The sequence below is a fragment of the Rhodanobacter lindaniclasticus genome (assembly GCF_004799035.1).
Classification (GTDB): Bacteria; Pseudomonadota; Gammaproteobacteria; order Xanthomonadales; family Rhodanobacteraceae; genus Rhodanobacter; species Rhodanobacter lindaniclasticus.
This window is the reverse complement of the sequence record NZ_MWIO01000029.1, coordinates 1-57,097: the sequence shown is the minus strand read 5'-3', so window position 1 is coordinate 57,097 and position 57,097 is coordinate 1. Positions and strand designations below refer to the sequence as shown.

Genomic DNA, 57,097 nt, shown 5'->3' with positions numbered 1-57,097 from the left:
GCTTGCGCCAAGGTCTGCTTCACCGGCGACGTGTTCGGCCTGTCCTATCGCGACTTCGACACCACGAACGGCCCGTTCATCCTGCCCACCACCTCGCCGGTACAGTTCGATCCGGAGGCGTTGCACGCTTCGATCGACCGGCTCGTCGCGCTGCGGCCGCAAGCGATGTACCTCACCCACTACGGTCGCGTCGACGCGGTGGAACGACTGGCCGCCGACCTGCACGCGCAGATCGACGCGATGGTCGCCCTGGCCCGCGACGCGCACGGTCGACCCGATCGGCACGCCGTGCTGGCGGAGTCGCTCACCGATCTTTACGCGACCCGCGCCGAGGCCCATGGCTGGCAGCAGGGGCGCGAAGCGCTGCGCCAGCTGCTCGGCATGGACATCGAGCTGAACGCGCAGGGGCTGGAGGTGTGGCTGGACCGCTGAGCGCCTGCAGCGGTTTCACTTTCCGCGTGCGTCCTGCCGCTCATTTGCCAAGCGTGCCTCGAAGCGCGGTTTCGCCGCCGCGGCATAGGCCCGACAGGCACCGGTGTCGACCAGGGCCGCGGAGGAATGCTCGCGATCCCGTGCGGCGATCTTCTGCATGAGGCCGCTGGCCTCGGGGTGCGGGGTGATGAGGATGTCGCACGGCAGCGCGGCGACGGTCGCGAAGGATCGGCGAAAAGCCGCCACGCGCGCCGGCTCGTCGCTGTAGCGGAAGCCGTCGCGACCGAGCGCAGTGAGGCTGTCGACATAGGCCAGCGTGAGGCAACGCCCCTGCTCGCACGAACGCCAGGTCCACGACGTGCTGCCGGGCGTGTGGCCGGGCGTGTAGTGCGCCGTGACCGCGACCGGCCCCACGCGCACCGCCGCACCATCAGCGACTACCTGCACCGAAGCCACTGCCGGGTAGCGCGTCGCCATGCCGTATTGCGGGTCGTCCGGGTCGTTGCCGCCGGAGCGCAGCTCCTTCGCCCCGGCCGCACTGGCCGCCACCGTGGCGCCGCTGTCGTGCGCCAGCCGCGCGATGGCGCCGGCGTGGTCAAAATGGGCGTGCGAGTTGAGGATCAGCTTCACATCGCGCAGGCGGAAGCCGAGCGCGCGGATGTTCGCTTCGATCTGCGGCGCGTTGGCCGGCAGGGTGCCGTCGATCAGCACATGGCCCTGCGACGAGGTGATCAGGATCGCGCTCAGCCCCTGGGTGCCCACGTACCAGCTGTTGCCATAAATGTGGAAGGGCTGTTGCGGCTTGCTCCAGCGCGCCTCATCCGCTTGTGCGAAACCCGCCGCCGTCAAGGCGACAACCAACCATAGCGCGCGGAAAAATGGATTCATGCCGGGGATTCCGTGGGGACGAGGCCGTCATGCTGGCCGACGGCACGGCGCTGGCGCGGGCACATCGCGGGCAAATTGCGGGCGCGGCTCGTTCAGGCCAGCCGGGTACCGTTCGGCACCGGGCGTTCGACCGCAGTGAGCACCACGCCCTCGTCGGTGGGAAAGCCGGTGAGCAGGAACTGCGAGCGGAACGGGCCGATCTGCTTTTCGGGGAAGTTGATCACGCCCACGACCTGTCGGCCGAGCAGGTCCGCCGCCTGGTACAGCGCGGCGATCTGCGCGCTGGTCTTCTTCTCGCCGTAGGGGCCGAAATCCACCCACACTTTCCACGCCGGCTTGCGCGCCTCGGGGAACGGTTCGACGCGGGTCACCGTGCCGGCGACAACCAGCACTTTCTCGAAATCGGCCCAGCTGATCTCGGGGGGCATCGTTGCACTCATCCTTCCAACCTCGTCTTCAGGCAATCGCGGCCCTGCTGCCACCAGTAACTGGCCTGCGCCGCGAGGTAACCGAATGGCCGATGGGTGTTGCCCAGGCCGTAGTCGGCAAAACGTTTCCAGCCATCATCGCCGTCGGCGATCGCCGCCGCCAGCAGTTCGCCGGCGGCACAGGTCGGCGCCAGCCCGTGGCCGCCGAACGCCTGGGCCCACCAAAGCCCGTCGTCGCTGCCGCCGATCTGCGGCATCTGGTGCCGCGCGTAGCTCATCAGCCCCGACCAGGCGTGCTCGATCCGCACACCGGCCAGTTGCGGGAACACCCGCAGCAGATCCCGCGTCAGCAGGCGCTGCACGCCACGCGGCGAGCGGTTGAGCACCGAGATGCGCCCGCCCCACAGCAGCCGCGTATCCGGCAGCGCACGGTAGTAGTCGAACGCGAAGCGACTGTCGTAGATCGCCGCGCGGGTGTGCAGGCATTCGTCCAGCCGATCGCCGAGCGGTTCGGTGACCATCACGTAGGTGGCGATCGGCAGGATGGCCCGGTCGATCGACTTGCGCAGGCCGGCCAGGTAGCCGCCGCAGGCCAGCACCACCTGATCGGCCAGCACCTCGCCCTGCGCGGTACGCACGCGCCATTGCAGCCCTTCGCGGGCGAGGCTGCGCACGCCGCTGCGCTCGTGGATGCGCACGCCCTGCCCGGCCGCCGCCGCGGCCAGACCGATCGCGTAGTTGAGCGGATGCAGGTGCAGCGCATCGCGCTCGTACAGGCCATCGTGATAACGCTCGCTGCGGACAAGTGCGCGCAACTCCGCCTCGGGCAACCATTGCCAGTTCACGCCGTAATGTTCGGCCAGCAGTTGCTGGCGTTGGCGCAGCACCGCGGGATCGCGGAACCAGTTGGCCCAGATCACGCCTTCGTCGACCATGTCGCAGGCGATCGCATAGTCGGCGACGCGCTGGCGGATGCGCCCGACCGCCTCGGTGGTGAGCTTGAACAGCGTGTGCGCACGGGCTTCGCCCAACTGGTCGAGCAGCGACTGCTCGCCCAACGAGTAGCCGGCGAAGACGAAACCGCCGTTGCGCCCGGAGGCGCCGAAGCCGACCTGTTCGCGCTCCAGCAGCACCACCTCGCGCACGCCGCGCTCGGCCAGACCCAGCGCCGTGTTCAATCCCGCAAAGCCGCCGCCGATCACGGCAACGCGTGCGTGCGTGCTGCCATGAAGCGGCTGCCAGGCCGGGTACGACGTGGCGGTGGCGCGGTAGTAGGAAGTGGACGAGGGGGATTTCATGTTGCAGCGATGGGCGGCGCCGGTGTGCGTATCCGGGCAAGCATATCCCTCATGCCCGCGCGTGATGGCAGCCGTGGTTCAAAGCTGGCCGAGGAACTCTCGCACGGTGGGCGCGAGTTTCGGATCCTGCATCGCCATGTGCATGGTGGCGCGCACCAGTCCGGCCTTGTTGCCGCAATCGAAACGGGTGCCTTCGAAGCGGTAGGCCAGCACCTTGCCCTGTTCCTTCAGCAGCGCGTCGATCGCGTCGGTGAGCTGGATCTCGCCGCCGGCGCCGGGCGTGGTCTGCTCCAGCAACTGGAAGATGCGGCCCGGCAGCACGTAGCGGCCGACTACGGCCAGGTTCGAGGGTGCGTCGGCCGGCTTGGGCTTCTCCACCATGCTGCGGATCCGCGCGCTGCGCGCGTCGACCGGCACGGCATCGACGATGCCGTACTTGTCGGTCTGGTCGTGGGGCACTTCCTCCACCGCGATCACGCCGGCAGCCTGCGCCTCGGCCAGCTCCGCCATCTGCCGCAACGCGCCCTTGCCGGCGCCGTTCCAGATCAGGTCATCCGGCAGGATCACGCCGAACGGCTCGTCGCCGACCACCGGCTTGGCGCACAGCACGGCATGGCCCAGGCCAAGCGCCTCGGGCTGGGTCACGAAGATCGCCCGCACGTGCCGCGGCAAGGTGCCCTGCACCAGCGCCAGCAGTTCGGCCTTGCCCTTCTCGTGCAGCTTCGATTCCAGCTCGTAGGCCTTGTCGAAGTAGTCGGCGATGGCGTGCTTGTAGCGGTTGGTGACGAAGATCAGCGTATCGGCCCCGGCATCGACGGCCTCGTCAACGGCGTACTGGATCAGGGGTTTGTCGAGGACTGGCAGCATCTCCTTGGCGACCACCTTGGTCGCCGGAAGAAAGCGGGTGCCGAGTCCGGCGACGGGAAACACCACTTTGCGCAGGGGCTTGCTCACTCATTGATCTCCGGGTTGGCGCGACGGATCGACACCACGTTGTCCGGCTGCGCCGATTCACTCCAGCGGAACGAAGGCAGCAGACTGGACACGCAGCGGCGAAGTTCTTCCTCGTTGAAAACGTCGGCCGCCTCGGCAGCCTTGTGCAGCAGGGCCTGCAGCAACTCCCACGACACCTCCCGGTGTTGCGCCAGGAAGATCTTGGCGTGTTTGGTGGCGCTGTAGTTTTCCAGCGGGTGGAACAGTTCCTCGAACAACTTTTCGCCGGCACGCAGGCCGGTGTACACGATCGGGATCTCGCTGCCCGGCTTCTTGCCGGCAAGGCGGATCATCTGCTCGGCCAGGTCGCGGATCCTCACCGGCTCGCCCATGTCGAGCGCGAAGATCTCGCCGCCCTCGCCGATGCTGGCCGTCTGCAGGATCAGCTGGCAGGCCTCGGGGATGGTCATGAAGTAACGGGAGATCTCCGGATGCGTCACGGTGACCGGACCACCTTCGCGGATCTGCCGGCGGAACAGCGGCACCACCGAGCCGGCCGAATCCAGCACGTTGCCGAAGCGCACCGTCATGAAGCGGGTGTCGGCATGCGCGTCGAGGTTCTGGCAATAGATCTCGGCCACGCGCTTGCAGGCGCCCATCACGCTGGTGGGATTCACCGCCTTGTCGGTGGAGATCAGCACGAAGCATGACACCCCGACTGCGCAGGCGGCATCGGCCACCGTGCGGGTGCCCAGCACGTTGTTGCAGAACGCAGCGCGCAACTGCCCCTGCAGCATCGGCACGTGCTTGTAGGCCGCGGCATGGAACACCACCTCGGGTTTCGTTTCGGCAAACACCTTGCGCATCGCCGCCTGATCGCAGCAATTGGCCAGGACGCCGTCGAGGATCAGTTCGGGGAAGTTGCTGCGCAGCTCCTGCGTGATCCGGTACAGGTTGTACTCGCTCAACTCCACCACGGTCAGCGCCTGCGCACCCAGCCGCGCCACCTGCCTGCACAGTTCCGAGCCGATCGAACCGCCACCGCCGGTGACCAGTACGCGTCGCCCGCTCAGGGTGTTGCGGATCGCGGTCCAGTCCAGCTCGACCGTGTCGCGGCCCAGCAGATCCTCGATCGCCACTTCCTTGATCTGGTTCAACTGTGCGCGGCCCGCCACGATGTCCTCGATGCGCGGCACCGTGCGGTAGGGCAGATCGGTGCTGTCGCACAAGGCCACCACGCGCCGCATCTCGGCCGTCGTGGCACCGGGCATGGCGATCAGCAGCATGTCCGCCGCCGCGCTGCGCACCAGTTCCGGCAGCTGGTCGAGCTGCCCCAACACCGGGCGACCGTTGATGCTGGCGCCCCGCAGGCTGGGCGTGTCGTCGACGAAACCGACCACCGCGTAGCGGTTGTCGCGGCGCAGATCGCGCGACAGCACTTCGCCGGCGCGATCGGCGCCCACGATCAGCACCCGCTTCGCGTCGCTCCCCTTGAACAGATCGGTGCGACTGTCCTTCCAGTAGCGATAGGCCAACCGCGGACCGCCCAGCAATACGGCGAGCAGGCCGGGGTACAGCACCAACACCGAACGCGGCACCCCCAGCAGGCGGTTGTAGAAAAACAGGCACAGCCCGATGGCCAGCGCGCCGATGGCCACGGCGCGCACGATGTTCCACAGATCCGGCAAGCTGGCGAAACGCCAGACGCTCTTGTACAGCCCCGTCCAGCGGAAGATCAGGCCCTGCACCAGCAGCACCAGCGGAAACTCGAGCAGCTGGAAGCTGAACACCTCGTCCGGGCGCAGCGTGTAGCGCAACCACTTGGCGATCCACCACGCCAGCGCCGCCATCAGCAAGTCGTGAAAGACGACTGCCACGCGCGGATGAATGAAGCCGACAAGCTTACGCAGTGACATGGAGGTCCTTGCTCGGATGGCGTCGCACCAGGCGACTTTTCAGGTACAACCAGATGAGCGCCGCGCCCGCATAAACGCCTATGGTAATGGCGGGCGCGGCGTGCAGATGACTGCCGGCCAACCAGGCCAGCGGCGCCGCCACCAGCAGGTTCCAGCCGAGGTAGGCCGCGTCCGCCAGGGAGTGACTGCCGGCACGACGTGCCAGCCACTGGTAGAGGTGTTCGCGATGCGCACTGTACCAGCGGCGCCCACGCCATATCCGTGTCAGCAAGGTGAGGCCGGCATCCGCCACGAACGCCGAGGAAAGGATCAACGCCGGCCACAGCCACGCCGGGTCCACCCGCCACAGCATCACGCTGAAGGCAAACACCAGCAGGCCGATGCTGCCGCTACCCACGTCGCCCAGGAAAATCCGCGCCGGCGGCCAGTTGAAGCATCCGAACGCCAGCGCCGATGCCGCCAGGCAAGCGGCGGCAAGCGCCAGCGCGGGCTGGTCCGCGGCCGATGCCAGGACCGCCAGGCCACTGCCCACGAAAACCGCCTGCTGCGCCAGCAAGCCGTCGATGCCATCCATGAAGTTGTGCAGGTTGATGCTCCACGCCCCGCCGACCACCAGCAGCGGCAGCCACCACCAGGCGACCGACCATGCCTGCAGGCCGCTGCACAGCAAGGCGCAGGCCAGCAACTGCACGGCCAGCCGCGGCCAGGCCGGAAGCGGACGATGATCGTCCCACCAGCCCGCCAGCGCGACCAGCAGCAGGGCCAGGCACGAAAGGCCGAGCAATCCGGGCGTCGGAAACGTCGCGCGCAGGCTCCATGTCACGCCGGGCAGGCATACCAGCATGGCGACGACGATGCCGATGCCGCCGCCGCGTGGGGTCGGCAGATGGTGCGAACGACGTTGTCCAGGCAGGTCGAGCATGCCTCGCCGATGTGCGTAGCCGATCGCGCCGCGAACCAGTAGCGCGGTGATCAGAAAGGCCGCCAGCAACCATCCGATGGTCATCAGCATCGTCATGTCACTCGCCGGCCACTCCGTGGATCGGCCGGATCGTGCTCCAGCTCTTGCAGCTGGGACATTGCCAGTGGTGTGCCTTGGCGCCGAATCCGCAGCGGTTGCAGCGGTACATCGCCTGCCCTTCGAGCAGCTTGCGGGTGAGGTCGCGCAGGATCAGGAAATTCTCCCTCGCCTCGCCCTCGATCTTGTCCATCGTGGCATCGAGCAGCGTCATCAGACCGCGTACCGACGGCCGCTGGCGCAACTGCGCAGTGAGAAAGTCGACCGCCGCCCGTTCGCCGTCGCGCTGGCGATACAGGTTGGTCAGCGCCAGGATCGGCGAGACGCCGTGATAGCGCCCCATCATGTTGCGCAGGAAGGCCTCGGCACGGTCCATCTGCTGCGCGCGGGCATAGCTGTTGAGCAGCGGCGGAAGGATGTCGGGAGTAAAGGCACTGTCGGCCTTGATCGCCGCCTCGAGCGCATCGATGGCCTCGGCGTGCTGGCCGTCCTCGGCGTGCAGACGTCCGGTGATCATGAACGCACGCACGCACTCGGGCTGGCACTCGAACGCCTGATGCAGGTACTCCCGTGCCTCGGCGCGGGCGCCATGCTGGCGGGCGCGCTCGGCCAGCTCGCAGTAGAACTGGGCGATCATCGGCGTCTCGTCGTCACCGGTCATCACTTCCAGCCGCCGCGCGTGCTCGATCGCCTTGTGCCAGTCGCGCTCATGCTGGTAGATCGCGATCAGGTGGCGCAGCGCCGAAGGCGCGTGCGAGTTCATCGCAACCAGGTCGGCAAACAGGGCCTCGGCGCGATCCAGCAGGCCCGAGCGCATGTAATCCTCGCCGAGCTCCAGCAGGGCCACGGTCTTCATCGCCTCGGACAGACCCGGTCGCGAAACCAGATGCTGGTGCAGCCGTATCGCCCGATCCACCTCGCCGCGCCGCCGGAACAGGTTGCCCAGGGCGAGGTGCGTCTCCACCGTGTCACGGTTGTATTCGGCCAGCTTCAGGAAGACTTCGATGGCCTTGTCCTGCTCCTCGTTGAGCAGGTAGTTCAGGCCGCGGAAATAGTCCGACGACAGGGTGCTGACGTCGACGCCGGCCCGCCGCGCAACCACCAGGCGCGAAGCCCACCAACCCAGCACGAAGGCGACGGGGAGCAATGCGGCCAGCACATACAGGGGATTCATGGCTTGGTCGGCGGCTTCCTGTCCGCGCCCGGAGTGTGTCGCGAACGCCGTGGCCGCACACCGATCCACGCGGTCACGCCGCCCAGCAACCAGCCCACCACCAGGGCGCCCAGCAGCGCGGCCCCCTTGGGCAACCGCAGTTGGGCAAAGCCGAAGTCGTAACCGACCATTTCCGCATTCAGCGCACCCAGCACGATGCCGGCGGCGACGAAAACGGCCAGGATGATGAGGGCAAGCAATCGCATGCTCGAACTTTACCCGATTGGCGCAGTCGGGCACAGGCGCTGCCGACGCCGGCCGTCGTGCAGGCAAAAAGAAGGCAGGATCGGCTCGCGCCGCCTGCCTCGCGTACTCCGGGCGATGGACTCAACCGGCATCCTTCTCCAGGTCGAGATTGACTCGCTCGCGCAATTCCTTGCCCGGCTTGAAATGGGGAACGTGCTTGCCCGGCAGGGCCACGGCTTCGCCAGTCTTTGGGTTGCGCCCCATCCGCGGCGGCCGGTAGTGCAACGCAAAGCTGCCGAAGCCGCGCACTTCGATGCGTTCGCCCTGGGCCAGTGCCAGGCTCATCTGTTCGATGACGCTCTTGACGGCCATCTCGACATCGGCAAACGCGAGATGGGTCTGGCGCCTGGCCAGCGCTTCGATCAATTCGGATTTGGTCATGGGCCCCAATGTCCGTGACGTGAAACGGCGGGGCGGCTGGTGCCGCCCCGCGTCGTGCCTGCAACGAAAGACTCAGTCGGCCTTGTTGAACTGTTCCTTCAACAACGCGCCGAGCTTGGTCGTGCCACTGGCGGCCGAAGAGTAGTCCACTGCGGCCTCGGGAGCGTCTTCCTCGTCCTTGGCGCGGATCGAGAGCGCCAGCTGGCGACCCTTGCGATCCATGCCGGTGAACTTGGCCTCCACCGCATCGCCCACCTTCAGGTGCTGGGTAGCATCGTCGATGCGCTCCTTGGCGATGTCGTTGGCGCGCAGATAACCCTCGACGCCCTCGCCCAGGTCGATCACCGCACCCTTGGCGTCGACTTCCTTGACGGTGCCGTTGACGATGCTGCCGCGCGGATTCGCCGCCATGAACTGGCCGAACGGATCCTGCTCCATCTGCTTGATGCCGAGGCTGATACGCTCGCGCTCCGGGTCGACTGCCAGCACCACGGCCTCGATCTCCTCGCCCTTCTTGAAGTCGCGCACGAGATCTTCGCCGGACACCTGCCAGGAGATGTCGGACAGGTGCACCAGGCCGTCGATGCCGCCTTCCAGGCCGATGAATACGCCGAAGTCGGTGATCGACTTGATCTGGCCGGAGACCTTGTCGCCCTTCTTGTGCATGGCAGCGAAGGCTTCCCACGGGTTCGAGCGGGTCTGCTTGATGCCCAGCGAGATGCGGCGACGCTCTTCATCCACGTCCAGCACGGTCACTTCGGTCTCGTCGCCGACCTGTACCACCTTGGCCGGATTGACGTTCTTGTTGGTCCAGTCCATCTCGGACACGTGCACCAGGCCTTCCACGCCCGGCTCGATCTCGACGAAGCAGCCGTAATCGGTGACGTTGGAGACCTTGCCGAAGATGCGGCTGCCGACCGGGTAGCGACGCGAGATGTTCACCCACGGATCGTCGCCCAGCTGCTTCAGACCCAGCGAAACGCGGTTGCGTTCCTTGTCGTACTTCAGCACGCGAACGTCGAGCTCGTCGCCGACGTTGACCACCTCGGACGGATGGCGCACGCGCTTCCACGCCATGTCGGTGATGTGCAGCAGGCCGTCGATGCCGCCCAGGTCCACGAACGCGCCGTAATCGGTGAGGTTCTTCACCACGCCCTTGACGACGGCACCCTCGACCAGGCGCTCCAGCAGCTTCTCGCGCTCCTCGGAGAACTCGGTCTCGACGACGGCGCGGCGGCTGACCACCACGTTGTTGCGCTTGCGATCCAGCTTGATGATCTTGAACTCGAGTTCCTTGCCCTCGAGGTAGGTCGGCTCGCGCACCGGGCGCACGTCGACCAGCGAACCGGGCAGGAACGCGCGGACATCCTTGATGTCGACGGTGAAGCCACCCTTGACCTTGCCGGAAATCATGCCGACGATGGTCTCTTCCTTGTCGAACGCCTGCTCCAGGTCGTCCCACACCATCGAACGCTTGGCCTTCTCGCGCGACAGCTTGGTCTCGCCGAAACCGTCTTCCAGGGCTTCGAGGGCTACCTTCACCTCGTCGCCAACCTGCACCTCCAGCACACCTTCCTCGTTCTTGAACTGCTCGATCGGGACGATGCCTTCGCTCTTCAGGCCTGCATTGATCACGACGACGTCGTTGCGGATTTCCACGACGATGCCGGTGACAATGGCGCCGGGCTTCAGCTTGGAGATGGCCTGCTGGCTCTGTTCAAACAGTTCGGCAAAACTTTCAGTCATGTTGATTCCATAGTGGGAAAGGACCTTGGGTCCGCTGCGCCGGGTTGGTTGTTGCGCACGAACTTCCGGGTCCACCGGTTGGGGGTGTCTTCGCCGGCCCGGGCGGGCCGAAGTCGTCACCGTGGGTCAAAACCCCCTGCCGCGGCAGGGGCACAAAAGCCGCCGCGCAATCCTCTCAGGACTGCACGACGGCAAGTACTTTCGCAACCACCTCGTCGATAGGCATGCCGGTGGTGTCCACCAGCACCGCATCATCGGCGGGCCTGAGTGGCGCGACCGCACGCGATGCATCGCGGCTGTCACGTGCCTCAATCTCGCGTTGAAGGCCGGCAAGTGTAACGCTGAGCCCCTTTTCCTTCAACTGCTTATAGCGTCTTTTCGCCCGCTCCGCGGCGCTTGCGGTGAGGAAAACCTTGAACGCCGCATCCGGGAAGATCACCGTGCCCATGTCACGCCCGTCCGCGACCAGGCCGGGGGGCCGGCGAAAGCCCAGCTGCAAGGCGACCAGAGCCTGCCGGACACTGGGCATCGAGGCGATCGCCGAGGCGGCCGCTCCGGCGGTCTCCGTGCGCAGTTCATCGGTAGCGTCGTGTCCGTTGACCAGTACCCGGGTGCCGCCACCGGCCTCGCCGGAGCGGAACTGGATCTTCGTGCCTTGGGCACAACGGGCCATTGCGTCGGCATCGGACAGGTCCAGTCCGGCCATGCCCGCGGCGTAGCCCACCGCGCGATAGAGCGCCCCGGAATCCAGCAGGCGCCAACCCAGCCGCTCGGCCACCAAGGCGCTGACCGTACCTTTGCCCGACCCGGACGGCCCGTCGATGGTGAGCACGGGAACGACGGCGGCATGAGTCATCGAAAGCATCCAGGTGGCATGGGAGCGCGCAGTCTAGCGCGTTGACCCTCCCTCCCCCGCATGCTATCTACCCGTTTTCTGCTTGCCCGCCGTGACCTCCTGCCCCATGAACGATCTGCGTCGCGAGTTCGAGCAAGCCGCCAGGGATGTCAAGGGCCTGGCCAGACGCCCGGACAACGACACCCTGCTCAAACTCTACGCCCTGTACAAACAGGGTACCCAGGGCGACCTCAAGCAAAGCCAACCGGGCTTTTTCGATTTCGTGGGCACCGCCAAACACGAGGCATGGGCGCAATTGAACGGCGTCCCCGCCGAGGAGGCGATGCACCGCTACATCGCCCTGGTACGGCAACTCCTGGCCTGAGTTCGACGGTCCACTACCTCGTCCTCCCTCCCCGTGCTTGCTTTTGCTGGCCCGATCCCGGCACATTCATACGATCGTTTGAAGCCGTGTGGATCGCATGAACTACCCCAACCTGTTTGCCCCGCTGGATCTGGGTCACGTCACCCTGCCCAACCGCATCCTGATGGGCTCGATGCATACCGGGTTGGAGGATCGCGCCCGCGACTACGACAAGCTTGCCGCCTTTTTCGCCGAACGCGCCCGCGGCGGCGTGGGGCTGATGGTCACCGGCGGCATCTCGCCCAGCATCGAAGGCTGGCTGAAACCCTTCGGCGGTCGCCTCACGATGCCATGGCACAAGCCGCGCCACCGCAAGCTCACCACGGCCGTCCACGCCGAAGGCGGCCGCATCTGCATGCAGATCCTGCATGCAGGACGCTATGGCTATCACCCGCTGTCGGTGGCCCCGTCCCGCATCAAGTCGCCGATCACGCCCTTCACCCCGCGCGCGCTGTCGCCGCGCGGAGTCGAGCGCACCATCGAGGACTTCGTCCGCTGCGCGCAGCTGGCCCGGGAGGCGGGCTACGACGGTGTCGAGGTAATGGGATCGGAGGGTTACCTGATCAATGAATTCATCGCCGCGCGCACCAACCGACGCGACGATCCGTGGGGCGGCGATGCAGGTCGGCGCATGCGCTTCCCGGTCGAGATCGTGCGGCGTACGCGCAAGGCCGTCGGCCGCGACTTCATCATCATCTACCGACTGTCGATGCTCGACCTGGTCGAAGGCGGCCAGGACTGGAGCGAGATCGTCACCCTTGCCAAGGCCATCGAGGCGGCCGGCGCCAGCATCATCAACACCGGCATCGGCTGGCACGAAGCGCGCGTACCGACCATCGTCACCAGCGTGCCTCGCGCCGGGTTCGCCTGGGTGACGCAAAAGCTCAAGGGCGAGGTCACCGTTCCGCTGATTGCCACCAACCGCATCAACATGCCCGACGTGGCCGAGCGCATCCTGGCCAGCGGCGAAGCCGACATGGTCTCGATGGCGCGGCCGCTGCTGGCCGACCCTGCGTGGGTGAACAAGGCCAGGGCCGGTCGCAGCGAGCGCATCAACACCTGCATCGCCTGCAACCAGGCCTGCCTCGATCACGTATTCCAGAACAAGCGCGCCAGTTGCCTGGTCAATCCGCGCGCCTGCCACGAGACGGAGCTGAGGGTAGAGCCGGTCAGCGTGCCCAAGCGCATCGCGGTGATCGGTGCCGGCCCCGCCGGCATGGCCTGCGCCAGCACGCTGGGCGAGCGCGGCCATCATGTGACCCTGATCGACCGCGCCGACGAGATCGGCGGCCAGTTCAACCTCGCCAAGCAGATCCCGGGCAAGGAGGAGTTCCATGAGACCTTGCGCTACTTCAGCCACCAACTGCGCGACAACGGGGTCGAGGTGCGGCTGGGCGAAACCGCCGACGTGGCCACGCTGCGCAGCCGCGGCTACGACGAGGTGGTAGTCGCCACCGGGGTCACGCCGCGCCGGGTGAATTTTCCCGGCAGCGACGACCCGCGCGTGCTCGGTTACCTCGACGTGCTGCGGCAGCATCGACCGGTGGGCGCGAAGGTGGCCATCATCGGTGCAGGGGGCATCGGTTTCGACGTGGCGGAGTTCCTGGTCGAACCACCGCCCTCACCCACTACCGACATCGCCCGCTGGACGCGCGAATGGGGCGTGGACATGGCGCTGTGCTCGCGCAGCGGACTGCTGGGTGCGCAACCGGAGGCGCCGGTGCGGCAAGTCTGGCTGCTCCAGCGCAGCGAGGGACGGCTCGGCGCCCGGCTCAACAAGACCACCGGCTGGGTCCATCGCGCCACCCTGAAGGCGAAGCAGGTGACCATGCTGGGCCAGGTCGGCTACGAGCGCTTCGACGACCGGGGCTTGCACATCACACTCGACGGCCAGCCGCAGATCCTGCCGGTCGACAACGTGGTCGTCTGCGCCGGCCAGGAGCCGGACCGACGACTGGCAGACGCCCTCATCGCCGCCGGCATGACCGTACATGTCATCGGCGGCGCCGACGTGGCGGCCGAGCTCGATGCCAAACGCGCCATCGCGCAGGGCACGGCCCTGGCGGCGAGGCTCTGAGCTGGCTGCGGCGACGTCAGCATGGCGCGCCACAAAAGAAAGCGCCCCGCAAAGTGCGACGCATCAACATGGGTTCAGGGGGGGAGTTGAACCGGATGTCGTATTTAGCGTCGCTGCGGGGCGAGGGCCACCGCCACTGGGGGAGGGGATAGTGGGGTGACGCGGGCATTTTATGATCGACTGATTAAAGTATCTAATATATATTCAGGGTAATTTTTATTCGATTTGACTATATGTTTGATCTCCGCCAGTTGCGCTATTTCGTGGCGGTCGCCGAGGAACTGAGCTTCACTCGGGCCGCCCTGCGCCTGCATCTGTCGCAGCCACCCCTGTCGCAACAGATCAAGTCGCTGGAACAGGATCTTGGCGTGCGCCTGCTGGAACGCAGCAAGCGCCACGTCTCCCTGACCGAGCCCGGCCGGATATTCCTGGAACAGGCCAGGCAGATACTGGCCAAGGCGGACGAAGCACGCAGCCAGGTCGTCGCGGTAGCGGCCGGCCACAGCGGCCACCTGCGCCTGGCCTACACGGTGTCGGCATCGTTCCACCCGGCCCTGCCCCGGATTCTGCTGCGTTATGGGCAACTGGCACCCAAGGTGGGACTGAGTCTCAACGAGATGTACACCGAGCCGCAATTTGCCGCCCTGCTGGGCGGCGAGATCGACGCCGGCTTCGTTCGCGGCGAACCGGTGCACCTGCAGGATGCACGCGAGCTGCGGCTCAGCGTGATCGACCGTGAGCTGTTGTTGCTGGCCATGCCGGCGGGACATCGGTTGGCCGGTCGCAGCAGCGTGGGCCTCGCCGAAGTCGCCGACGACGCTTTCGTGTCGCAGCCACGGGCGCTGGCCGCGACGCTGTACGACCGCCTGGTCGCCCTGGCGCAACACGCGGGATTCCAGCCGTCCATCGTCCAGCACGCCCAGCAGATCAACGGGTTGCTGGCCCTGGTCGCTGCCGGATTGGGGCTGGCGCTGGTCCCGGCGAGCCTGCGTGCCGTGCGGTTGCCCGGGGTCGTTTATGTGCCGCTGGAAGACCCCGACGCTTTCCTGTTGCTGGCCGTGGCTTGCCGGGCGAATGACCCCTCGCCGGCGCTGCAGCAGTTCCTGGCCACCGTGACGGAAGTGGCCGTCGCACCAGGCTTGTGACGCGCCACGGGTCTCGCTATACTAGGAAGCTTGAGTTTTTCCATTTGGTGTCAGGAGCCGGCCGTGAAGGTGCTTAATTCTCTGAAGTCCGCCAAGGCGCGGCATCGCGACTGCAAGATCGTGCGCCGTCGTGGCAAGGTGTTCGTGATCTGCAAGAGCAACCCCCGTTTCAAGGCCCGCCAGCGCTGAGCCATCGCGCACGTGCCAGCAAAAAGGCCGCTCACGCGGCCTTTTTTTGTGCGTGTGTGAAGCATGACCACGGCTGCCGCCCGCCTCCATGCGGACATCCCTGCCCGACCATTCCCGCCCTGACCGGGCGGGACTCGCGGCCTGTCAGAGGTAACGGACGTCGATGATCTCGTAGTGCTTGACGCCGTTGGGAGCGGTGAACTCGAAGCTGTCTCCCGCACTCTTGCCGATCAGCGCGCGGGCGATCGGCGAGGAAACGGCGATCAGGTTCTGCTTGATGTCCGCCTCCAGGTCGCCGACGATCTGGTACGTCACCGCGGCGCCGCTGTCCTCATCCTCCAGGTCGACGGTCGCGCCGAAAACCACCCGCTTGCCCGCGTTGAGTCGGGATACGTCGATGACCTCGGCGGTCGACAGCAGGCCTTCGAGCTGCGCGATGCGCCCCTCGGTGAAGCTCTGCAGTTCGCGCGCCGCGTGGTATTCGGCGTTCTCCTTGAGATCGCCGTGCGCCCGCGCCTCCGCGATGGCCGCGATGATGCGCGGGCGCTCGGTGGACTTCAGTCGATCCAGCTCCGCGCGCAGGCGTTCGGAACCGGTTTTGGTGATGGGGGCACGACTCATGCGCTCAGCTCCTGATGCAGTTCCTGCAGACTGTGGACCTCGCCGGTGCCACGGAAATCCAGCGAGTGCACCAGCGCGCGGGCACCAGCCACCGTGGTCGAGTAGGTCACGCGATGCTGCAGCGCCTCGCGGCGGATCGAGAAGGAGTCGGCGATCGCCTGTTTCCCCTCGGTAGTGTTGACGATGTAGACGATTTCGCCGTTCTTGATCGCATCGACAATGTGCGGGCGGCCTTCCATCACCTTGTTGATCCGCTCGCACTGTACGCCATGCGCGGTCAGGTAACTGGCGGTGCCGGCGGTCGCCACCAGGCTGAAGCCCCGGGCGATGACTTCGGTGGCCACCGGCAGCAGCCGCTCCTTGTCAGCGTCGCGCACGGACAGGAACACCTTGCCCAGCGAGGGCGGCCTGATCCCCGCGGCCTCGTGACCGCGCGCGAATGCCGCGCCGAAACTGCGCCCGACGCCCATGACCTCACCGGTGGAGCGCATCTCCGGTCCCAGGATGGGGTCGACGTTCTGGAATTTCAGGAACGGGAAAATCGCCTCCTTCACCGAGTAGTACGACGGGATCACTTCCCGGGTCGCGCCCAGGCTGGCCAGGCTGCGGCCGCCCATCACCCTCGCGGCGATCTTCGCCAGCGGCACGCCGGTTGCCTTGGAGACGAAGGGCACGGTGCGCGACGCCCGCGGGTTGACCTCGAGGATGTAGACCGTGTCGCCCTGGATCGCGAACTGGGTATTCATCAGGCCGACGACCTTCAGCTCCCGTGCCATCGCGGTTACCTGGCGACGCAGCTCGTCCTGGATGGTCGCGCTCAGCGAATACGGAGGCAGCGAGCAGGACGAATCGCCCGAGTGCACGCCGGCCTCCTCGATGTGTTCCATGATGCCGCCGATCAGCACGTGACCCTCGGTGTCAGCGATCACGTCGACATCGACTTCCACGGCATGGTCGAGGAAGCGGTCCAGCAGCACCGGCGAATCATTCGACACTTTCACCGCATCGCGGATGTAGCGCGACAGGTCGGCGTCATCGTGCACCACTTCCATCGCGCGGCCACCGAGCACGTAGCTCGGGCGCACCACCAGCGGGTAGCCGATCTCGCGCGCCAGCGCCAGCGCCTCGTCGGCGTTGCGCGCGGTGCGGTTCGGCGGCTGCTTCAGGCCGATCTTCTCGATCATGTGCTGGAAGCGCTCGCGGTCCTCGGCCAGGTCGATCGAGTCCGGACTGGTGCCGATGATCGGCACGCCGGCTGCTTCCAGTGCGCGCGCCAGCTTCAGCGGGGTCTGCCCGCCGTACTGCACGATCACGCCCTTGGGTTTTTCGAGGTGGACGATTTCCAGCACGTCTTCCAGGGTCACCGGCTCGAAGTACAAGCGGTCGGACGTGTCGTAATCGGTCGACACCGTCTCCGGGTTGCAGTTGACCATGATGGTTTCATAGCCGTCCTCGCGCAGCGCGAGCGACGCATGCACGCAGCAATAGTCGAATTCGATGCCCTGGCCGATGCGGTTCGGACCACCGCCCAGCACGATGATCTTGTCGCGATCGGTGGGCAGCGCCTCGCACTCTTCCTCGTAGGTCGAGTACATGTAGGCGGTGCTGGTGGCGAACTCGGCCGCGCAGGAATCCACCCGCTTGTACACCGGGCGCACGCCCAGGGTGTGGCGCAGGTGGCGCACCGAGGCTTCGTCGGTGCCGAGCAGCTCGGCGATGCGTGCATCGGCGAAACCCAGCCGCTTGAGTTCGCGCAGGCGCGCGGCGTCGAGTGCGGTGACGCCCTGCCGGGTGATCTCCGCCTCGGCCAGCACGATGTCCTCGAACGCGGCGAGGAACCAGGGGTCGACCCGACTGAGGTCGAACACCTCATCCAGCGACAACCCGGCGCGGAACGCATCGGCCAGATGGAACACGCGATCGGGGCGGGGCTCGCGCAGTTCGCGCTTGAGCACCGCCAAGCCGTCGTCGGTTCCGATGTCCAGGCCGGTGGGGTTGAGACCGGTCTTGCCGGTTTCCAGCCCGCGCAAGGCCTTCTGCAGGGACTCGTGGAAGGTGCGCCCGATCGCCATCACCTCGCCGACCGACTTCATCTGCGTGGTCAGGCGCGCATCGGCCGCGGGAAACTTCTCGAAGGCAAAACGCGGAATCTTGGTGACCACGTAGTCGATCGACGGCTCGAACGACGCCGGGGTCAGGCCGCCGGTGATGTCGTTTTTCAATTCGTCCAGCGTGTAGCCCACCGCCAGTTTGGCGGCGACCTTGGCGATCGGGAAGCCGGTGGCTTTCGACGCCAGTGCGGAGGAGCGCGACACGCGCGGGTTCATCTCGATCACCACCACGCGACCGTCGTCGGGGTTGATGCCGAACTGCACGTTGGAGCCGCCGGTGTCCACGCCGATCTTGCGCAGCACCGCGATGGAGGCGTCGCGCAGGCGCTGGTACTCCTTGTCGGTGAGCGTCTGCGCCGGCGCCACGGTGATCGAGTCGCCGGTGTGCACGCCCATCGGGTCGAGGTTCTCGATGGCGCAGATGATGATGCAGTTGTCCGCGGTGTCGCGGACCACTTCCATCTCGAACTCCTTCCAGCCCAGCACGGATTCGTCGATCAGCACCTCGTGGGTGGGCGACATGTCGAGGCCGCGCTTGACGATGGTCTCGAACTCTTCCTTGTTGTAGGCGATGCCGCCGCCGGTGCCGCCCAGCGTGAAACTGGGCCGGATGATCACCGGGAAACCGAGCCGGGCCTGGATCTCCACCGCGTGCTCGAAGTTCTTGGCCACGTCCGACCTGGGGCTGTCCAGCCCGATCTCGGTCATCGCCTGCTTGAACAGCTCGCGGTCCTCGGCCATGCGGATGGCCTCGCGGCGGGCGCCGATCAACTCGACGTTGTATTTCTCCAGCACGCCGTGATCGGCCAGGTCCAACGCGCAATTGAGTCCGGTCTGGCCACCCATCGTCGGCAGCACCGCGTCCGGGCGTTCCTTGGCGATGATACGTTCCACCGTCTGCCAGTTGATCGGCTCGATGTACACCGCGTCGGCGGTGTCCGGGTCGGTCATGATGGTGGCGGGGTTGGAGTTGACCAGAATGACGCGGAAGCCTTCTTCCTTCAGTGCCTTGCAGGCCTGCGCACCCGAGTAGTCGAACTCGCAAGCCTGGCCGATCACGATCGGTCCGGCGCCGATGATCAGCACGCTCTTGATGTCGTTGCGCTTGGGCATCTCAGCGGGCCTCCTGCATCAGCTGGGCAAAACGTTGGAACAAATAGCCCACGTCGCGCGGGCCCGGACTGGCTTCGGGGTGGCCCTGGAAACAGAAAGCGGGGCGATCGGTCAGCGCGAAACCCTGCAGCGAACCGTCGAACAGCGAGCGGTGGGTCAGCCGCACATTCGCCGGCAGGCTGGCCGGATCGACCGCGAAACCGTGGTTCTGCGAAGTGATCAGCACGCGGCCGTCGTCCAGATCCTTCACCGGATGGTTGGCACCGTGGTGGCCATACTTCATCTTCAGCGTGCGTCCGCCCAGGGCCAGGCCCATCAGCTGATGGCCGAGGCAGATACCGAACAGCGGAATTTTTGCGTCGAGGAAGGCGCGCGTTGCCGCGATCGCGTAATCACACGCAGCCGGGTCGCCCGGGCCGTTGGAGAGGAATACGCCATCGGGCTGCATCGCCAGCACCTCCGCGGCGGGAGTCTGCGGCGGCACCACGGTGATGTCGCAACCCTGTTCGGCCAGCAGGCGCAAGATGTTGAGCTTGGTGCCGAAATCGTAGGCCACCACCTTGAACCGCATTGCCGGCTGGCTGAACGCCGTACGGTCGAGGTCGTAGCAGCCCTGGTTCCAGTGGTAGGACTTGCGGGTGCCCACGACCTTGGCCAGGTCCATGCCGGCAAGACCGTCGAAGCCACGCGCCTTGGCGAGGGCATCTTCCGCGTCGACCTGCGCGCCCGCCACGATGCACCCGGCCAGCGCACCCTTCTCGCGCAGGATGCGCGTCAGCCGGCGGGTGTCGATTCCGGCGATGGCCACCGTGCCGTGGTCGGCGAGGTACTCGGACAGGCTGCGCGTGCAACGCCAGTTGCTGGCTCGTCGCGGCATGTCGCGCACGATCAGGCCGGCGGCATGCACGGAGTTCGACTCCACGTCCTCTTCGTTGACGCCGGTGTTACCGACGTGCGGGTAGGTCAGCGTGACGATCTGGCGGGCATAGGAAGGATCGGTGAGGATCTCCTGATAGCCGGTCATGGCGGTGTTGAAAACCACTTCGCCGACGGTTTCACCGACGGCGCCGATGGCGTGGCCGTGAAAAACGCTGCCGTCTTCGAGGGCCAGCAGGGCAGGATGAGACATAGGGAGACCGCCTTTTTGATGCAGCAAAGTCCGCAAGCCGCAGTATTGCTGGCTTGTGGAGCTTGGAGGGGAAGCTTTCCGGGCGGGTCGCAATGATAGGCTGCGGCCGCGTTCCTGTCCACCTTGCGGCCCCATGAACCGGGCGATGCGCGATGCATCGCGAATGCCGCGCGGACGGTACACTAGACGCCATTTCAATGGAGCTGAACGTCCCATGGGTGCCGTCGTACTGCTGGATCCCGCGCGTCTCGATCGTCCGGATACCGTCGTCCAGCACGAGCCTTTCCCGTTCATGGTTGCCCACGGACAACTACCCGACGAGGTGCGGTCGGATCTCGATCGCGACTTTCCGCGTTACGCCAGCGCGGGGTTCTTCCCCTATGAGCCGGCGGACTGCGGCCCCAGCGTCAACACGCTGGTCGACAACCTGACCTCGCCTGCGTTCGCCCGCGCCATCGGGAAGCGCCTGGGCATCGAGAACCTGGATCAGTACCCCACCCTCGTCACGCTGTGCCGCATGCTCAACAGGCGTCACGGCACGATCCACACCGACAGCAAGTCGAAGGTTGCAACCGCCCTGCTCTACCTCAACGGGCAATGGCCGGACACCAGCGCCGGATGCCTGCGTTTCCTGCACAGCATGGATGACATCGACGCCATGGTGATGCCCGAACTGATTCCGTTGTACGGCGAGTTTGCGGTATTCAAGCGTTGCGACAATTCCTTCCACGGCCATCTGCCGTTCGAGGGCGAACGCCGGGTCATCCAGGTCGCCTGGCTCACCAGCGAGGAAGAGAAGCTGCGCAAGACTCGCCGCGGCAAGTTTTCGCGCGCGTTCAAGAAGATCTTCGGTGACCTGGACAGGAAGCTCGGCGCCGGTAGGGACCGCAACGCTTCGCACCGCGACTGATCCCGGGCAAGAGGCAGCCCCGGCCCACGCGACCGCCTCAGCGCAGCCCGGCGATCACGTCATCCAGATGCCACTCGCCGGGCGGTTGCCCCGCGAGCCAATGCGCTGCCCGCAGAGCCCCTCGCGCGAAGATCGAGCGGTCGGTGGCGCGATGGACCAGCTCGAGCCGTTCGCCGGGGCCGATCAGCATGGCCTGATGCTCGCCCACGATATCGCCGCCGCGCACCACGGCGAAGCCGATGCTGCCCTCGACCCGTTCACCGCTGCGGTCAAACACCGTCGGGGTCTCCAACGTGGTGTGGCGCGCGGCCGCCGCTGCCTGGCCGAGCGCCAATGCCGTGCCTGAGGGTGCGTCGCGCTTGCGGCCGTGGTGCGCCTCGACGATCTCCAGATCCCAGGTCGGCAGGGCCGACGCGGCTTCGCGCAACAGCCGCGTCAGCACCGCCACGCCCATGCTGAAGTTGGCGGCGCGCAGGATCGCGATCTTGCCCGCGGCATCGGCAAGGCGCGCCGCGAGGTGGTCGTCCACGCCGGTGGTACCGCTGACCAGGGCAATCCCGTGCGCCAGGCAATGGTCGAGTGCCTGCCGGAGCGCGGCGGAGCCACTGAAGTCGACGATGACGTCGATCGGCGGCGCCTGCGTCCATTCGTGGGTATAGCGAAGCGTGCTGCTTGCCGCACCGGGCACCGGCTGGCCGTCATCGACGGACCCTTGCCGCACCACCGCGTACACCAGTTCGGCATCGTCATCCGCACGCAGCAGATCGAGCAAGGCTCGGCCCATGCGGCCGGAGGCACCGTTCACGGCGAGTCGCAGGGGGCGTGTCATCGGGATCGCATTCCTCGGGATCTGGCGTACATCCTAACCGGGCGCCAGCTGCGCGGTCTGATCCGTAACCGATGACGATCCCGGGTGTTCGATGGATCACCCGCCGTCAGGCAGTCACTTTGGACCAGAATTTCTTCACGCCGTCGACCCAGCCCTTGGCGCGCGGCGTGTGCTTGTCGGCGTCGCTGCCGGTGAAAGTGGCCTCCAGCGATTCCAGCAACTCGCGCTGCTGGCGCGTCAGGCGCACCGGCGTTTCCACCACGACCCGGCAGATCAGGTCGCCGTGCCGGCTGCTGCGCACGGACTTGACGCCGCGGCCGCGCAGACGGAATTGCGCGCCGGTCTGGGTCTCCGGCGGAATGTTGATCGGGACTTCGCCTTCCAGCGTCGGCACCGGCAACTGGGCGCCCAGCGCGGCCTGCGAGAAGCGGATCGGCAACTCGCAATACAGGTCGCTGCCGTCGCGCTGGAAAATTGCATGTTCGCGCACGCGCACTTCCACGTAGAGGTCGCCGGCCGGCGCACCGGCCGGGCCGGCCTCGCCCTGCCCACTCAGGCGAATGCGGTCGCCGTTGTCGACGCCTTCGGGGATCTGCACGGACAAGGTGCGGGTCTCCTCGATGCGCCCCTCGCCATGACACTTGCGGCAGGGGTTCTCGATCGCCTGGCCGGTGCCGCCGCAATGCGGGCAGGCCTGCTGGATCGAGAAGATGCCGTTCTGCATGCGCACCTGGCCGTGGCCATGGCAGGTCGCGCACTTGGACACCTTGCCGTCGGCCGAGCCGCTGCCGTTGCAGTGATGGCAATTGACCTGGGTGGGGATCTCGATCTGCTTGCTGACGCCGAACACGGCCTCCTCGAGATCGAGCTCCATGATGTAGCGCAGGTCCGAACCGCGACGCGGTCGGCCACGGCCACCGCCGTTCCTGCCGAAGATGTCGCCGAAGATGTCACCGAAGATATCGCCCACGTCCCCGAAACCGGCGCCGCCGCGACCACCCATGCCGCCTTCGAACGCCGCGTGGCCGTGCTGGTCGTACAAGGCACGCTTGTGCTCGTCGGACAGCACTTCGTAGGCCTCCTTGGCCTCCTTGAACTTGTCCTGTGCCGTCGGATCGTCGGGGCAACGATCCGGGTGGTATTTCATCGCCAGCCGACGGAAGGATTTCTTCAGTTCGACTTCGGTGACGGTGCGTTCCACACCCAGCACTTCGTAATAATCACGCTTGCTCATTCATGCATCCACATGCTCGTCTGCCCCATGGCGTCATCCGCAAAACCGCCCGCGCCAGGAATGTTCCCGGCGCGGGCTGGCCATCGGGCCGTGCCGATGACGATGCCGCTTACTTCTTGTCGTCTTTCACTTCGGTGAATTCGGCATCGACCACGTCGTCCGGCTGCGCCGAGCCGCCGGGCGCGGACTGCGCGCCGGCATCGGCCGGGCCGCCCTGGGCCGCAGCGTAGAGCGCCTGCGCCACCTGCTCCAGCTTCTCGACCTTGGCCTCGATCGCAGCCTTGTCGTCACCGTCCTTGGCCTTCTCCAGATCCGACAGCGCGCCCTCGATCGTGGACAGCTGATCCGGCGGCACCTTGCCGCCATGTTCCTTCAGCGCACTGCGGGTGGCATGCACCAGCTGGTCGGCCTTGTTGCGGGTGGCGACCAACTCGTGGAACTTCTTGTCCTCTTCCTTGTTCGCCTCGGCGTCGGCGACCATGCGCTGGATCTCTTCCTCGGACAGGCCCGAGCCGGCCTTGATCTCGATCTTCTGTTCCTTGCCGGTCTTCTTGTCCTTGGCCGACACGTGCAGGATGCCGTTGGCGTCGATGTCGAAGGTGACCTCGATCTGCGGCATGCCGCGCGGCGCCGGCTCGATGCCCTGCAGGTCGAACTTGCCCAGCGACTTGTTCGCGCTGGCGCGCTCGCGCTCACCTTGCAGCACGTGCACGGTCACCGCGGTCTGGTTGTCGTCGGCGGTGGAGAAGGTCTGCGCGGCCTTGGTCGGCACGGTGGTGTTCTTCTCGATCAGCTTGGTCATCACGCCGCCCATCGTCTCGATGCCCAGCGACAGCGGGGTAACGTCCAGCAGCAGCACGTCCTTGACCGAACCGCCCAGCACGCCGCCCTGAATCGCCGCGCCCACGGCGACGGCCTCGTCCGGGTTGACGTCCTTGCGCGGCTCCTTGCCGAAGAAATCCTTCACCGCTTCCTGCACCTTGGGCATGCGGGTCTGGCCGCCGACCAGGATCACGTCGTTGATGTCGGACACGCGCAGGCCGGCGTCATTGAGCGCCGTGCGGCACGGCTCGATGGTGCGCTTGACCAGATCCTCGACCAGCGCTTCCAGCTTGGCACGGGTCAGCTTGATGTTGAGGTGCTTCGGACCGGAGGCGTCGGCCGTCACGTACGGCAGGTTCACGTCGGTCTGATGGTTGGAGGACAGCTCGATCTTGGCGCGCTCGGCGGCGTCCTTCAGGCGCTGCAGCGCGAGCGGGTCCTTGCGCAGGTCGATGCCCTGCTCCTTCTGGAACTCCTCGACCAGGTAGTCGATGACGCGCATGTCGAAGTCTTCGCCACCGAGGAAGGTGTCGCCGTTGGTGGCCAGCACTTCGAACTGCTTTTCGCCATCGACTTCGGCGATCTCGATGATCGACACGTCGAAGGTGCCGCCGCCCAGGTCGTAGACCACGATCTTGCGGTCGCCACCCTTCTTGTCCAGGCCATAGGCCAGCGCGGCCGCGGTCGGCTCGTTGATGATGCGCTTCACTTCCAGGCCGGCGATCTTGCCGGCGTCCTTGGTCGCCTGGCGCTGGCTGTCGTTGAAGTAGGCAGGCACCGTGATCACCGCCTCGGTGATCGTCTCGCCGAGATAGTCCTCGGCGGTCTTCTTCATCTTCATCAGCACCTTGGCGGAGATTTCCTGCGGCGCCATCTTCTTGCCGTCGGAGGTCTCCACCCAGGCGTCGCCGTTGTCGTGCGCGACGATGCCGAACGGCACGATGTTGAGATCCTTCTGCACCTCGGCGTCGCTGAACTTGCGGCCGATCAGGCGCTTCACCGCGTAGAAGGTGTTCTTCGGGTTGGTCACGCTCTGACGCTTGGCCGAAGCACCCACCAGCACTTCGCCGTCCTTGGTGAAGGCGACGATGGACGGCGTGGTGCGATCGCCTTCCGAGTTCTCGATGACCTTGGTCGTGCTGCCGTCCATGACGGAGACGCAGGAATTCGTGGTGCCCAGGTCGATGCCGATGATCTTGCCCATGTTCATGCTCCGAATCTATTGGCGGCCCGCTGGCCGCGATGGTTTCCAGATGGGGTTTTGCCGCGGCGATTCAATGCCGGCGGCGGTGCGCAGCGTTCAGTCCTTGGCCACGGCGACCAGCGCCGGGCGCAGCAGTCGATCATTCAGCACGTAGCCTTTCTGCAGCACGCTGACCACGGTGCCCGGCGCCTGACCGGGGGCCGCGACCATGCTCACCGCGTGGTGGCGCTCGGGATCGAGCGGCTGGCCGATCGGATCGACCTGCGCCATGCCATGGTTACCGGCGACCTTGAGCAGCGCCTTCAGGGTGAGACCCAGGCCCTCGCGTATCGAGGCGACGTCGCCGCCCTCGGCTGCCAGGCCGCTCTCCAATCCGTCGTATACCGGCAGCAATTCGTTCAGCAGTTTCTCGTTGGCAAACCGTCGGGCCTGTTCCAGGTCCCGGTGCAGGCGCCGGCGCTGGTTCTCGATCTCCGCCTTCTCGCGCAATACCGTCTCCTGCAACTCGGCATTGATCGCCTCCAGTTCGGCCACGCGGGCCTGCAGCTTGGCAAACTGGTCGCCGTCGACGGCTGGTGCCGACCCTGGGTCCATGGCCTCGTCATGCGACTGGGTGTCGTTGTCGTGCATGCCTCACTCCCAACAAAAAGTTCGCGGCCGGCACCATGGCCCGCCATCCAATCAACCAGAAATCCCGCCTCCGTTGCCGGTTATAGGGTCACCGCGACCCGATTCAAGGCGTCGCTGAGCAATCCGGCCGTCGCCTGCACGACCGGGATCACCCGCTCGTAGGCCATGCGGGTGGGGCCGATCACACCCACCGCACCAAGCATGCGCCCCTGCGCGCCATAGCTGGCCGTCACCACGCTGCAACCATCCAGCGCGGCGAAACCCGATTCCTCGCCGATGAACAACCGCACCCCGGGCGCCTTGGCACAGACTTCCATCAACTGCAGCAGCTCGTTCTTCTGCTGGAACGCATCGAACAGGTCGCGCAGGCGCTGCAAGTCGGCCAGCTCGGCGCAGGCCATCAGGTTGGTCTGTCCGCTGACCAGCATGTCGGCATCGCTGGGCTGTGGCGCGAAGGAGGCAGTGGCCAGCTCCATCGTGCTGGCCAGCAGCCGGTTGAGTTCGCTGCCGGTCTCGCGGACCTCGGCCAGCAGGTGTGCGCGGATGTCGTCCACGCGCAATCCGGCGAATTGGCTGTTGAGATAATTGGCCGCCTGCTCCAGCTCGCTGGTCGCCAGTGGCCGGGCCAATTGCACGATGCGGTTCTGCACTTGGTTGTCGGTGAACACCAGGATCACCAGCACCCGCGCCTCGGGCAGGGCCACGAAGTCGATGTGGCGCAGCGGAAAGTCGGCCTGGCGCGGCACCGTCACCACGCCGGCAAAGCGGGTCATCGCCGAGAGCAGGGTCGATGCGTTGCCGAGCAGGTCGCGCGTGGTGGCCGGCCCCGGCGGCAGCTCGCTCTGCAGGCGCGCCAGCTCGGCGCGCGGCAAGGGCTGCAACTCGATCAGGCTGTCCACGAACAGACGCAGGCCGCGCGGCGTGGGCACGCGGCCGGACGAAGTGTGCGGCGATGCGACCAGGCCTGCGTCTTCCAGGTCGGCCATGATGTTGCGGATCGTCGCCGGACTGACGTCCAGCCCCGACGAGCGCGCCAGCGTACGCGACCCCACCGGCTCGCCGTCGACCAGATACTGGGAGATCAGCGCGCGCAGCAGACGCCGGGTGCGGGCATCGAGGTCATGGCCGTGTGGAAGGATCATGTCCGTAGCAATTCCTGAGACTCGACAGAAATAAGGTCTGCGCGCGCGGCTTGCAAGCGCATGCGGTGTCTTGTGCGTCCGGGCTACCGCTACAATTCTCCCATCCCAATGCCGAACTGCCCATGCTCACTTCGCTCTATGTCCGCCATTTTGCCGTCGTCGAGGCCGCCGAGGTGTCGTTCGGCCCCGGCCTGACCGTGGTCAGCGGCGAGACGGGCGCCGGCAAATCGCTGCTCGTCGACGCACTGATGCTGCTGACCGGCGCCCGCGCCGACAGCACGATGATCCGGGCCGGCAGCGACCGCGCCGAACTGGCCGCGGAGTTCGACCTGGCCGACCTGCCCGACGCGCAGGCATGGCTGCGCCGGGAAGAACTCGACGAGGACGGCAGTTGCCAGTTGCGGCGGGTGCTCCGCGCCGAGGGCAGCTCTCGCGCATGGATCAACGGGCGTCCCGCCAACACGCGCCAGCTTGGCGACCTGGCGGCCATGCTGATCGAAATCCACGGCCAGCACGAGCACCAGGCGCTGCTCTCGCGCCCTCATCAACTGGCCTTGCTCGACGCCTATGCGGGTCACGACGAATTGCTCGGAGAGGTACGCCGCCAATCGGAGCAGTGGCACGAGCTGGACCGTCGCCTGCACAAGCTCAGCGGCGGCGAGGACCGTGAACTTCGGCTGGAATTGCTGCGTCACGAGCTGGCGGAACTGGAGCAATGGGCACTGCCTCCCGCCGAGCTGGTCGAACTCGAGGCCAACCACAAGCGCCTGGCCAACGCCGATCGCCTGGCCGAAGGCAGCGCCGGCGTGGTGGAACTGCTCGATGGCGAAGGCGAGTTCGCCCTGCGCCGGGCCTTGGGTCGCGCGCACGCCGAACTGGGCAAGCTCGCCGCCATGGACGACCGGTTGGCACCCTGGCTGGAACTGCTCGACAACGCCGGGATCCAGTTGGGCGAAGCCGCCGATGGCCTGGGCCGCTATGCGCAGGATGTGGATCTCGACCCAGCCGGCTACACAGCGCTCGACCAGCATTTGAGCCACCTGCATGCGCTCTCCCGCCGCCACCGGCTCCCTCCTGAAGCCCTGCACGAAAAACTGCTGGCGCTGCGCGCCGAACATGCCGACCTCGAAGGTGCCGGCGACGCGCTGGAACAGTTGAGCGGTCAGCTCCAGCGCCTGCAGCAGGACTACGCCCGCACGGCGGACCTGCTGAGCCAATCACGCACGACTGCCGCGACCAGGCTCGGTGAGGAAGTCAGCGCATTGATGGGCGAGCTCGGCATGGCCGGCGGCATACTTCGCGTCGAGTTGGCGCCCACGCCCACCGACGAGCCCGATGCCCAGGGGCGGGAACGCTGCGAACTGCTGGTCAGCGCCAACCCCGGCCAGCCACCCCGGCCGCTGCGCAAGGTAGCGTCAGGTGGCGAGCTGGCCCGCATCAGCCTGGCCATCGAAGTGGCCACGCTGGGCAAGGACTCGATCGGCAGCATGATCTTCGATGAGGTCGACAGCGGCATCGGTGGCGCGGTCGCCGAAGTGGTCGGCCAGAAACTGCGTGCGCTGGGAAGCCGGCGCCAGGTGTTGTGCGTGACCCACCTGCCGCAAGTCGCCGCGCAGGGTCACGCCCACCTGCGGGTGAGCAAGCAGAGCGACGGCGACACCACCCGCACGCGTATCGAGCAACTCGACGCCGCAGGCCGGCGCGACGAACTGGCACGCATGCTCGGCGGCGTGGAGATCACCCGCGAAACGCGGGCCCATGCAAAGCAGATGCTGGATCGCGCTCAGACAGCCTGAAGGCGGCTGTCCTCAGACCGTCGTCGGCAACAGGCCGCGCTCGGTCGCCATGCGGTAAAGGTCCAGTTCCGATCCCGCACCGAGCTTGCCCATCAGGCTGGCGCGGTGGATGTACACGGTTTTCTGGCCGATGCCGAGATCGGCGGCCACCTGCTTGGGTGTGCGCCCGCCGGCCAGCAACAGGAACACTTCGCGCTCGCGGGCAGTCAGTCGGTTGACGGGGTCGAGCGCGTCATTGGGTCGCTCGGTACGCCGCTGGCGCAGGTCCGAACTCAGGAAACACTCGCCCTGCATCACGGCACGCAGACCGGCCACCAGTTCCTCCGGGGCCACGCCCTTGGTGACGAATCCACTCGCCCCCCGGCGCAGCGCTTCGGATACGTAGGGATCGCCGTCGTGCATGCTCAACACGACCACGCGGGTGGCCGCATGCACGCTGAGCAGGTGCTCAATCAGGGGCAACCCACTGCCATCAGGCAGCGACAGGTCCAGCGCCACCAGGTCGGGGCGCCAGTGGCTCACCGCTTCCACCGCATCGTCTCCGTTGCGGCACTCGGCAACCACTTCCAGATCCGGCTCCAGTTCGATCAGGCGCTTGAAGCCCTCTCGAACGATGGCATGGTCGTCGACCAGAACGATGCTGTGCATCGCCGTACTTTGACACAGGAAGGCGCGTCCGGAACAGCACACCGCGCGGATCGCACGGGTGTGCTGCCCCGCGCACGGCGCATGTACCATCGCCGGATGCGATTCAAACCCTCTCTCCTGCCCGATTCGGGGCCCGTCATCGGCGCAGGCTATCTGGCGCTGTGGGTGCTGCTCGGCGCCAACGCGCAACCCTACTGGATGCTGCCCTACGGCCTGCGTTTTGCCGCGCTCCTGCTGGTGCCGGTGCGCCACTGGGGCTGGTTGCTCGGCGCGGAGCTGCTCGCCTCCGCCGGCACCGGCTGGTGGCGGGGGATGCCGCCGGCTCCCACCACCCTGCTTGCGGACGTGCTGCCCGCCTTCCTGGTGATGATGGCCTGCATGTGGCTGCTGCGCCGGCTGCACCTGCACCCCAGCCTGCACAGCCCGCAGGACGTGACCCGGTTGCTGCTCTCGGTGGTGCTGGTAGTCACCGTCACGACGGCCGTGGATGCCGGCCTGCTCGTACTCACCAGCAACTCCGAAACCTCCGAACTGATGGTCCGCGTCATCGCCGAGGAACTGCTCAGCCACTACCTGGCCATCCTGCTGGTGGCACCGGTGCTGATCATGCTGCTGCACACGCGGCTCGAACGTGCTTCGGTGATGCGCCTGCTGATGGACGTGGTGCTGGTACTGGTGCCCTCCATGGCCATCCTGCTGGTGTTGTCCGAGCGTGCGGCGCCGCAGCCGCAGTTCGCCCGGGTGCTCTCGTTGGCGCCGGTACTGTTCTTTGCCTTCCGCCACGGCTGGCGCGGCGCCAGCCTCGCCATGCTGATCACCAGCCTGGGCATGACCCTGGTGGACGTGCACCTGGGCCACACACCTTCCACCGCTGCGGCCTACCTGTTCCTGGCCGTTGCTGGTACCGGGGCACTGATGCTCGGTTCAGCCACCGACGCGCTGAGGCGCAGCAGTGAGCGGGTGGCGGAACAGAACGTTTACCTCGGCGCGGTCAACCGCCGCCTGGACCATCTTGCCCACCAGCTGCGTGACGCCGCGCGCGGCAACCTGCAGGCGGATGAGAACCAGCGGCGGCACCTCGCGGCGGAGCTGCACGACGAACTGGGCCAGAACATCACCGCGATCCAGACCCACGTGAAGCTGGCCCAGGCCCGCCTGCACGAGGTCGGCCTGGACGACGTAAGCGCCTCGATCAACACGATCCTGGGCCACATGCGGCGCGCCCTGCATCGCCTGCTGGACGACCTGCGACCGGCGATCCTGGACGAGTTCGGCCTGCTGCGGGCGCTGGACGAGGGTCCGATCCGAGACCTGCTGACCAGCGCCGGCATGCGCTACCGCGTGGAACTGCACGGCGATCCGCGGCTGCTCGACGACGACACCCGCACGGCGATCTACCGGCTGGCCCAGGAAAGCGCCACCAATACGGTCAAGCACGCCTGTGCCAGCGAATTCCGGCTGCGGCTGCGCATCGGCGAACGCAACGGCATCGCCATCGCCCTGCTCGACCTCCGGGATGACGGCAGCGGCCTGCCCAACCGCCTGCCGCGCGGCGGACGGGGTCTGCAGGGCATGCGCGACCGGGTCACTTCGCTTGGGGGGCAGTTCCGCCTGCGCACCGACCATCCCGGCGTGCACCTGCGTATTCTGCTGCGCAGCAACAAGAGCAGCACCGAGCGCGGGCGCCCGAACTAGGAATTTTTCCGATATGCGTAACGTGAAGAGGCCGTTACGATGTTGTCATCGATGTGGGGGAACCGCCGTCGTGAGATGGCGGATCAGAGTCACCGTGGGGACGGTGGTTCTGAGAAAACGGCAGGATGCCGTTTCGCTGTTGCCAGGCCATGGACGCGCTCGCGAACCTCGCGATGCGCTGCCCGCCAGGCAAGGCATCAACCGCAGGCGGACAGGAGTCCCCCTGCGGTTTTTTTGTGCCCGAAAGGTCCCGCGGGCGGCGGCCTTCATTCCTTGCGGGTGCGTTGCTTCGGCCGCACGTAAAGCACCAGGCTGTGGTCCTCGATCACATAGCCGTGCTTGGCGGCGATCTCGTGCTGCAGGCGCTCGATCTCGTCGCTGATGAACTCGATCACCTTGCCGCTGTCCACATCAATCATGTGGTCGTGGTGCTTGCCGCGATCAAGTTCATAGACCGCCTGACCACCTTCGAAATTGTGCTTGACGATGATCCCTGCCGCCTCGAACTGGGTCAGCACCCGATACACGGTCGCCAGGCCGATATCCTCCTTCTGGGCGAGCAGGTGCTTGTACACGTCCTCGGCAGTCAGGTGGCGCTCGCTCTCCTCGTCGAACACCTGCAGGATGCGCATGCGCGGATGGGTCACCTTGAGACCGACCCGGCGCAGCTCTCTGGTTTCCTGTTCCATAGCCTCTCTCCGCACACGGCGTCCCCGAGCCGGTAGTGTATCATCCGACGACTTCACGACCCTGGACGCAACACGCATGCAAAAGCTGATCACCCTGCCGGTTGTCGCACTGCTGGCATTCGCCGTCGCCGGCTGCCACATCGCGTACACACCGGACGTGCAGCAAGGCAACCTGCTGGACGAAAAGATGGTGGATCAGCTGAAGCCGGGGATGACGAAGCACCAGGTCCTGGTGCTGCTCGGTACGCCGTCGGTGCGCACCCCATTCGACAACAGCCGCTGGGATTACGTGTCCACCCAGTCCCGCCGCGGCGGCAAGCCCAAGGTACGCACGTTCAAGCTGACCTTCAACAACGACACCCTGGTGCACACCGAAGGCGACTTCTTCGCCCGCGACCCGCAGCAGCTGATCAAGGAAAGCCGCAAGTACAACTCGGGCTACCCGGCCACCGAAACCGAGGGCGACAAGAGCAAGTCGCCCGACGACAAGAAGAACGATGGTGGCCTGGGTCAGGGAAACGACGGCAGCCACTGAGTCCGACGATCACTCCATCAGGTTTCAGCGCGAACGCCGGCGACGCGCCTCCATCGGATCAAGCACCAGCGGTCGACAGATCTCGATGCGGTCACCGTCACGCACGATCTGATCTGCAGCGGCCTTGCGCCCGAAGATGCCCAGCCGCGCGGGGGCCACGGCGCCCTCCGGCAACGACGGGATGATGCCGCTGGCCGCGATTGCCTCGGCCACGGTGCAACCGCCCGGGACTTGCGCGTGGCACCGCACCACCGCCGACTCGCCATCGGCGAAAACCACCTCGACGGCGATCGGCGACTCAGCCATGGAGACGCTCCGCCTCGCGGCAGAAGTCATCCACCATGCGCCCGGCCAGACCCTGGAAGCCGAGCCTCAAAGCGGCGCCGCCGAGCTTGCCCGCGTAATCGAAATCAAGTGCGAAAGCGACCTTGCTCCCGGCATCGCCCAGCGCGATGAAATCCCATACACCGTGCAGGCTGCGAAACGGCCCCTCGACCAGGTTCATCTCCAGACGCCGTGGCGGGTCGAGCACGTTGCGCGTGGTGAAGCTTTGGCGGAACCCGGCAAACTTGAGATCCAGCCTGGCCACCACCACGTCATCGCCGCGCTCCAGCACCTCGGCCCCCGCACACCAGGCAAAGCGCTTTGGGTATGCTTCCACATCGTTGACCAATTCGAACATCTGCGCCGGCGAATACTTCACCAGCGCGCTGCGACGTATTTCGATCACAACCACCTCTTGGGCTTGTGCATTCATCCATGAATGCGAAGATCAAGTGAGCGCCCTTCCTGGACGCACTTTCAACAAAAAGCGTCGCTCCCACAGGGCGACGGGCAATGCGGCCGCCCAGAGGCCCGAAGTTTAGCGGACATGGCCAAAAGCAAGGACAAGGACATCAAGGGCGGCGGCACGATCGCGCTGAACAAGCGCGCGCGCTTCGAGTACCACATCGACCAGCGCTTCGAGGCGGGCGTGGCCCTGCAGGGCTGGGAACTGAAAGCGTTGCGGGCCGGCCGCATCAACTTCGGCGACAGCTACGCGGTCGTGCTCAGGAACGAGGTCTTCCTGGTCGGTTGCTCGATCCCGCCGTTGATCAGCGCGTCCACGCACGTCATCGCCGACGATCGGCGCAGCCGCAAACTGCTGCTCCACCGCAAGGAGATCGACCAGCTGGTCGGCGCAGTCGAACGCAAGGGTTATACCCTGGTGCCCACCGCGATGTACTGGAAAGGCAACAAGGTCAAGGTCGAGATCGGCCTGGCCCGCGGCAAGCAGGAACACGACAAGCGCGAGACCGAGAAGCAGCGCGACTGGCAGATCGAGAAACAGCGCACCATGCGTTCGCACAACCGCGCCTGATCAACAAACCCCGCCTGGTGCCGCTACGCGGCGGGGTGTGCGCGCCTCAGGCGAACGGGTCATCCAGCACGATGGTGTCTTCCCGGTCCGCGCCGGTGGCCACCAGCGCCAGGCGGCAACCGGAAAGCTCCTCGACGGCACGCAGGTAGGCGCGCGCGGCGGGCGGCAGCTTGTTCCAGTCGCGGATGCCCGCGGTGGACTCCTCCCAGCCGGGAAACTCCAGGTAGACCGGCTTGCACTCGTCCCAGCCATCCGCATCCAGCGGCGCCAGTTCGCGGCGCTTGCCCCGGTATTCGTAGGCGATGCAGACCTTGATGGTGGGCAGGCCGTCGAGCACGTCGAGCTTGGTGATCGCCAGGCCATTGATGCCGTTGATCTGGGTGGCGCGCTTGAGTGCAACCAGGTCGATCCAGCCGCAGCGACGCGGACGACCAGTGCTGGCGCCGAATTCGTTGCCCTTCTTGCGCAGCAACTCGCCCATCTCGTCGTTGAGCTCGGTCGGGAACGGCCCGCTGCCGACGCGCGTCGCATAGGCCTTGCAGATGCCCAGCACGTAGTCGATGTCCTGCGCCCCCACACCGGTACCGGCCAGCGCGCCGCCGACGGTGGTGTTGCTGGAGGTGACGTAGGGATAGGTGCCGTGATCGATGTCGAGCAGCGCGCCCTGCGCGCCTTCGTACAGGATGTTGCCGCCTTCCTTGCGCACATCGTGCAGGATGGTGGCGACGTCGTCGACCAGCGGGCGGATGTATTCACCCCAGGCCAGCGCGTCCTTGAGTACCGCGTCGTAATCGACCGGCTCGGCCTTCAGCCACTGGGTGAGGATGAAGTTGTGGTAGTCGACGGCTGTCTTCAGCAGCGCCGGCAATTCGTGCGGGTACATCAGATCGGCGACGCGGATCGAACGGCGCGCGACCTTGTCCTCGTAGGCCGGGCCGATGCCGCGACCGGTGGTGCCGATGGCCTTGCCGCCCGCGGCGATCTCGCGGGCTTTGTCGACCGCGATGTGATACGGCATGATCAGCGGCGTCGCCGGGCTGATCTTGACGCGCGAACGCACCTCGACGCCATTGGCCTCCAGTTCGCTGATCTCGTTGATCAGCGCTTCGGGCGACAGCACCACGCCGTTGCCGATCAGGCACAGCGCGTCTTCGCGCAGGATGCCCGAGGGGATCAGGTGCAGCACGGTCTTCTTGCCCTTGATCACCAGCGTGTGGCCGGCGTTGTGGCCTCCCTGGAAACGCGCCACCGCGCTGACCTGCTCGGTCAACAGGTCGACGATCTTGCCCTTGCCCTCGTCGCCCCACTGCGCACCCAGGATTACGACTGACTTGCCCATGTGAACTCTCGTCTCGTTGTTTGCCGCCCCGCCAGGAGCGGCAAGGATGAACGCCCGTCGCTGGATCGATGCCGCCTACTTCCGCGGCGCGGGGTCGTCGAAGTAGTGCAGGAACGGCGAGTCGGGCTTCAGGATGAGTACGCCGTTGCCGGTCTCCAGCGACGCACGATAGGCCGCCAGGCTGCGATAGAAGGCGTAGAACTCCGGATCCTTGCTGTAGGAGTCCGCGTAGATCCCGGCTGCCTTGGCGTCGCCTTCGCCCTTCACCTTGGCTGCATCGCGGTTGGCATCGGCTTCCAGCACCTGGGCCTGGCGATCCGCGTCGGCCTTGATCCGGGTAGCCGATTCCTGGCCGGTGTAGCGCAGTTCGTTGGCCAGTTGCAGACGTTCGGCGCGCATCCGCTTGTAGACCGACTCGCTGACCTCGTTGGGCAGGTCGATGCGCTTGATGCGCACGTCGACCACGGCAATGCCCAGGTTCTTCCGGGCCGACGCGTCGGTCTGCGCGCGCACGCGCTCGGTGATGTCCTTGCGCCCGCCGGAGATGAGGTCGGGCAAGGTACGCGCATTGAACTCGAAGCGCAGCGCATCCTTGACGATGGGAGTGAGCCGCTGGGCGGCCTGCAACTGGTCGCCGCCCGTGGCGCGGTAGTAGGCCGCGTTGTCGGCAATGCGCCACTTGACGTAGAAGTCGACGTTGACGCTCTTCTTCTCGGAGGTGAAGTAGCGCTCGGGTGGTGCCTCCAGCGACAGGATGCGCTTGTCGAAATGGATCACCTGCTGCAGCACCGGCAGCTTGAAATGCAGGCCGGGCTGGTAGTCCGTGTGAACGATGCGGCCGAACTGCAGGACCAGCGCGCTGTGGCCTTCCCGCACCACGAACACGCCGCTCAGGCCGAGCAGGATCACCACGACGGCGACGAATGCTGCGACGATCCGGTTCATGGCTGTGCTCCCTTGTCGCTGGCGCTGCCCGGCGCGGGGACGATCGCGCCGACCTGGGTCGTCCCTGCCGCAGGCGCGGAGCCCGGCGTCGAAGGCAGGTTGATGATGTTGCGACCGCTGGCGTCGTCGACGATCTTGGTGTTGTGCGCCATCACTTCTTCCATGGTCTCCAGCCACAGCCGCTTGCGGGTGACTTCGGGTGCCGCCTTGTATTGCGCGAGCAACAGGTTGAAGCGATCGGTGTCGCCTTGGGCGCGGGCGATGCGTTCGGCCTTGTAACCGGCAGCTTCGGCGGCAATGCGGGCCGCTTCGCCGCGTGCCACCGGCACCACCTTGCTGGCGTAGGCCAAGGCGGAGTTCTCGATGCTCTGCTTGTCTTCCCGGGCATTGTTGACGTCGTCGAACGCGTCCTTCACCTCATCGGGGGGCGCCACGTTCTGGAAGCTCACCTCGGTTACCCGCAGGCCTGAGTCGTAGCCGTCCAGGGTTTGCTGCAAGGCCTGCTGCGCCTGGGCGACCAGGTTGGCACCGGCGGCCGAGAGGACCTGGTCCATGTCGCTGCCGCCGATCACGCCACGCACGGCCGCTTCGGCGGCGGCACTGATGGTGCCGTCGGGATCGGTCAGCGAAAACAGATATTTGCGCGAATCATCCACCTGGTACTGCACGGTGAAGTCGATCGTGATGATGTTCTCGTCGCGGGTCAGCATGGCCACCTTGTCGGTGACCGAGCGGATACGGGTGGCCTCGACCTTGGTGACCGATTCGATCGGCTGCGGAAGCTTCAGGTGGAAGCCGGGCGGCAAGGTGCGCGAGTACTGGCCGAAGCGCAGCACCACGCCCTGCTCGCGTGCGCCGATGATCGTGTAGCTGCTGAACAGCAGGCCCACCACGATCAGCACCAGCACGCCGGTGAGAAGGCCGCCGGAGCCTTGGCCAAACTTCCCGCCGCGGTTCTTCAGCTTGGCCAGCAGGTCGTCCAGCGGCGACTTGCCGGGACGCTTGCGGTTCCACGGATCGCTCTGCCCGTTCTTTCCGGGTTCATTCCACGCCACGAGTCAGTCTCCTTGAAGCCGTCGGGAGGCCGGCAACGACGGCCGGAACATGCCTTTCTTCCACCTCGCACAAGGCGAGGCGACCACTGGACCATCCATGTCGCCATGGCCCGCGCAAACCCTGTGCATTCTAGCAGAGGCTAGCCGAAACCGTCCGGGCGCGGCCAATCAACCGGCTGCACTCAACAGTTCCCGCAACAGCATCGCCTCGGCGCCCTCACCGCCGCTGAGCGGCGCGATCACGCTGCGCGGCGCGTCGATGCGCAGCTGCCAGCCGTGCTCGTCCACCTGCTCGGCGCTGATCGCCCCGGCTGCCTTCAGGCGCGCATGCAGCCGCCCGGCGGACAAGGGCAGGTGCAGCGGCGACTGCACGCGGTCGCCGCCAAGCAATTCGCCCAGCGCCACGCGCAGCAGGTCGACTCCGGCGCCGGTGGCGGCGGACAGCCATACCCGTACCGGCCTGCCGGTGGCGTCTCGCTCGATCCGCGGTTCCGCACCGGCCAGGTCGATCTTGTTCATCACCTGCAACTGCGGGACCTCGCCTGCGCCGATGTCGTCCAGCACGGTATCGACCACCCGATGCAGGCGTGCGCGCTCCTCATCGGCGGCATCGCCCACATGCAGCAGCAGGTCGGCATCGCGGGCCTCGGTCAGGGTCGCGCGGAACGCTGCGACCAGGTCATGCGGCAGTTCGCGGATGAAGCCCACGGTGTCGGCGATCACGGCCGGGCCGCAGGCGAGATCCTCGATCTTGCGCACGGTGGGGTCGAGCGTGGCGAACAACTGGTCCGCCGCGTAGACCGAGCCGCGGGTCAAGGCGTTGAACAAGGTGGATTTGCCGGCATTGGTGTAACCGACCAGGGCGACCCGCGGCACGGTGTTACGCAAACGCGAACGGCGTTGCTGACCGCGCTGGGTCTGCACCTTTTCCAGCCGCTTGGTGAGCATCTTCACCCGCACTGCCAGCAGGCGACGGTCGGTTTCGAGCTGGGTTTCGCCGGGACCGCGATTGCCGATGGCGCCGCCGCGCTGGGCGTCCAGATGGGTCCAGCCGCGCACCAGCCGCGTGGCCAGGTGCTTGAGCTGGGCCAGCTCCACTTCCAGCTTGCCTTCGTGGGAACGCGCGCGCTGGGCGAAGATGTCCAGGATCAGGCCGGCACGGTCGACCACGCGCACGCCGAGATGTTTCTCCAGATTGCGCTCCTGCACGGGAGTCAGCAGGTGGTCGACCAGCACCAGATCCGCTTCCACTGCCCGGGCCGCCTCGGCGACCTCGTCGGCCTTGCCGCTGCCGATGTAGTAGCGTGGGTTGGCGTCGTCGACGCGCGCGCCGATGGTTGCCAGCACCTCGGCACCGGCCGACCTGGCCAGTTCGGCGAATTCCTCCGCGCGGCGCGCGGCATCGCCTTCGCCACGCGAATGCGGAAGCACCAGGACGGCGCGGTCGCCTCTCTTTTGCCGGTCAAACACGGTTGGGCAGAATCCTGCGGGGACAATCCTCCTTCATGTGGATCGCCGCCCGCTCAATCAAGTACCCGCTTCGACGGTCGCCGAAGTGTCGGCCTGGTGATCGTGGCCCTCATGACCGTTGCCGATGCGCACGTTGCGGCTCGGCACCACGGTGGAAATGGCGTGCTTGTACACCATCTGGCTGACCTGATTGCGCAACAGCACCACGAACTGGTCGAACGACTCGACCGTGCCCTGCAGCTTGATGCCATTGACCAGATAGATGGCCACGGGCACGCGCTCGCGCCGCAATGCATTGAGAAACGGATCCTGCAACGACTGCCCCTTGGACATTTCTTGTTCTCCCCTTGCCACGACCAGACCGGAGAAAAGACGCCACTGGCGCCCCGGCCCAACATGACCGGATGTTAACTGCTTTCAAATGCTTGATGAAAGAAGATTTTTGCACCGCGAGGGTGGACTGGGTCACGCCGACGGCACGAGGCCGGCCGAACCGGCGACAAACAGTGTCACTGCCGCGCCAACCCGCTCACCCAGGCCGGCCCGGTCCGGATCGAAGATCCGCGTACCGGCGTCACTGCGCAGCCAGGTGATCTGGCGCTTGGCCAACTGGCGGGTGGCGAAGACGGCGCGATCGCGGAACGTGGCCGCGTCGGTCTGGCCGTCCAGGTATTCCCACGCCTGCCGGTAGCCGACCGCACGGATCGCCGGCAAGTCGGCATGAAGGTCGCCACGTGCTCGCAGCGCACGGACTTCGTCGAGGAAGCCCTCGGCCAGCATCGCGTCGAGACGCCGGGCGATACGTTCGTGCAGCACCCGTCGATCGGCCGGCAGCAGTGCCAGCTTCAGCACGCGCCAGGGGAAGTGCGCCGCTGCACCACGCTGCAGCTCGGACAGTGGCCGGCCGGTCAATTCGATCACCTCCAGCGCACGCTGCAGGCGCTGGACGTCGTTGCAGTCGATCCGGGCAGCTGCAGTCGGGTCGAGGTTCACCAACCGTGCGTGCATGGCCGGCCAGCCGAGCCGCTGCGCTTCGGCAGCCAGCCGCGCGCGGGTCGCCGGGTCGGCTTCCGGCAAGTCGGACAGACCCTGCTGCAACGCGCGGAAATACAACCCGGTGCCGCCGACCAGCAGCGGCACCCCGCCCTGTGCGCTGATCCGTTCCATCACCGGCACCGCATCGGCGCGAAAATCCGCGGCCGAGTACGGCTGCGAAGGATCACGGATGTCGACCAGCGCATGGGGATAACGCGCCAGTGTCGCCGGGTCGGGCTTGGCCGTGCCGATATCCATGCCGCGATAGACCAACGCCGAATCGACGCTGACCAGATCGAGCGGGAAACGCTCGCTCAGCTCACACGCCAGTGCGGTCTTGCCCGAGGCGGTCGGACCCATCAGGAAGATGGCGAGGGGGCGGGTGTCGAGCGGCATCGCGACAGTTTAAGGGCTGCGGCAACGCAAGAGGCCCGCGCCAATGACGCGGGTCTCTCGTGGTCGACGGGCGGCTTACTTCGCCGACACGCCCATTTCCTTCAGCAGGTTGTCGGCGCGGTCGAGGTGGTGCATCACCCACGGCATGCAGCGCACGTCGACCTGGATCGAGCGGTTGAACTGCGGATTGAACAGCCAGTCGCCGCTGACCGATTCCCAGTTGCCGTCGAAGTTCTTCAGGTAGTTGTCGAGGCCGGCGACCATGCTGGAGTACTTCACCGCCACCCTCCGGGCGGCCTTGCGGGCGGTGTCGATGATGTTCAGCGTGTCCTCGTACACTTTGATCTGGGTCGGGTACGTCCAGTCGATCGAACTTTGCACCTCGTCGGCGAGACGGTAGCGGTTGGTGCGGCCGGCCTTGCCGCGGGCGTTGGCCAGTACCTGGTCGGTGACCGGCTCGAAGCCGACCGTGACGCGCAGGCGGAAGTCCGGATTGGCCGGCAGCTCCTCAGCCGGGCTGGCGGCCACGAAACCATCGTCGATCAGGTTGCGCCCGGCATTGCTGTTGCACTGGATCACCCCGAACGCCACGTGTTGATTGGACAGCACCAGGCCCTGCTCGCTGGCGAAGGCGCCGGTGGCGCCGCCGACCTTGACCACCGCTGAGCGGCGGCCGGGTCAGGTCGGCCATCGCGGCGGGATCGCTCCGGTAGCCGGCGGCCTTCCTCTGCTGGCCGATCGACGGCAGCTGCGACGGCATCCACATGCCCTCGTCCGCCTGCACCAGCGGATTGAACGACATCGCCACCGCGGTGGACCACGGCATCCTTTTCCATCGCATCGAACTGACCCTCCGCGCCGTCGCACAAACTTGCGTCATCGTCTGCCCAGGCTGCGCGGGCAAGATGCCGGCGCGGCAGCGGCCACCCGCGGCGACGATCTATAATTGCGGTTTCCCCGCCCGCATCGCGGGCCCACCGATGGATTCCCCATGCCGCAGACGATGAAAGCCCTGGTCAAGCGCAAGCCCGAACAGGGCATCTGGATGGAAGAGGTGCCGATGCCCGAGATCGGCCCCAACGAGGTGCTGATCAAGATCGAAAAGACCGCGATCTGCGGCACCGACCTGCACATCTACAAGTGGGACGAGTGGAGCCAGCGTGTCATCAAGCCCGGCCTCACCATCGGCCATGAATTCGTGGGCCGCATCGTCGAGATCGGCCCCGGCGTCACTGGCTACAAGATCGGCGACCGCGTCTCGGCCGAAGGCCACATCGTCTGCGGTCACTGCCGCAACTGCCGCGCCGGCCGCCAGCACCTGTGCCCGAACACGGTCGGCATCGGCGTGAACCGCAACGGCGCGTTCGCCGAATACATGGCCATGCCGGCCTCCAACCTGTGGCCGATCCCGGACCAGATCCCCTCGGAGCTTGCCGCCTTCTTCGACCCCTATGGCAACGCCGCGCACTGCGCGCTGGAATTCGACCTGATCGGCGAGGACGTGCTGATCACCGGCGCCGGCCCGATCGGCATCATCGCCGCCGGCATCGCCAAGCACGTGGGTGCGCGCAACGTCGTCGTCACCGACGTGAACGATTTTCGCCTGAAACTCGCCGCCGACATGGGTGCCACCCGCGTGGTGAACGTGGCCAACGCCTCGCTCAAGGACGCGATGAAGGATCTGCACATGGAAGGCTTCGACGTGGGCATGGAGATGAGCGGCAATCCGCGCGCCTTCAACGACATGCTCGACTGCATGTACCACGGCGGCAAGATCGCCCTGCTCGGCATCCAGCCCAAGGGCGCCGGCATCGACTGGGACAAGGTGATCTTCAAGGGCCTCACGCTGCAGGGCATCTACGGCCGCCGCATGTACGAGACCTGGTACAAGATGACCCAGATGGTGCTGACCGGTTTCCCGCTGCAGAAGGTGCTCACCCACCAGATCCACATCGACGACTTCCAGAAGGGCTTCGACCTGATGGACGCCGGCCAGTGCGGCAAGGTGGTCTGCTCCTGGAGCTGAACGAGCGCGGACGACGGTTGACGCCTGTCATCGCCGGTTTCACGGCACCTGCGTAAACTTTCTGCGGCCGGTAGCTGCCGGCTGCAGGAAGTACCCGGCGGGTGCCGCCGGTCCATGACGCCCACGGAAAGTCCGCATGAACGCTCTTCGCTCCATGGCAGGTGTCCGCCTGGCGGCGGCCCGCGACAAGGCCCGGCAGCTGTACCGCTCGCACCGCGCGCGCAAGTACGCGCTGATCGCCGCCATCGCACTGGTGGTATTCGGCCTGCTCGGCTTCCTCGCCGCGCCGCCGATCATCCGCGGCCAGATCGAGAAACGCGCCAGCGCGGCCTTGTCGCGGCCGGTGACGCTGGGTGCGGTGCACTTCAATCCCTACACCCTGCGCCTGCAGCTGGACCGGTTGCACATCGCCGACCGCGACGGCCGCGCGCCGTTCGTGGACATCGACGAGGCAGTGATCAACGCCTCATGGACCTCGCTGTTCCGCCGCGCGCCGGTGCTGGACGAGCTGCGCCTGCAGCATCCGCGGATCCATATCGTGCGCACCGCCGGCGGGCGCTTCAACTTCACCGACCTGCTGGAACGCTACGCCTCGAAACCCGCGGACCCGAAGGCACCGCCGGCGCGCTTCTCGCTGTCCAACATCGGCGTGCATGCGGGCGACATCCGGTTCGATGACCAGTTGGCCAAGACCAGCCATCATGTCGAGCAACTGGAGCTGGGCATCCCCTTCATCGCCAACCTGCCCAGCGACACCGACGTGTTCGTGCAGCCGCTGCTTTCGTTGCGCGTGGACGGCAGTCCGCTGCGCATCGACGGCCACACCAAGCCCTTCGCCGATACCCGCGAAGCGGTGGTGCACTTCCAGCTCGACCAGCTGGACCTGCCACGCTACCTGGCCTACGTTCCGATGCCACTGCCGGTGGCCGTGCCCAAGGGGCGGTTCAGCGGCAACCTGGACCTGCATTTCGTGCAGACCCGGCCAACGCCCCAACTCCAACTGACCGGCCAGCTGCAACTGGACGACTTCGCCCTCGCCAGCAATCGCGGCGAGCCGATCCTCGAACTCGGTCACGGCAGCGCCGAGCTGGTCGACGTGCAACCGCTGCTCTCGCGCTACCGCCTGGGCGCGTTGCAACTGGACCGGGCGCAGTTGCACTACACCCAGGGCACGGACGGTCACAGCAACTTCGACAGCCTGACCACCAGCTCCACGCCAGCCGCAGCCGCCACCGATGCGACGCCGACCGATCTGCGCATCGCCTCGCTGGCGCTGACGAACAGTGCCTTCCACCACACCGACGCCACCCAGCACAAGCTCGATCTCGATGATCTGCACGGCACGCTGCAGGGCCTGAGCCTGCAGCCTGCCCCCGCCGGCCGGATCGATCTGGCCGCCCGGCTCGGCGGCGGCACCCTGTCGGCCAAGGGCACGCTGGACCTGGCTGTCGGGCGGCTGGCAGCCAGACTGGGCATCAAGCAGGTGGACGTGGCCCCGTTGCAAGGCATGACGCCGCCCATGGCCGCGCAGGTAACCAAGGGCAAGCTCGACGCCGATGGCCAGTTGCAGCTCGACTGGGGCAAGGCCGTCAACGTGCACCTGACCGATGCGCACGCCACGGTAAGCGGCTTCACGCTTGAAGAGCCCTTGAAGGAACACGGCACGCCGCTGGCCTGGGGCAAGCTGCAGGTGGAACTGCGCCTGCTCGACCTGGCCAGCCGTCAGGTGCAATTGGGCACGGTCACCGTCAGCAAGCTCGACCTGAAGCTGCAACGCCAGCGCAACGGCGCCATCAGCCTGCTGGAACTGCTGGCACCACCGGCTGGCCGGAAAACGGCTGCCGTCGCGGCAGAGCACGACCTGCCCTGGCGCTGGAGCATCGCCCACTTCGGCCTCGATGACGGCGCGCTCGCCTTCACCGATCTCGCCGCCGGCACCTCGCCGGTCAGCCTGGAGCTGAAATCACTCAAGGGCGGCATCGACCAGCTGAGCGACAAGCTGAGCGAGGCCCGTCCCTTCCAGTTGCAGGGTGGCATCGGCCGGCGGGGCACCTTTGCCGCCACCGGCAAGCTGCGGCTTTCGCCGCTGGGAGCCGACCTGAAGCTGGACACCAGGCGGCTGGATATCGCCCGCTTCGAGCCGTACATCGGCGTGCCGCTGAACGTCACCATCAGCAGCGCCCAGCTCACCAGCAACGGCAAGCTGCATTACGACGGCCGAGGCGATACAGCCAGGCTGCGCTACCGGGGCAATGCCGCGCTGGAACGCGTGCGCGTGCAGGACAAGCTCACCGGTGACGACTTCCTGCGCTGGCACACGCTGAGTGCCGCGGACGTCGATGCCGAGATCGGCGAAGAGCCACCGCGCATGCATGTCGGCGCACTCGCGCTCGCCTCGTTCTACGCCCGCATGATCGTCAACGCGGACGGCAAATTGAACTTGGCCGACGTGGTTGCCTCGCCCGAAGCCGCACCGGTGTCGGTGACCCGCGCCGCCGGCACGCCGATCGTGCCGCAACCGAAGCCGGCGACGCCCGCGCCGGCTCCGGTGCCGAGCACCAGCGCGCCAGTCGCGGCTGTTGCGACACCGGCGGCGCCTCCGCCCGACATCCACATCGGCGGCATCACCCTGGTCAACGGCCAGCTCAACTACACCGACAACTTCATCAAGCCGAACTACACCGCCAACCTCACCAAGCTCACCGGCAGGATTGGCGCATTCGGCACCACCCCGGGCGATCCACCGGCCGCGCTGTCGGTGCAGGCGGCGCTGGATGACGATTCACCGGTGGACATCGACGGCAGCATCAATCCGCTGCAGCCGGTGGCCTTCCTGGACATCAAGGGCAAGGCCAACGAGGTCGAACTGACCCGCCTCGCCGCCTACTCCACCCGCTACACGGGCTATCCGATCACCGCCGGCAAGCTCAACGTGGACGTCCACTACATGCTGGACAACCGCAAGCTCAACGCGGACAACCACATCTTCATCACCCAGCTCACCTTCGGCGCGCGCAACGAGAGCCCGGGCATCAAGCACCTGCCGGTGAAGCTGGCGGTGGCCCTGCTCAAGGACACCCAGGGCAACATCGACGTGAACGTGCCGGTGTCCGGCTCGCTGGACGATCCGCAGTTCAGCCTGGGCGGACTGATCTGGCGCGCCATCGGCAACCTGATCGCCAAGGCCGCCACCGCCCCGTTCCGTCTGCTGGCCGGCGCCTTCGGCGGCAACCACGAGGAACTCGGCTATGTCGAGTTCGCGTCGGGCTCGGCCGTGCTCGACACGGAGGCGCAGGCGCGCCTGGGCAAGATCGTGACCCTGCTGCAACAGAAACCTTCGCTCAAGTTCGGCATCATCGGTCGGGTCGACCCAAGCAAGGACCAGGACGGCCTGCGCAAGGTCACGGTGGACAATCTGATGCGCCGCGAGAAAGCGCTGGATACCGAGGGCAAGGACGCCGACACCTCCGACGCCGCACTGGCTGCGGTCAGCGTCACCCCCGACGAGTACGGAAAGTACCTCCGTCGTGCCTACCGCCACGACGACCTCCCGGACAAGCCGCGCAACTTCCTCGGCCTGAAGAAATCGCTCGAACCCGACGAGATGCGCAGCCTGATGGAAACCAGCGTATCGGTGGATACCAAGGCCATGCGTGCGCTGGCCGAGCGCCGCGCCGCGGCAGTGCAAGCCTGGTTGAAGGGCAAGCTGGACGACGCGCGCGTGTCGCTGCAGGAACCGAAACTCGACGCACAGGGCATCGACGACAAGGGCAAGACCACGCGCGCGGACTTCAGCCTGACGCAATAGCACCGCACGGCCCGGCCCGTGCTTCCTTCCCAGCATCGCGCCAAGCGGTCAAAATAGGGCTTTGTCCACGGGCCGGAATCTCCATGAGCTACTCAGCCAAGGCGCGCTACGCCAGCGAACTCGACGCCATCCGCGAACAAGGCCTGTTCAAGGCCGAGCGCATCATCGTCTCGCCGCAGTCCGCCGAGATCGAGCTGGAAGGCGGCCGCAAGGTGCTGAACTTCTGCGCCAACAACTACCTCGGCCTGGCCGACCATCCGGCGGTGATCCAGGCCGCCAAGGACGCGCTGGACAGCCACGGCTTCGGCATGGCCAGCGTGCGCTTCATCTGCGGTACGCAGAACCTGCACAAGCAGCTGGAGGCGAAGATCGCCGCGTTCTTCGGCACCGAGGACACCATCCTCTACGCCGCCTGCTTCGACGCCAACGGCGGCCTGTTCGAGCCGCTGCTGGGCGAGGAAGACGCGGTGATCTCCGACGCGTTGAATCACGCCTCGATCATCGACGGCATCCGTCTGTGCAAGGCCAAGCGCTACCGCTACGCCAACAGCGACATGGCCGACCTGGAGAAGCAGTTGCAGGCGGCCGACGCCGCCGGCGCCCGCACCAAGCTGATCTCGACCGACGGTGCGTTCTCGATGGACGGCTTCATCGCCAAGCTCGACCAGATCACCGCGCTGGCGGAGAAATATGGTGCGATGGTGCATATCGACGAATGCCATTGCACCGGTTTCCTCGGCGACAGCGGCCGCGGCTCGGCCGAGGTCAACGGCGTGATGGACAAGATCGACATCTTCACCGGCACGCTGGGCAAAGCACTCGGCGGTGCACTGGGTGGCTTCACCACCGGGCGCGCCGAGATCATCGAGATGCTGCGCCAGCGCTCGCGCCCCTACCTGTTTTCCAACTCGCTGCCGCCGCATGTGGTGGCCGCCGCGATCAAGGTGTTCGACATGCTCGCCTCGGCAGGTGACCTGCGCGCGAAGGTGCAGGAGAACACGCACTACTTCCGCGAGCAGATGACCCGTGCGGGCTTCGACATCAAGCCGGGCATGCACCCGATCGTGCCGGTGATGATCTACGACGCACCGAAGGCGCAGGCGATGGCCACCGAGCTGCTGGAGGAAGGCATCTACGTCACCGGCTTCTTCTACCCGGTGGTACCGCAAGGCCAGGCGCGCATCCGCACCCAGATGAGCGCGGCGCATACCCGCGAGCATCTCGACCGGGCCATTGCCGCCTTCACCAAGGTGGGCCGGAAGCTGGGCGTGATCGGCGGCTGACGGCCACCTCGTTGCGTGGAATGGCGCTGCCCGCCGGCGTTTGACAGCAGAAGCGGAAGACAGCGCCTGCCTTGCGCTATCGGGCTCAAGCCTTGTGGGTGTCGAGTGCTTCGACTTCGTCCGTACTCAGCCGGCGCCACTGCCCTTTCGCCAGCTCGCCCAGCGCAAGCGGGCCGATCGCCACCCGGACCAGCCGCAATACGTCGAAACCCAGCGCGGCCAGCAGCCGACGGATATGCCGGTTGCGGCCTTCGTCCAGCACCACTTCCAGCCACGCGTTCTTCGCGCCTGCACGCAGCAACGTGGCGCGACGGGCCCGCAGGAGTTCGCCTGCATCCTCGACGCCCGCCAGCATCGCTTCCAGCACGGCGGCATCCGGCAAGCCCGCGACCTGGACGTGGTAGGTCTTCTCCAGGTGCGTTGCAGGATCGGTGATGCCCGCCGCCCAACGGGTGTCATTGCTCAGCAGCAGCAATCCTTCGCTGGCCTTGTCCAGTCGACCGACCGGACCCAGCCAGGGCAATCCGGCGGCGGCAAGCGCCGTGTAGACCGTCGCGCGGCCATGCTCGTCGGCCGCGCTGACCACGATGCCGCGCGGCTTGTTGAACGCGATATGGACGTGCCCGGCCTGGTGCACGGGTTTTCCATCGACGGCAACCTGCCCGCCCTCGATCGAGGTTGGATGCTGGGGATCGTGGACCACCCGGCCGTCAAGACTGACCCGCCCCGCACGGATCCACTGTTCCGCCTGGCTGCGCGAGCACATACCCAGCTTGGACAGCACCCGGGCAAGCCCGTACCGTGGCGATGGTGCCGACGCGGAGGCGCGTGCCGAATGGAAGGAGGATGAGCGAGACATCGCGCAAGCGTATAGGCCAAGGCCTCGGGGCAACAAGAATCGGCGCCACCACCCACAAAAAAAGCCCGGCCGGAGCCGGGCTTTTTTGTTTGCTACCGAGGTTCGATTATTGCTGAACCTGCAGCTCCGTGCGACGGTTCTGCGCACGGCCCGCATCGGTTTCGTTGTCGCCGATGGGGTTGCTCTCGCCGTGGCCGATCGGGCCTTCCAGACGGCTGGCATCAATGCCATGGCTGGTCAGGTAGTTGTAGACGATCGAAGCGCGACGCTCGGACAGCTTCTGGTTGTACGCGTCCGTGCCCTTCGAGTCGGTATAACCGGCCACGGTCACGTGCACCTGCGGGTAACGCTGCAAGGTGTCGACGGCCTGGTTCAGCACCGAGATCGAATCGGCGGTCGGCTCGGCGAGCGACTTGGAAATGTCGGTCTCACCCGCCTTCGGACGATCGAACTTGAAGTTCACGCCGCGCAGGTCGATCACGACCTTCTGCGCGCAGCCATCCGGGCCGACGATCGTGCCAGCCGCAGTGGCGGGGCACTTGTCCTCGCAGTCGTTCACGCCGTCCTGGTCGCTGTCCAGGGTGGAGCAGTCGGCCGGCGGAGGGGCAACCGGTGCCGCTACCGGCGCAGGAGCGGCGGCAGGCGTGCCGAAGCGAGCGACGACGCTGAAGCCGAGCAGCCAGTCACCGTAGCCATCCTTCTCCGGCTGGGACTTGTTGTCGAAGTCGTAACGGTAGGCCGCTTCCAGGCGGAAGTCGGTACTCGGACCCACGGCCTTGGACACACCGCCACCCAGCTCGGCGGCAGGTGACCAACCGCTATCCAGGTAGGAGTGGTGATGGCTGCCCATCACACCCGCCAGTGCGTACGGGCGCCAGGAATTCCAGTCACCGGCGTAGAAACGCGCCACCGCGCCCACCGAATTGCTGATCCACTGGCGATTGCTGTGGCCGGGGCCCGCCCCGATCACGGCATTGTCAATATGACGATTGGTGTGGTCGACAAAAAAGTCGAGCGACATGTTTGGCGAGAAGTAACGGCCGACGCCGAGGCCGAAATAGAACTGGCGGCTATTCGTATTGCGGTCGGTGTCGTTGTAGTAACCACCCACGGCCGGCGCGATATACCAACGGCCGTCATAGGTCGAGACGGCACTCTCGCTGCTCGAGGTATCAGCCGGTGCGGCCGAGTCCTGCGCTTGAACGGCACCTACGCCGCCCAGGGCGAGAGCGATCAGGAAATACAAGCCCTTACGTTTCATCAGGTGTCTCCTCGATTATTAAAATTTGAGTCCGTTCGACCCATACCCGAAAGTCGCACGTCAGAATCAAAGGCCTGGCGGCCCGCGCTTGACTTGTCTGTGACAAGCGGCACGCATTGTAGCAAAAACGTTAAGCAGCCAATCCTGTCGCACACGCTTTTGCAGCCATTCGGTGCAAAATCATTCAGGTAAGTGAGCGTACCGGACTGCCCCCTTCACCAAGCGGCCAGACTGCACAAACCTTCTCGCCGCCGGGCCTGGTTCATCTCCGGCCGGAAGGAATCTTCCATGTCGGCCGTGCCTACAATGTGAAGAGACCGAGGAACTGGTGCAGCGGCATGGCGTCCAGCCGGGCCGGATCGCGCGTGGCGTCCATGATTGCCTTGACCCGATGCGCCGGCAGTTGCTCGCGCATGGCCGCCTCGAACTTTTGCAGGAGTACCGGAATTCCCTCGGCCCGGCGCTTGCGGTGGCCGATCGGATAATCGATGGACACTTTCTCCGTACTGCTGCCGTCCTTGAAGAACACCTGCACGGAATTGCCGATATAGCGCTTGGCCGGATCGAAATAATCGCGGGTGAACTGCGTATTTTCCACCACGGTCATCTTGTCGCGCAGCGCGTCGATGCGCGGGTCGGCGGCGACATCATCGTTGTAGTCGCTGGCCACCAGGCGACCGAAGATCAGCGGTACGGCAACCATGTACTGGATGCAGTGATCGCGGTCGGCGTAGTTCGCCAGCGGACCGGTCTTGTCGATGATGCGGCAACCCGCTTCCTGCGTCTCGATGACGACCTTCTCGATCTGGTCGAGCTTGCCGGCCACCGCCCCATGCAGCTGCATGGCGCATTCCACTGCAGTCTGCGCGTGGAACTCGGCCGGATAGCTGATCTTGAACAGCACGTTCTCCATCACGTAGCTGCCGAACGGGCGCTCGAACTCGAACGGCTTGCCGCCGAACGCCACGTCGTAGAACCCCCAGGTCTTCGCCGACAGCGCCGACGGGTAACCGACCACGCCGCGATACACCGCATTGATCGCATGGGTCACCGCACGGCGGCACGCATCGCCGGCGGCCCAGCTCTTGCGCGGCCCGGTGTTCGGCGCGTGGCGGTAGGTGCGCAGCGCGCCGTTGTCGATCCAGCTGTGCGACACGGCGGTGGTGATCTGCTCCTTGTTGCCGCCGAGCATCGCGGTGGTCACCGCGGTGGAGGCCAGCCGCACCAGGATCACGTGGTCCTGGCCGACCCGGTTGAAGCTGTTCAGCAGCGCGTAGCAGCCCTGGATCTCGTGCGCCTTGATCGCGTAGCCGAGCGCGTCGCGCACGGTCAGCGGCTGGCCGCCCTCCCGCTCCGCCTTGCGGCCGAGGTAGTCGCCGACGGCCAGGATGCTGCCGAGGTTGTCCGACGGATGGCCCCACTCGGCTGCCAGCCAGGTGTCGTTGAAATCCAGCCAGCGGATCTGCGTGCCGATCGCGAACGCCGCCTGCACCGGATCCAGCTCATGGCTGGTGCCCGGCACGCGTGCGCCACCCGGCAGCGTGGCGCCCGGCACCAGCGGACCGAGGTGCTTCACGCACTCGGGGAACTTCATCGCCATCATGGCGGTGGCGAGCGAGTCCAGCAGCATGTAGCGCGCGGTGTCGTAGGCCTCCTTCGAATCGATCCGGTAATCGACTACGTAATCGGCGATGTCGATCAGCGGCTGGTCGGGATCGGGACGGACGGCGGAACGGATGTCATGCGCACTCATGGCGGGATCTCGTGGCGAGGGAAAATCGCCATTTTAGCTGACTGGCATCGAACGCGTTGCTTGACCGCGGAGCGCGCGCGCCGCGACAATCGCCGCCAGCCCAAGAGGGAGTAGTTCCCGCGGCAAGCCCTGTTTCCGCGGTGCGACGATCGTCAGCACGAGCGAGCAATCGCTCCGGTCGTCCGGCAGTCATCCTGCGAACAAGACTTTTGTGGCGGACATGGGCCGCGCGCGTCCATGGCTGCCGCATTGTTCGACGCGCATGGAACCCCCGATGACCCTCGTTGCTCCCGATTTTCTCTCCGGCCTGCTCACCATCATCCTGCTCGACCTCGTGCTGGCCGGCGACAACGCCATCGTCATTGCCATGGCCGCCAGCCGACTGCCGAAGCATCTGCAGAAGAAGGCGGTGTTCTGGGGCACGTTCGGCGCCGTGGCCGTGCGCTTCGCGCTTACCGCCATCGTGGTGTTCCTGCTCAAGCTGCCCGGCCTGATGCTTGCCGGTGGCCTGCTGTTGCTGCCGATTGCCTGGCAACTGCTGAACCACGGCGACGACGACGGCCCGGACATCAAGGTCGGCAAGACGTTCTGGGGCGCATTGCGCACGATCATCGTCGCCGATGCGCTGATGGGGCTGGACAACGTGCTGGCGATCGCGGGCGCCTCCAAGGGTCACCTGGGCCTGGTCATCATCGGCCTGCTGGTCAGCGTGCCGCTGGTGGTATGGGGGTCGACCCTGATCCTCAAGCTGATCGACCGCTTCCCGATCATCATGTACATCGGCGCAGCCGCGATTGCGATCACCGCCGGCCGCATGATCGCCCACGACCAGTTGCTCAGCGGATGGTTCGACGCCCACGCCTGGGCCGCATACGGCCTCGACGTCCTGGCCATCCTGGTCATTTGCGGTGGCGGCTGGCTGGTGCAGCGCCGCAGGAAGCGACTGCGGCAAGCCGGCGCGTAAGTGCGGCCTCGCCAGGAGCCTTCTCTGCACGGCACTGGAGTGCCAGCCCGTCGACCTGTTGCGTCAGGTCGACGGCAAGTCCTGTAAACCACACCGAAAGCGCAAGGCAGGCGGGAACCGGTTGGCTCCCCGCCACCTTGCCCGTGCTTTCTAACGCTTGTCGATCGGCACGTAGGCCAGGTCTTCCGGCCCGGTGTAGTTGGCGCTGGGGCGGATGATCTTGCCGTCCTGGCGCTGTTCGATCACGTGCGCGCTCCAGCCGGCGGTGCGCGCGATCACGAACAGCGGTGTGAACATCGCGGTGGGCACGCCCATCATGTGGTAGGTGCTGGCGGAGAACCAGTCGAGGTTGGGGAACATCTTCTTCAGCTCGCCCATCACCTTTTCGATGCGTTCGGAGACGTCGAACAGGGTCGGGTTGCCGCCATCGGTGCACAGCTTGCGCGAGATCTCCTTGATGATCTCGTTGCGCGGATCGGACACCGTGTAGACCGGATGGCCGAAGCCGATGATGATTTCCTTCTTCTCGACGCGGGCGCGGATGTCGGCCTCCGCATCGTCGGCATTGCGGTAGCGCGCGATGATCTCCATCGCCACCTCGTTGGCGCCACCATGCTTGGGGCCGCGCAGCGCACCGATGGCGCCGGTGATCGCCGAGTAGATGTCCGAGCCGGTGCCGGCAATGACGCGGGCGGCGAAGGTCGAGGCATTGAACTCATGCTCGGCGTACAGCACCAGCGACTTGTCCAGCGCCTGCGCGTGCAGCTCGCTCGGCTTCCTGCCGTGCAGCAGGTGCAGGAAGTGCGCGGCGATCGAGTCGTCGTCGGTCTCGGTCTCGATGCGCTTGCCGTTGTGGCTGAAGTGATACCAGTACAGCAGCATCGAGCCGAAGCTGGCCATCAGGCGATCGGCGATGTCGCGCGCGCCGGTGACATTGTGGTCGTCCTTCTCCGGCAGCACGGTGCCGAGCACCGAGCAGCCGGTGCGCAGCACGTCCATCGGATGGGTGGAGGCAGGAAGCAGCTCCATCGCGGCCTTGACCGGTGCCGGCAGGCCGCGCAGGCGCTTCAGCTTGGCCTTGTAGTTCTGCAGCTCGGTCCAGTTCGGCAGCACGCCGTGCACCAGCAGGTAGGCGACTTCCTCGAAGCAGCCCTTGGCGGCCAGGTCATGGATGTCATAGCCGCGGTAATGCAGGTCGTTGCCGCTGCGGCCGACCGTGCACAGCGCGGTGTTGCCCGCGGCCACGCCGGACAGGGCGACGGATTTCTTGGCCTTGGGGAGAACCTGCTCTGTGTTGTTGCCCATGCTTCACTCCTTTCGATCTGGTTCTCGGGTGCACCCGCCGGCAATCGGCGGCTGCGTGATGTCAGTCCCCAAACTGGCTCGATTCTGCCACGACGGGGCATTTCGCCATCGCGTGGCGATCGTTCCAGTCGCCGTTGGTCGAATCGTTGATCCAGCAGTCGCCCAGCGTCGAGCAATAGCACAATCTGACGCCGAACTTCGCTCGCTTGGCAGCCGAGCGGAAGGCAAGAAAATCGTCGCGCTTGTCGAATATCAACCACGCGACCTTCTCGCCGGCCGACAGGACATTGCCGTTCAATGTGCTCTGCCCATAACCGAGATTCTCCAGTTGAAGGGAACGAAACACGGCGCGCCAGTCTTTCTGCAGTTTGCCTCCCACGAATACCTCCACGCTTTCCACCTGCGCGGGGCCGACGCCCTTGTTCAACCACATGTACTCGGTCGACATGTCACTGCTGGCCATCATCAAATAGGGCCAGACCTGTGCGCTCGCCTGCTGACGCTGGATATACGCGGTGTAGCCGGCGACAACCAGCGCCAGCAGACCGACCAGCGATGCGATGACCGCAGCGGCCGCGTCCCAACGAACGCCTCGCTTCGCGAAAGCGGTCACTGCGTCATCCGGCTTTTCCGGAGAATCCGACATGGAGTCCAAACTCACTTTTTTGCCGAGAACAGTTCGTCCAGCTTGTCCTCGTAGGCGTGATAGCCGAGGAAGTCGTACAGCTCCTCGCGCGTCTGCAAGGTGTCGATGATGTTCTTCTGCGTGCCTTCGCGGCGCACGGTCTCGTAGAAGTTGAGCGCCGCCTTGTTCATCGCCCGGTACGCGCCGCAGCAATACAGCGCGATGTCCACGCCGGCGTCGCGCAGTTCGTCGGTGGTGAAGAACGGCGTCGAGCCGAACTCGGTGAGGTTGGCCAGGATCGGCACCTTCACCGCCGCCTTGAACTTGCGGTAGTCGTCCAGCGTCTTCATCGCCTCGGGGAAGATCATGTCGGCGCCGGCCTCGACGTAGGCCACCGCGCGCTCGATCGCGGAATCGATACCTTCCACGGCCGCTGCGTCGGTGCGCGCCATGATCACGAAGTCCGCATCGGTGCGCGCGTCGACCGCAGCCTTCACCCGATCGACCATCTCCTCCTTCGGAACCACTTCCTTGCCGGGACGGTGGCCGCAACGCTTCTGGCCGACCTGGTCTTCCATGTGCACCGCGGCCACGCCCACGCGCTGGAACGAACGGATCGTGCGGCCGATGTTGAACGCCCCGCCCCAGCCCGTATCGATGTCGACCAGCAACGGCAGGCCGGTGGCGTCGACGATGCGGCGGGCGTCGGTGAGCACGTCCTCCATCGTGGAAATGCCCAGATCCGGCATGCCCAGCGAATTGGCGGCCACCCCGCCCCCGGACAGGTACAGCGCCTGGTAGCCCACGCGTTTGGCCATCAGGCCGGCATAGGCCGTGATCGCACCCATGACCTGCAGCGGCTGCTCGGTGGCAACGGCGGCGCGAAAGCGGGCGCCCGGGGATGCTGACTGTGCCATGTGGCCTCCCATGAAAACGCTCATTTTAGCCCACTGCGACAACGGCCGGGATTGGACCTTCCGGCACCCCCGCCACGGCCGCGGGCACCGGGCTGGCAGCCGATCGCAATTTCTTGCGTGACGAATCCGCCGCGGCCCCGTACATTCGGTCCGATGAGCACATCGACTCCTCTCGCGAAACGCATCCTCTGGGGCCTGGTGATCGGCGTGGTCGCCGCCGTGATCACACTCGGCATTGGCCAGTTGCATCCACCCACGCTGGCGTTGATGCAGAAAATCTCCGCGGCCGTGTTCGACCCGTTCGGGCAGATCTTCCTGCGCATGCTGTTCTTCGTGGTGATCCCGCTGGTGTTCAGCTCGCTGGCCTCCGGCGTGGCGCAACTGGGCCGGTTGGACCGACTCGGCCCGCTGGCCGGGCGCACCTTCATGCTGTTCTTCGCCAACATGCTGATCGCGGTGGCGATTGGCCTGGTGATGATGAACACCGTGCGGCCAGGCCATCACCTGGACGAACAGGCGCGCGCCCAGCTGATGCAGGAGTACGGCAGCAGCGCGCAGAAGACGATCGACACCAAGGCGGCCCAGCCGCGCATGAGTTTCGGCACGCTGGTGGAGATGTTCATGCCGCGCAACCTGGTCGGTGCGGTGGCCGGCCCCAGTCGCGACGCGCTCGGCGACGTGCTGCCGCTGATCCTGTTCGCGATCCTGGTCGGCGCCGCTGCCACCCAGTTGCGCGAGAAGGAGCGCAAGCGCGTACAGGTGGCGCTGGACACCATCACCGACCTGATGACGAAGATCGTGGGCTTCGCCCTGCAACTGGCGCCGTACGCGGTGCCGGCGATGATCTACAGCGTGATCGTCAAGGTCGGCGTCGATGTACTGCTGGCGTTGTCCGTATTCGTGGCAGGCTGCAGCGTGGCGCTGGCACTGCACCTGTTCGGCACCATGTCGCTGTGGCTGCGCTTCCTGGCGAAGCGTTCGCCGTTGGCGTACTTCCGCCAGATCCGCGCCCTGCTGATCACCGCATTTTCGACCAGTTCCAGCAACGCCTGCCTGCCCGCCTCGCTGGCGGTGGCACAGGAAGAGCTGAAGCTCAATCCCAGCACCGCCGGCTTCGTGCTGCCGCTGGGCGCAACCATGAACATGAGCGGCACGGCCCTGTTCGAAGGCTGCGTGGTGCTGTTCGTGGCACAGGCGTTCGGCGTCGAGCTGTCGATCACCCACCAGGCCATCCTGATGCTGCTGTCGGTGCTCAGCGCAGTGGCGGTGGCCGGCATCCCCGGCGGCTCGCTGCCGATGATCGCCGGCTTGCTGGCGACGTTCGGCATCCCGCCGGAGGGCATCGGCATCGTCATCGGTGTCGATCGCGTGCTCGACATGATGCGTACCACGGTGAACGTGGGCAGCGACATCGTCACTGCCACCGTGGTGGACAACCAGCTGCGCGACCGCTTCGCGACGCCGTAACGCACGCTCTCGGAAACTGTCCCGCTGCCGGCCGCCGGCGCGGCCGCCTGCGGCCTGGGCTTCGATAGCCATTGACGATCGAAGCCATGCCAACAATCAATTAGATTAATGGCGTGCAGGCTCGTAACATCTCCACTGTTCTTCAACCACCACGGGAAGCCGACGATGTCTCTGATCAATACCGAAGTGAAACCGTTCAAGGCCCAGGCCCTCAAGGCCGGCAAGTTCATCGAAGTCAGCGAAGCGGACCTGAAGGGCAAGTGGTCGGTGGTGTTCTTCTACCCGGCCGACTTCACCTTCGTCTGCCCGACCGAGCTCGAGGACCTGGCCGACAACTACGCCGAGTTCCAGAAGCTGGGCGTCGAGATCTACTCGGTCTCCACCGACACCCATTTCGCGCACAAGGCGTGGCACGACACCTCCGATGCGGTGAAGAAGATCAACTACACCATGGTCGGCGACCCGACCCACCTGCTCTCGCGCAACTTCGACGTGCTGATCGAGGCCGACGGCATCGCCGATCGCGGTACCTTCGTGATCGACCCCGCGGGCAAGATCCAGATCGTCGAGATCAACGCCGGCGGCATCGGCCGCGACGCGTCCGAGCTGCTGCGCAAGGTCAAGGCCGCGCAGTACGTCGCTGCCCATCCGAACGAGGTCTGCCCGGCCAAGTGGAAGGAAGGCGAGAAGACCCTCGCGCCGTCGCTGGACCTGGTCGGCAAGATCTGAGTTATCGCTGCAACGATGTCACGGACCCGGGCGCCACGGCGCGCCCGGGCTCCGCCCGGGATGCTTGTGCCAGCGGCCTGCGTCCGGCCTGCCCCTCCCCTCCCCGTCAGGCCTGCCTCCTATACACCTCTGACGCTGCCGACGAATAGAGATGTGGATTTATTTATGGTCGGGCCGGAGCTATCACAAAAAACAACATAATACACATCGAGTGACAATATGG

The 57,097-nt window shown here is 66.1% G+C and carries 51 protein-coding genes and 1 pseudogene (1 of these 52 cut by a window edge); 16 read left to right on the top strand and 36 right to left on the bottom strand.

The window, feature by feature from the left end; translation table 11 throughout:
• Positions 1-432: the end of an MBL fold metallo-hydrolase gene (locus B1991_RS10545; RefSeq protein WP_136258688.1), read on the top strand. Its footprint begins 492 nt before the window's first position; 432 of the gene's 924 nt are visible here — the last part of the coding sequence; its start codon lies off the left edge, out of view; it ends in the stop codon at positions 430-432.
• Positions 433-447: 15 nt separating this feature from the next.
• Here the strand turns inward: B1991_RS10545 and bla are convergent, their stop codons facing one another.
• The 11 genes from bla to cmk form a co-directional block, all read right to left on the bottom strand.
• Positions 448-1,320 carry a subclass B3 metallo-beta-lactamase gene (gene bla, locus B1991_RS10540; protein ID WP_136258687.1) on the bottom strand — a complete coding sequence of 291 codons (873 nt, stop codon included), beginning with the start codon at positions 1,318-1,320 and terminating at the stop codon, positions 448-450.
• 92 nt (positions 1,321-1,412) lie between these two features.
• Positions 1,413-1,760 (bottom strand): tRNA-binding protein, encoded by a 348-nt coding sequence (locus B1991_RS10535; RefSeq protein WP_136258686.1) that lies wholly within the window; start codon positions 1,758-1,760, stop codon positions 1,413-1,415.
• Positions 1,757-3,046, bottom strand: coding sequence for an NAD(P)/FAD-dependent oxidoreductase (locus B1991_RS10530; protein ID WP_136258685.1), 1,290 nt, complete (start codon positions 3,044-3,046; stop codon positions 1,757-1,759). The genes B1991_RS10535 and B1991_RS10530 overlap by 4 nt, the downstream gene beginning before the upstream one ends.
• A 78-nt stretch (positions 3,047-3,124) precedes the next feature.
• The gene (gene galU, locus B1991_RS10525; RefSeq protein ID WP_136258684.1) at positions 3,125-4,000 is read right to left on the bottom strand and encodes a UTP--glucose-1-phosphate uridylyltransferase GalU; all 876 of its coding nucleotides are present in this window, start codon (positions 3,998-4,000) and stop codon (positions 3,125-3,127) included.
• Positions 3,997-5,895, bottom strand: coding sequence for a polysaccharide biosynthesis protein (locus B1991_RS10520; RefSeq protein ID WP_136258683.1), 1,899 nt, complete (start codon positions 5,893-5,895; stop codon positions 3,997-3,999). The genes galU and B1991_RS10520 overlap by 4 nt, the downstream gene beginning before the upstream one ends.
• Positions 5,882-6,907, bottom strand: a complete 1,026-nt coding sequence (locus tag B1991_RS10515) for an MraY family glycosyltransferase (protein WP_136258708.1) — start codon at positions 6,905-6,907, stop codon at positions 5,882-5,884. The genes B1991_RS10520 and B1991_RS10515 overlap by 14 nt, the downstream gene beginning before the upstream one ends.
• 7 nt (positions 6,908-6,914) lie before the next feature.
• Positions 6,915-8,087: a lipopolysaccharide assembly protein LapB gene (gene lapB / locus B1991_RS10510; protein ID WP_136258682.1), complete on the bottom strand. Its 1,173-nt coding sequence runs from the start codon at positions 8,085-8,087 to the stop codon at positions 6,915-6,917.
• A complete protein-coding gene (locus B1991_RS10505) occupies positions 8,084-8,332 on the bottom strand; it encodes a LapA family protein (protein WP_136258681.1) in 249 nt (82 codons plus the stop codon). Before B1991_RS10505 ends, lapB begins: the two co-directional genes overlap by 4 nt.
• A gap of 121 nt (positions 8,333-8,453) precedes the next feature.
• A complete protein-coding gene (locus tag B1991_RS10500; protein ID WP_281280541.1) occupies positions 8,454-8,762 on the bottom strand; it encodes an integration host factor subunit beta in 309 nt (102 codons plus the stop codon).
• A 63-nt stretch (positions 8,763-8,825) separates the two neighbouring features.
• Positions 8,826-10,499, bottom strand: coding sequence for a 30S ribosomal protein S1 (gene rpsA / locus B1991_RS10495; protein ID WP_136258679.1), 1,674 nt, complete (start codon positions 10,497-10,499; stop codon positions 8,826-8,828).
• 175 nt (positions 10,500-10,674) lie between these two features.
• A complete protein-coding gene (cmk, locus tag B1991_RS10490; protein ID WP_210772118.1) occupies positions 10,675-11,355 on the bottom strand; it encodes a (d)CMP kinase in 681 nt (226 codons plus the stop codon).
• A gap of 106 nt (positions 11,356-11,461) precedes the next feature.
• Between cmk and B1991_RS10485 the strand changes: the two genes are divergently transcribed.
• The 4 genes from B1991_RS10485 to ykgO all read left to right on the top strand — a co-directional run bounded on the left by B1991_RS10485 (position 11,462) and on the right by ykgO (position 15,169).
• The gene (locus tag B1991_RS10485) at positions 11,462-11,719 is read left to right on the top strand and encodes an acyl-CoA-binding protein (RefSeq protein WP_136258678.1); all 258 of its coding nucleotides are present in this window, start codon (positions 11,462-11,464) and stop codon (positions 11,717-11,719) included.
• Between the two features lie 97 nt (positions 11,720-11,816).
• Positions 11,817-13,835: an NADPH-dependent 2,4-dienoyl-CoA reductase gene (locus tag B1991_RS10480; protein WP_136258677.1), complete on the top strand. Its 2,019-nt coding sequence runs from the start codon at positions 11,817-11,819 to the stop codon at positions 13,833-13,835.
• A 233-nt stretch (positions 13,836-14,068) separates the two neighbouring features.
• Positions 14,069-14,980 (top strand): LysR substrate-binding domain-containing protein, encoded by a 912-nt coding sequence (locus tag B1991_RS10475; RefSeq protein WP_136258676.1) that lies wholly within the window; start codon positions 14,069-14,071, stop codon positions 14,978-14,980.
• 63 nt (positions 14,981-15,043) lie between these two features.
• Entirely contained in the window at positions 15,044-15,169 is a 126-nt protein-coding gene (ykgO, locus tag B1991_RS10470) for a type B 50S ribosomal protein L36 (protein WP_007080705.1), read from the top strand.
• Positions 15,170-15,313: 144 nt separating this feature from the next.
• Here ykgO and greA read toward each other — a convergent pair whose 3' ends face one another.
• Genes greA through carA form a run of 3 tightly spaced genes read right to left on the bottom strand, consistent with a single transcriptional unit; the run spans position 15,314 to position 20,143 of the window.
• On the bottom strand, positions 15,314-15,790 hold the full coding sequence (greA, locus tag B1991_RS10465; RefSeq protein WP_136258675.1) for a transcription elongation factor GreA: 477 nt from the start codon (positions 15,788-15,790) through the stop codon (positions 15,314-15,316).
• Positions 15,787-19,014 carry a carbamoyl-phosphate synthase large subunit gene (gene carB / locus B1991_RS10460; RefSeq protein ID WP_136258674.1) on the bottom strand — a complete coding sequence of 1,076 codons (3,228 nt, stop codon included), beginning with the start codon at positions 19,012-19,014 and terminating at the stop codon, positions 15,787-15,789. The genes greA and carB overlap by 4 nt, the downstream gene beginning before the upstream one ends.
• Before the next feature lies 1 nt (position 19,015).
• Complete coding sequence (gene carA, locus B1991_RS10455) at positions 19,016-20,143, bottom strand: glutamine-hydrolyzing carbamoyl-phosphate synthase small subunit (protein WP_136258706.1); 1,128 nt, start codon at positions 20,141-20,143, stop codon at positions 19,016-19,018.
• A 214-nt stretch (positions 20,144-20,357) separates the two neighbouring features.
• On the opposite strand from carA, the gene B1991_RS10450 reads away from it, so the two are divergent.
• The gene (locus B1991_RS10450; protein WP_136258673.1) at positions 20,358-21,053 is read left to right on the top strand and encodes a 2OG-Fe(II) oxygenase; all 696 of its coding nucleotides are present in this window, start codon (positions 20,358-20,360) and stop codon (positions 21,051-21,053) included.
• A 37-nt stretch (positions 21,054-21,090) separates the two neighbouring features.
• On the opposite strand, the gene dapB is transcribed toward B1991_RS10450, so the two are convergent.
• The 5 genes from dapB to hrcA all read right to left on the bottom strand — a co-directional run bounded on the left by dapB (position 21,091) and on the right by hrcA (position 26,914).
• On the bottom strand, positions 21,091-21,882 hold the full coding sequence (gene dapB / locus B1991_RS10445) for a 4-hydroxy-tetrahydrodipicolinate reductase (RefSeq protein ID WP_136258672.1): 792 nt from the start codon (positions 21,880-21,882) through the stop codon (positions 21,091-21,093).
• A gap of 106 nt (positions 21,883-21,988) precedes the next feature.
• Complete coding sequence (dnaJ, locus tag B1991_RS10440; protein ID WP_136258671.1) at positions 21,989-23,116, bottom strand: molecular chaperone DnaJ; 1,128 nt, start codon at positions 23,114-23,116, stop codon at positions 21,989-21,991.
• A gap of 109 nt (positions 23,117-23,225) precedes the next feature.
• The gene (gene dnaK, locus B1991_RS10435; protein WP_136258670.1) at positions 23,226-25,142 is read right to left on the bottom strand and encodes a molecular chaperone DnaK; all 1,917 of its coding nucleotides are present in this window, start codon (positions 25,140-25,142) and stop codon (positions 23,226-23,228) included.
• Positions 25,143-25,238: 96 nt separating this feature from the next.
• Positions 25,239-25,772, bottom strand: a complete 534-nt coding sequence (gene grpE / locus B1991_RS10430; protein ID WP_136258669.1) for a nucleotide exchange factor GrpE — start codon at positions 25,770-25,772, stop codon at positions 25,239-25,241.
• Between the two features lie 80 nt (positions 25,773-25,852).
• Positions 25,853-26,914 (bottom strand): heat-inducible transcriptional repressor HrcA, encoded by a 1,062-nt coding sequence (gene hrcA, locus B1991_RS10425; RefSeq protein WP_136258668.1) that lies wholly within the window; start codon positions 26,912-26,914, stop codon positions 25,853-25,855.
• 122 nt (positions 26,915-27,036) lie between these two features.
• Here hrcA and recN point away from each other — a divergent pair, with 122 nt between their 5' ends.
• Positions 27,037-28,710 (top strand): DNA repair protein RecN, encoded by a 1,674-nt coding sequence (recN, locus tag B1991_RS10420; protein WP_136258667.1) that lies wholly within the window; start codon positions 27,037-27,039, stop codon positions 28,708-28,710.
• 12 nt (positions 28,711-28,722) lie between these two features.
• Here the strand turns inward: recN and B1991_RS10415 are convergent, their stop codons facing one another.
• The gene (locus B1991_RS10415) at positions 28,723-29,358 is read right to left on the bottom strand and encodes a response regulator transcription factor (protein WP_136258666.1); all 636 of its coding nucleotides are present in this window, start codon (positions 29,356-29,358) and stop codon (positions 28,723-28,725) included.
• A gap of 96 nt (positions 29,359-29,454) precedes the next feature.
• Here B1991_RS10415 and B1991_RS10410 point away from each other — a divergent pair, with 96 nt between their 5' ends.
• Positions 29,455-31,053 (top strand): MASE1 domain-containing sensor histidine kinase, encoded by a 1,599-nt coding sequence (locus B1991_RS10410; protein WP_136258665.1) that lies wholly within the window; start codon positions 29,455-29,457, stop codon positions 31,051-31,053.
• A gap of 266 nt (positions 31,054-31,319) precedes the next feature.
• Here the strand turns inward: B1991_RS10410 and fur are convergent, their stop codons facing one another.
• Positions 31,320-31,742, bottom strand: coding sequence for a ferric iron uptake transcriptional regulator (fur, locus tag B1991_RS10405; RefSeq protein ID WP_136258664.1), 423 nt, complete (start codon positions 31,740-31,742; stop codon positions 31,320-31,322).
• Between the two features lie 76 nt (positions 31,743-31,818).
• Here fur and B1991_RS10400 point away from each other — a divergent pair, with 76 nt between their 5' ends.
• Complete coding sequence (locus B1991_RS10400; RefSeq protein ID WP_136258663.1) at positions 31,819-32,277, top strand: outer membrane protein assembly factor BamE; 459 nt, start codon at positions 31,819-31,821, stop codon at positions 32,275-32,277.
• Between the two features lie 24 nt (positions 32,278-32,301).
• Here B1991_RS10400 and B1991_RS10395 read toward each other — a convergent pair whose 3' ends face one another.
• A complete protein-coding gene (locus tag B1991_RS10395) occupies positions 32,302-32,583 on the bottom strand; it encodes an RnfH family protein (protein WP_136258662.1) in 282 nt (93 codons plus the stop codon).
• Positions 32,576-33,007, bottom strand: coding sequence for a type II toxin-antitoxin system RatA family toxin (locus B1991_RS10390; RefSeq protein WP_136258705.1), 432 nt, complete (start codon positions 33,005-33,007; stop codon positions 32,576-32,578). Before B1991_RS10390 ends, B1991_RS10395 begins: the two co-directional genes overlap by 8 nt.
• Before the next feature lie 141 nt (positions 33,008-33,148).
• Here B1991_RS10390 and smpB point away from each other — a divergent pair, with 141 nt between their 5' ends.
• Complete coding sequence (gene smpB, locus B1991_RS10385) at positions 33,149-33,637, top strand: SsrA-binding protein SmpB (protein ID WP_136258661.1); 489 nt, start codon at positions 33,149-33,151, stop codon at positions 33,635-33,637.
• Between the two features lie 46 nt (positions 33,638-33,683).
• On the opposite strand, the gene B1991_RS10380 is transcribed toward smpB, so the two are convergent.
• The 7 genes and pseudogenes from B1991_RS10380 to B1991_RS19170 all read right to left on the bottom strand — a co-directional run bounded on the left by B1991_RS10380 (position 33,684) and on the right by B1991_RS19170 (position 40,703).
• A complete protein-coding gene (locus B1991_RS10380) occupies positions 33,684-34,976 on the bottom strand; it encodes an adenylosuccinate synthase (protein ID WP_136258660.1) in 1,293 nt (430 codons plus the stop codon).
• A gap of 75 nt (positions 34,977-35,051) precedes the next feature.
• Entirely contained in the window at positions 35,052-35,921 is an 870-nt protein-coding gene (gene hflC, locus B1991_RS10375; RefSeq protein ID WP_136258659.1) for a protease modulator HflC, read from the bottom strand.
• Positions 35,918-36,976: an FtsH protease activity modulator HflK gene (gene hflK, locus B1991_RS10370; RefSeq protein WP_136258658.1), complete on the bottom strand. Its 1,059-nt coding sequence runs from the start codon at positions 36,974-36,976 to the stop codon at positions 35,918-35,920. Before hflK ends, hflC begins: the two co-directional genes overlap by 4 nt.
• 168 nt (positions 36,977-37,144) lie before the next feature.
• Positions 37,145-38,446 carry a ribosome rescue GTPase HflX gene (gene hflX, locus B1991_RS10365; RefSeq protein WP_136258657.1) on the bottom strand — a complete coding sequence of 434 codons (1,302 nt, stop codon included), beginning with the start codon at positions 38,444-38,446 and terminating at the stop codon, positions 37,145-37,147.
• Between the two features lie 57 nt (positions 38,447-38,503).
• Complete coding sequence (gene hfq / locus B1991_RS10360; RefSeq protein WP_136258656.1) at positions 38,504-38,779, bottom strand: RNA chaperone Hfq; 276 nt, start codon at positions 38,777-38,779, stop codon at positions 38,504-38,506.
• Positions 38,780-38,911: 132 nt separating this feature from the next.
• Positions 38,912-39,877 carry a tRNA (adenosine(37)-N6)-dimethylallyltransferase MiaA gene (miaA, locus tag B1991_RS10355; RefSeq protein WP_136258655.1) on the bottom strand — a complete coding sequence of 322 codons (966 nt, stop codon included), beginning with the start codon at positions 39,875-39,877 and terminating at the stop codon, positions 38,912-38,914.
• 75 nt (positions 39,878-39,952) lie between these two features.
• Positions 39,953-40,703 (bottom strand): annotated as a pseudogene (locus B1991_RS19170) (S46 family peptidase).
• 165 nt (positions 40,704-40,868) lie between these two features.
• Between B1991_RS19170 and tdh the strand changes: the two are divergent.
• The 3 genes from tdh (at position 40,869) to kbl (ending at position 46,994) form a co-directional block, all read left to right on the top strand.
• Positions 40,869-41,903 carry an L-threonine 3-dehydrogenase gene (gene tdh, locus B1991_RS10345; RefSeq protein ID WP_210772117.1) on the top strand — a complete coding sequence of 345 codons (1,035 nt, stop codon included), beginning with the start codon at positions 40,869-40,871 and terminating at the stop codon, positions 41,901-41,903.
• 136 nt (positions 41,904-42,039) lie between these two features.
• A complete protein-coding gene (locus tag B1991_RS10340; RefSeq protein WP_136258653.1) occupies positions 42,040-45,711 on the top strand; it encodes a DUF748 domain-containing protein in 3,672 nt (1,223 codons plus the stop codon).
• Positions 45,712-45,794: 83 nt separating this feature from the next.
• Positions 45,795-46,994 (top strand): glycine C-acetyltransferase, encoded by a 1,200-nt coding sequence (kbl, locus tag B1991_RS10335; RefSeq protein WP_136258652.1) that lies wholly within the window; start codon positions 45,795-45,797, stop codon positions 46,992-46,994.
• Positions 46,995-47,079: 85 nt separating this feature from the next.
• On the opposite strand, the gene B1991_RS10330 is transcribed toward kbl, so the two are convergent.
• The 3 genes from B1991_RS10330 to B1991_RS10320 form a co-directional block, all read right to left on the bottom strand.
• Complete coding sequence (locus B1991_RS10330; protein ID WP_425466671.1) at positions 47,080-47,778, bottom strand: pseudouridine synthase; 699 nt, start codon at positions 47,776-47,778, stop codon at positions 47,080-47,082.
• A 181-nt stretch (positions 47,779-47,959) separates the two neighbouring features.
• A complete protein-coding gene (locus B1991_RS10325) occupies positions 47,960-49,114 on the bottom strand; it encodes an OmpA family protein (protein ID WP_136258651.1) in 1,155 nt (384 codons plus the stop codon).
• A 301-nt stretch (positions 49,115-49,415) separates the two neighbouring features.
• Complete coding sequence (locus B1991_RS10320) at positions 49,416-50,867, bottom strand: bifunctional 2-methylcitrate dehydratase/aconitate hydratase (protein ID WP_136258650.1); 1,452 nt, start codon at positions 50,865-50,867, stop codon at positions 49,416-49,418.
• Positions 50,868-51,141: 274 nt separating this feature from the next.
• Here B1991_RS10320 and B1991_RS10315 point away from each other — a divergent pair, with 274 nt between their 5' ends.
• Positions 51,142-51,831: a TerC family protein gene (locus B1991_RS10315; protein WP_136258649.1), complete on the top strand. Its 690-nt coding sequence runs from the start codon at positions 51,142-51,144 to the stop codon at positions 51,829-51,831.
• A gap of 150 nt (positions 51,832-51,981) precedes the next feature.
• Here the strand turns inward: B1991_RS10315 and prpC are convergent, their stop codons facing one another.
• The 3 genes from prpC to prpB form a co-directional block, all read right to left on the bottom strand.
• Positions 51,982-53,136 carry a bifunctional 2-methylcitrate synthase/citrate synthase gene (gene prpC, locus B1991_RS10310; RefSeq protein ID WP_136258648.1) on the bottom strand — a complete coding sequence of 385 codons (1,155 nt, stop codon included), beginning with the start codon at positions 53,134-53,136 and terminating at the stop codon, positions 51,982-51,984.
• Positions 53,137-53,197: 61 nt separating this feature from the next.
• Positions 53,198-53,782, bottom strand: a complete 585-nt coding sequence (locus tag B1991_RS10305) for a hypothetical protein (protein ID WP_136258647.1) — start codon at positions 53,780-53,782, stop codon at positions 53,198-53,200.
• A gap of 11 nt (positions 53,783-53,793) precedes the next feature.
• A complete protein-coding gene (gene prpB, locus B1991_RS10300) occupies positions 53,794-54,678 on the bottom strand; it encodes a methylisocitrate lyase (protein WP_136258646.1) in 885 nt (294 codons plus the stop codon).
• Between the two features lie 153 nt (positions 54,679-54,831).
• Here prpB and B1991_RS10295 point away from each other — a divergent pair, with 153 nt between their 5' ends.
• Both B1991_RS10295 and ahpC read left to right on the top strand, forming a co-directional pair.
• Positions 54,832-56,145: a dicarboxylate/amino acid:cation symporter gene (locus B1991_RS10295; RefSeq protein ID WP_136258645.1), complete on the top strand. Its 1,314-nt coding sequence runs from the start codon at positions 54,832-54,834 to the stop codon at positions 56,143-56,145.
• A gap of 165 nt (positions 56,146-56,310) precedes the next feature.
• Positions 56,311-56,874: an alkyl hydroperoxide reductase subunit C gene (gene ahpC / locus B1991_RS10290; RefSeq protein WP_136258644.1), complete on the top strand. Its 564-nt coding sequence runs from the start codon at positions 56,311-56,313 to the stop codon at positions 56,872-56,874.
• Positions 56,875-57,097: the final 223 nt, after the last annotated feature.

Coding starts and splice junctions, on each gene's coding strand:
- dnaK (WP_136258670.1), bottom strand. CDS start 25,142: ATGGGCAAGATCATCGGCATCGACCTGGGCACCACGAATTCCTGCGTC.
- kbl (WP_136258652.1), top strand. CDS start 45,795: ATGAGCTACTCAGCCAAGGCGCGCTACGCCAGCGAACTCGACGCCATC.
- carB (WP_136258674.1), bottom strand. CDS start 19,014: ATGCCCAAGCGCAACGACATCAAGAGCGTGCTGATCATCGGCGCCGGA.
- B1991_RS10340 (WP_136258653.1), top strand. CDS start 42,040: ATGAACGCTCTTCGCTCCATGGCAGGTGTCCGCCTGGCGGCGGCCCGC.
- B1991_RS10520 (WP_136258683.1), bottom strand. CDS start 5,895: ATGTCACTGCGTAAGCTTGTCGGCTTCATTCATCCGCGCGTGGCAGTC.
- tdh (WP_210772117.1), top strand. CDS start 40,869: ATGCCGCAGACGATGAAAGCCCTGGTCAAGCGCAAGCCCGAACAGGGC.
- carA (WP_136258706.1), bottom strand. CDS start 20,143: ATGTCTCATCCTGCCCTGCTGGCCCTCGAAGACGGCAGCGTTTTTCAC.
- B1991_RS10410 (WP_136258665.1), top strand. CDS start 29,455: ATGCGATTCAAACCCTCTCTCCTGCCCGATTCGGGGCCCGTCATCGGC.
- grpE (WP_136258669.1), bottom strand. CDS start 25,772: ATGCACGACAACGACACCCAGTCGCATGACGAGGCCATGGACCCAGGG.
- miaA (WP_136258655.1), bottom strand. CDS start 39,877: ATGCCGCTCGACACCCGCCCCCTCGCCATCTTCCTGATGGGTCCGACC.
- B1991_RS10535 (WP_136258686.1), bottom strand. CDS start 1,760: ATGAGTGCAACGATGCCCCCCGAGATCAGCTGGGCCGATTTCGAGAAA.
- B1991_RS10395 (WP_136258662.1), bottom strand. CDS start 32,583: ATGGCTGAGTCGCCGATCGCCGTCGAGGTGGTTTTCGCCGATGGCGAG.
- recN (WP_136258667.1), top strand. CDS start 27,037: ATGCTCACTTCGCTCTATGTCCGCCATTTTGCCGTCGTCGAGGCCGCC.
- B1991_RS10515 (WP_136258708.1), bottom strand. CDS start 6,907: ATGCTGATGACCATCGGATGGTTGCTGGCGGCCTTTCTGATCACCGCG.
- greA (WP_136258675.1), bottom strand. CDS start 15,790: ATGAGTCGTGCCCCCATCACCAAAACCGGTTCCGAACGCCTGCGCGCG.
- B1991_RS10325 (WP_136258651.1), bottom strand. CDS start 49,114: ATGAAACGTAAGGGCTTGTATTTCCTGATCGCTCTCGCCCTGGGCGGC.
- B1991_RS10475 (WP_136258676.1), top strand. CDS start 14,069: ATGTTTGATCTCCGCCAGTTGCGCTATTTCGTGGCGGTCGCCGAGGAA.
- B1991_RS10480 (WP_136258677.1), top strand. CDS start 11,817: ATGAACTACCCCAACCTGTTTGCCCCGCTGGATCTGGGTCACGTCACC.
- prpC (WP_136258648.1), bottom strand. CDS start 53,136: ATGGGCAACAACACAGAGCAGGTTCTCCCCAAGGCCAAGAAATCCGTC.
- B1991_RS10400 (WP_136258663.1), top strand. CDS start 31,819: ATGCAAAAGCTGATCACCCTGCCGGTTGTCGCACTGCTGGCATTCGCC.
- B1991_RS10320 (WP_136258650.1), bottom strand. CDS start 50,867: ATGAGTGCGCATGACATCCGTTCCGCCGTCCGTCCCGATCCCGACCAG.
- rpsA (WP_136258679.1), bottom strand. CDS start 10,499: ATGACTGAAAGTTTTGCCGAACTGTTTGAACAGAGCCAGCAGGCCATC.
- ahpC (WP_136258644.1), top strand. CDS start 56,311: ATGTCTCTGATCAATACCGAAGTGAAACCGTTCAAGGCCCAGGCCCTC.
- prpB (WP_136258646.1), bottom strand. CDS start 54,678: ATGGCACAGTCAGCATCCCCGGGCGCCCGCTTTCGCGCCGCCGTTGCC.
- smpB (WP_136258661.1), top strand. CDS start 33,149: ATGGCCAAAAGCAAGGACAAGGACATCAAGGGCGGCGGCACGATCGCG.
- B1991_RS10315 (WP_136258649.1), top strand. CDS start 51,142: ATGACCCTCGTTGCTCCCGATTTTCTCTCCGGCCTGCTCACCATCATC.
- B1991_RS10530 (WP_136258685.1), bottom strand. CDS start 3,046: ATGAAATCCCCCTCGTCCACTTCCTACTACCGCGCCACCGCCACGTCG.
- hflC (WP_136258659.1), bottom strand. CDS start 35,921: ATGAACCGGATCGTCGCAGCATTCGTCGCCGTCGTGGTGATCCTGCTC.
- B1991_RS10450 (WP_136258673.1), top strand. CDS start 20,358: ATGGGTGCCGTCGTACTGCTGGATCCCGCGCGTCTCGATCGTCCGGAT.
- dapB (WP_136258672.1), bottom strand. CDS start 21,882: ATGACACGCCCCCTGCGACTCGCCGTGAACGGTGCCTCCGGCCGCATG.
- hfq (WP_136258656.1), bottom strand. CDS start 38,779: ATGTCCAAGGGGCAGTCGTTGCAGGATCCGTTTCTCAATGCATTGCGG.
- cmk (WP_210772118.1), bottom strand. CDS start 11,355: ATGACTCATGCCGCCGTCGTTCCCGTGCTCACCATCGACGGGCCGTCC.
- B1991_RS10305 (WP_136258647.1), bottom strand. CDS start 53,782: ATGTCGGATTCTCCGGAAAAGCCGGATGACGCAGTGACCGCTTTCGCG.
- B1991_RS10505 (WP_136258681.1), bottom strand. CDS start 8,332: ATGCGATTGCTTGCCCTCATCATCCTGGCCGTTTTCGTCGCCGCCGGC.
- hrcA (WP_136258668.1), bottom strand. CDS start 26,914: ATGATCCTTCCACACGGCCATGACCTCGATGCCCGCACCCGGCGTCTG.
- dnaJ (WP_136258671.1), bottom strand. CDS start 23,116: ATGAGCAAGCGTGATTATTACGAAGTGCTGGGTGTGGAACGCACCGTC.
- B1991_RS10380 (WP_136258660.1), bottom strand. CDS start 34,976: ATGGGCAAGTCAGTCGTAATCCTGGGTGCGCAGTGGGGCGACGAGGGC.
- lapB (WP_136258682.1), bottom strand. CDS start 8,087: ATGAATCCCCTGTATGTGCTGGCCGCATTGCTCCCCGTCGCCTTCGTG.
- B1991_RS10415 (WP_136258666.1), bottom strand. CDS start 29,358: ATGCACAGCATCGTTCTGGTCGACGACCATGCCATCGTTCGAGAGGGC.
- B1991_RS10485 (WP_136258678.1), top strand. CDS start 11,462: ATGAACGATCTGCGTCGCGAGTTCGAGCAAGCCGCCAGGGATGTCAAG.
- B1991_RS10295 (WP_136258645.1), top strand. CDS start 54,832: ATGAGCACATCGACTCCTCTCGCGAAACGCATCCTCTGGGGCCTGGTG.
- fur (WP_136258664.1), bottom strand. CDS start 31,742: ATGGAACAGGAAACCAGAGAGCTGCGCCGGGTCGGTCTCAAGGTGACC.
- bla (WP_136258687.1), bottom strand. CDS start 1,320: ATGAATCCATTTTTCCGCGCGCTATGGTTGGTTGTCGCCTTGACGGCG.